The 57,671-nt window shown below is 74.5% G+C and carries 45 protein-coding genes (2 of these 45 cut by a window edge); 31 read left to right on the forward strand and 14 right to left on the reverse strand.

What is annotated here, in order from left to right; all coding sequences use genetic code 11:
* The 6 genes from ACIQIB_RS22595 to ACIQIB_RS22620 all read right to left on the reverse strand — a co-directional run.
* On the reverse strand, nucleotides 1-2,175 hold the start of the coding sequence (locus ACIQIB_RS22595; RefSeq protein WP_400760057.1) for an amino acid adenylation domain-containing protein. Its footprint begins 4,119 nt before the window's first position; the window shows 2,175 of its 6,294 coding nt (coding positions 1-2,175); the start codon lies at nucleotides 2,173-2,175; its stop codon lies beyond the left edge, outside the window.
* A gap of 184 nt (nucleotides 2,176-2,359) precedes the next feature.
* A complete protein-coding gene (locus ACIQIB_RS22600; protein WP_400760059.1) occupies nucleotides 2,360-4,669 on the reverse strand; it encodes a lantibiotic dehydratase in 2,310 nt (769 codons plus the stop codon).
* Nucleotides 4,670-4,679: 10 nt separating this feature from the next.
* On the reverse strand, nucleotides 4,680-4,943 hold the full coding sequence (locus ACIQIB_RS22605; RefSeq protein ID WP_400760062.1) for an acyl carrier protein: 264 nt from the start codon (nucleotides 4,941-4,943) through the stop codon (nucleotides 4,680-4,682).
* On the reverse strand, nucleotides 4,940-5,956 hold the full coding sequence (locus ACIQIB_RS22610) for a threonine/serine dehydratase (protein ID WP_400760064.1): 1,017 nt from the start codon (nucleotides 5,954-5,956) through the stop codon (nucleotides 4,940-4,942). Before ACIQIB_RS22610 ends, ACIQIB_RS22605 begins: the two co-directional genes overlap by 4 nt.
* Nucleotides 5,953-7,455, reverse strand: coding sequence for an amino acid adenylation domain-containing protein (locus ACIQIB_RS22615; RefSeq protein ID WP_400760066.1), 1,503 nt, complete (start codon nucleotides 7,453-7,455; stop codon nucleotides 5,953-5,955). The genes ACIQIB_RS22610 and ACIQIB_RS22615 overlap by 4 nt, the downstream gene beginning before the upstream one ends.
* On the reverse strand, nucleotides 7,455-9,824 hold the full coding sequence (locus tag ACIQIB_RS22620) for a lantibiotic dehydratase (protein ID WP_400760068.1): 2,370 nt from the start codon (nucleotides 9,822-9,824) through the stop codon (nucleotides 7,455-7,457). Before ACIQIB_RS22620 ends, ACIQIB_RS22615 begins: the two co-directional genes overlap by 1 nt.
* Before the next feature lie 239 nt (nucleotides 9,825-10,063).
* Here ACIQIB_RS22620 and ACIQIB_RS22625 point away from each other — a divergent pair, with 239 nt between their 5' ends.
* The 12 genes from ACIQIB_RS22625 to ACIQIB_RS22680 all read left to right on the forward strand — a co-directional run bounded on the left by ACIQIB_RS22625 (nucleotide 10,064) and on the right by ACIQIB_RS22680 (nucleotide 20,609).
* Nucleotides 10,064-10,279 carry an MbtH family NRPS accessory protein gene (locus tag ACIQIB_RS22625; protein ID WP_363604271.1) on the forward strand — a complete coding sequence of 72 codons (216 nt, stop codon included), beginning with the start codon at nucleotides 10,064-10,066 and terminating at the stop codon, nucleotides 10,277-10,279.
* Between the two features lie 164 nt (nucleotides 10,280-10,443).
* The gene (locus ACIQIB_RS22630; protein ID WP_363604272.1) at nucleotides 10,444-10,878 is read left to right on the forward strand and encodes a PPOX class F420-dependent oxidoreductase; all 435 of its coding nucleotides are present in this window, start codon (nucleotides 10,444-10,446) and stop codon (nucleotides 10,876-10,878) included.
* Between the two features lie 156 nt (nucleotides 10,879-11,034).
* Nucleotides 11,035-11,763, forward strand: a complete 729-nt coding sequence (locus tag ACIQIB_RS22635; protein WP_400760070.1) for a DUF5995 family protein — start codon at nucleotides 11,035-11,037, stop codon at nucleotides 11,761-11,763.
* A 331-nt stretch (nucleotides 11,764-12,094) separates the two neighbouring features.
* Nucleotides 12,095-12,682, forward strand: a complete 588-nt coding sequence (locus ACIQIB_RS22640) for a lytic polysaccharide monooxygenase (RefSeq protein WP_363604275.1) — start codon at nucleotides 12,095-12,097, stop codon at nucleotides 12,680-12,682.
* Nucleotides 12,683-12,802: 120 nt separating this feature from the next.
* Entirely contained in the window at nucleotides 12,803-13,486 is a 684-nt protein-coding gene (locus tag ACIQIB_RS22645; protein WP_400760073.1) for a hypothetical protein, read from the forward strand.
* Between the two features lie 121 nt (nucleotides 13,487-13,607).
* On the forward strand, nucleotides 13,608-14,453 hold the full coding sequence (locus ACIQIB_RS22650) for a hypothetical protein (protein WP_400760076.1): 846 nt from the start codon (nucleotides 13,608-13,610) through the stop codon (nucleotides 14,451-14,453).
* Between the two features lie 240 nt (nucleotides 14,454-14,693).
* Nucleotides 14,694-16,115, forward strand: a complete 1,422-nt coding sequence (locus tag ACIQIB_RS22655; protein WP_400760078.1) for an MFS transporter — start codon at nucleotides 14,694-14,696, stop codon at nucleotides 16,113-16,115.
* A gap of 147 nt (nucleotides 16,116-16,262) precedes the next feature.
* Nucleotides 16,263-16,562, forward strand: coding sequence for a hypothetical protein (locus ACIQIB_RS22660; protein ID WP_363604281.1), 300 nt, complete (start codon nucleotides 16,263-16,265; stop codon nucleotides 16,560-16,562).
* Entirely contained in the window at nucleotides 16,559-17,506 is a 948-nt protein-coding gene (locus ACIQIB_RS22665) for an acyl-ACP desaturase (protein WP_400650187.1), read from the forward strand. The genes ACIQIB_RS22660 and ACIQIB_RS22665 overlap by 4 nt, the downstream gene beginning before the upstream one ends.
* A 140-nt stretch (nucleotides 17,507-17,646) precedes the next feature.
* Nucleotides 17,647-18,051 (forward strand): acyl-CoA thioesterase, encoded by a 405-nt coding sequence (locus tag ACIQIB_RS22670; RefSeq protein ID WP_363604284.1) that lies wholly within the window; start codon nucleotides 17,647-17,649, stop codon nucleotides 18,049-18,051.
* Between the two features lie 66 nt (nucleotides 18,052-18,117).
* The gene (locus tag ACIQIB_RS22675; protein ID WP_400760081.1) at nucleotides 18,118-19,722 is read left to right on the forward strand and encodes an AMP-binding protein; all 1,605 of its coding nucleotides are present in this window, start codon (nucleotides 18,118-18,120) and stop codon (nucleotides 19,720-19,722) included.
* Nucleotides 19,723-19,940: 218 nt separating this feature from the next.
* Nucleotides 19,941-20,609 carry an enoyl-CoA hydratase-related protein gene (locus ACIQIB_RS22680; protein ID WP_400760084.1) on the forward strand — a complete coding sequence of 223 codons (669 nt, stop codon included), beginning with the start codon at nucleotides 19,941-19,943 and terminating at the stop codon, nucleotides 20,607-20,609.
* Nucleotides 20,610-20,855: 246 nt separating this feature from the next.
* Here ACIQIB_RS22680 and ACIQIB_RS22685 read toward each other — a convergent pair whose 3' ends face one another.
* A complete protein-coding gene (locus ACIQIB_RS22685) occupies nucleotides 20,856-21,185 on the reverse strand; it encodes a hypothetical protein (RefSeq protein WP_400760086.1) in 330 nt (109 codons plus the stop codon).
* A 406-nt stretch (nucleotides 21,186-21,591) separates the two neighbouring features.
* Between ACIQIB_RS22685 and ACIQIB_RS22690 the strand changes: the two genes are divergently transcribed.
* The 3 genes from ACIQIB_RS22690 to ACIQIB_RS22700 all read left to right on the forward strand — a co-directional run bounded on the left by ACIQIB_RS22690 (nucleotide 21,592) and on the right by ACIQIB_RS22700 (nucleotide 27,528).
* A complete protein-coding gene (locus tag ACIQIB_RS22690; RefSeq protein ID WP_400760089.1) occupies nucleotides 21,592-22,626 on the forward strand; it encodes a hypothetical protein in 1,035 nt (344 codons plus the stop codon).
* A gap of 118 nt (nucleotides 22,627-22,744) precedes the next feature.
* Nucleotides 22,745-24,604 carry an HSP90 family protein gene (locus ACIQIB_RS22695; RefSeq protein ID WP_363604292.1) on the forward strand — a complete coding sequence of 620 codons (1,860 nt, stop codon included), beginning with the start codon at nucleotides 22,745-22,747 and terminating at the stop codon, nucleotides 24,602-24,604.
* Nucleotides 24,604-27,528, forward strand: a complete 2,925-nt coding sequence (locus ACIQIB_RS22700; protein WP_400760091.1) for a hypothetical protein — start codon at nucleotides 24,604-24,606, stop codon at nucleotides 27,526-27,528. Before ACIQIB_RS22695 ends, ACIQIB_RS22700 begins: the two co-directional genes overlap by 1 nt.
* 200 nt (nucleotides 27,529-27,728) lie before the next feature.
* Here ACIQIB_RS22700 and ACIQIB_RS22705 read toward each other — a convergent pair whose 3' ends face one another.
* Nucleotides 27,729-29,045, reverse strand: coding sequence for a carbohydrate-binding protein (locus ACIQIB_RS22705; protein WP_400760093.1), 1,317 nt, complete (start codon nucleotides 29,043-29,045; stop codon nucleotides 27,729-27,731).
* Between the two features lie 286 nt (nucleotides 29,046-29,331).
* On the opposite strand from ACIQIB_RS22705, the gene ACIQIB_RS22710 reads away from it, so the two are divergent.
* Entirely contained in the window at nucleotides 29,332-31,422 is a 2,091-nt protein-coding gene (locus ACIQIB_RS22710) for an NB-ARC domain-containing protein (protein ID WP_400760095.1), read from the forward strand.
* Nucleotides 31,423-31,442: 20 nt separating this feature from the next.
* Here the strand turns inward: ACIQIB_RS22710 and ACIQIB_RS22715 are convergent, their stop codons facing one another.
* The gene (locus ACIQIB_RS22715; protein ID WP_400760096.1) at nucleotides 31,443-33,092 is read right to left on the reverse strand and encodes a translation initiation factor 2; all 1,650 of its coding nucleotides are present in this window, start codon (nucleotides 33,090-33,092) and stop codon (nucleotides 31,443-31,445) included.
* A gap of 381 nt (nucleotides 33,093-33,473) precedes the next feature.
* Nucleotides 33,474-34,376, reverse strand: coding sequence for a LysR substrate-binding domain-containing protein (locus tag ACIQIB_RS22720; protein WP_363604299.1), 903 nt, complete (start codon nucleotides 34,374-34,376; stop codon nucleotides 33,474-33,476).
* Between the two features lie 200 nt (nucleotides 34,377-34,576).
* Between ACIQIB_RS22720 and ACIQIB_RS22725 the strand changes: the two genes are divergently transcribed.
* The 3 genes from ACIQIB_RS22725 to ACIQIB_RS22735 are packed head-to-tail and all read left to right on the forward strand — an operon-like array spanning nucleotide 34,577 to nucleotide 37,425.
* Nucleotides 34,577-35,464, forward strand: coding sequence for a DMT family transporter (locus ACIQIB_RS22725; protein WP_363604301.1), 888 nt, complete (start codon nucleotides 34,577-34,579; stop codon nucleotides 35,462-35,464).
* Between the two features lie 9 nt (nucleotides 35,465-35,473).
* On the forward strand, nucleotides 35,474-36,781 hold the full coding sequence (locus ACIQIB_RS22730) for a sensor histidine kinase (RefSeq protein ID WP_400760099.1): 1,308 nt from the start codon (nucleotides 35,474-35,476) through the stop codon (nucleotides 36,779-36,781).
* On the forward strand, nucleotides 36,769-37,425 hold the full coding sequence (locus ACIQIB_RS22735; RefSeq protein ID WP_363604304.1) for a response regulator transcription factor: 657 nt from the start codon (nucleotides 36,769-36,771) through the stop codon (nucleotides 37,423-37,425). Before ACIQIB_RS22730 ends, ACIQIB_RS22735 begins: the two co-directional genes overlap by 13 nt.
* Here ACIQIB_RS22735 and ACIQIB_RS22740 read toward each other — a convergent pair.
* Nucleotides 37,407-38,603 (reverse strand): glycosyltransferase family 4 protein, encoded by a 1,197-nt coding sequence (locus ACIQIB_RS22740; protein ID WP_400760181.1) that lies wholly within the window; start codon nucleotides 38,601-38,603, stop codon nucleotides 37,407-37,409. The two genes, ACIQIB_RS22735 and ACIQIB_RS22740, sit on opposite strands and share 19 nt — an antisense overlap.
* Nucleotides 38,489-39,976, reverse strand: a complete 1,488-nt coding sequence (locus ACIQIB_RS22745) for a hypothetical protein (RefSeq protein ID WP_400760103.1) — start codon at nucleotides 39,974-39,976, stop codon at nucleotides 38,489-38,491. The genes ACIQIB_RS22740 and ACIQIB_RS22745 overlap by 115 nt, the downstream gene beginning before the upstream one ends.
* A 144-nt stretch (nucleotides 39,977-40,120) precedes the next feature.
* On the opposite strand from ACIQIB_RS22745, the gene ACIQIB_RS22750 reads away from it, so the two are divergent.
* The 9 genes from ACIQIB_RS22750 to ACIQIB_RS22790 all read left to right on the forward strand — a co-directional run bounded on the left by ACIQIB_RS22750 (nucleotide 40,121) and on the right by ACIQIB_RS22790 (nucleotide 51,830).
* On the forward strand, nucleotides 40,121-40,750 hold the full coding sequence (locus ACIQIB_RS22750; protein WP_400760105.1) for a TetR family transcriptional regulator: 630 nt from the start codon (nucleotides 40,121-40,123) through the stop codon (nucleotides 40,748-40,750).
* Between the two features lie 84 nt (nucleotides 40,751-40,834).
* Entirely contained in the window at nucleotides 40,835-42,418 is a 1,584-nt protein-coding gene (locus tag ACIQIB_RS22755; protein ID WP_400760107.1) for an FAD-dependent monooxygenase, read from the forward strand.
* Nucleotides 42,419-42,604: 186 nt separating this feature from the next.
* Nucleotides 42,605-43,633 (forward strand): GNAT family N-acetyltransferase, encoded by a 1,029-nt coding sequence (locus ACIQIB_RS22760; protein ID WP_400760109.1) that lies wholly within the window; start codon nucleotides 42,605-42,607, stop codon nucleotides 43,631-43,633.
* Nucleotides 43,626-44,414 (forward strand): aminotransferase class IV, encoded by a 789-nt coding sequence (locus tag ACIQIB_RS22765; RefSeq protein WP_400760111.1) that lies wholly within the window; start codon nucleotides 43,626-43,628, stop codon nucleotides 44,412-44,414. The genes ACIQIB_RS22760 and ACIQIB_RS22765 overlap by 8 nt, the downstream gene beginning before the upstream one ends.
* A 207-nt stretch (nucleotides 44,415-44,621) precedes the next feature.
* A complete protein-coding gene (locus ACIQIB_RS22770; RefSeq protein ID WP_363604314.1) occupies nucleotides 44,622-45,416 on the forward strand; it encodes an ABC transporter ATP-binding protein in 795 nt (264 codons plus the stop codon).
* Nucleotides 45,413-47,962, forward strand: a complete 2,550-nt coding sequence (locus ACIQIB_RS22775; protein WP_400760113.1) for an FtsX-like permease family protein — start codon at nucleotides 45,413-45,415, stop codon at nucleotides 47,960-47,962. Before ACIQIB_RS22770 ends, ACIQIB_RS22775 begins: the two co-directional genes overlap by 4 nt.
* A gap of 264 nt (nucleotides 47,963-48,226) precedes the next feature.
* Nucleotides 48,227-48,706, forward strand: a complete 480-nt coding sequence (locus tag ACIQIB_RS22780) for a hypothetical protein (protein WP_363604317.1) — start codon at nucleotides 48,227-48,229, stop codon at nucleotides 48,704-48,706.
* Nucleotides 48,703-50,307, forward strand: coding sequence for a multicopper oxidase domain-containing protein (locus tag ACIQIB_RS22785; protein ID WP_363604318.1), 1,605 nt, complete (start codon nucleotides 48,703-48,705; stop codon nucleotides 50,305-50,307). Before ACIQIB_RS22780 ends, ACIQIB_RS22785 begins: the two co-directional genes overlap by 4 nt.
* Before the next feature lie 164 nt (nucleotides 50,308-50,471).
* Nucleotides 50,472-51,830 carry a DUF2252 domain-containing protein gene (locus tag ACIQIB_RS22790; protein WP_400760115.1) on the forward strand — a complete coding sequence of 453 codons (1,359 nt, stop codon included), beginning with the start codon at nucleotides 50,472-50,474 and terminating at the stop codon, nucleotides 51,828-51,830.
* A 5-nt stretch (nucleotides 51,831-51,835) separates the two neighbouring features.
* Here ACIQIB_RS22790 and ACIQIB_RS22795 read toward each other — a convergent pair whose 3' ends face one another.
* Entirely contained in the window at nucleotides 51,836-53,422 is a 1,587-nt protein-coding gene (locus ACIQIB_RS22795; protein WP_400760117.1) for an MFS transporter, read from the reverse strand.
* An 85-nt stretch (nucleotides 53,423-53,507) separates the two neighbouring features.
* On the opposite strand from ACIQIB_RS22795, the gene ACIQIB_RS22800 reads away from it, so the two are divergent.
* Nucleotides 53,508-54,167 carry a TetR/AcrR family transcriptional regulator gene (locus ACIQIB_RS22800; protein ID WP_363604323.1) on the forward strand — a complete coding sequence of 220 codons (660 nt, stop codon included), beginning with the start codon at nucleotides 53,508-53,510 and terminating at the stop codon, nucleotides 54,165-54,167.
* A 349-nt stretch (nucleotides 54,168-54,516) separates the two neighbouring features.
* On the opposite strand, the gene ACIQIB_RS22805 is transcribed toward ACIQIB_RS22800, so the two are convergent.
* On the reverse strand, nucleotides 54,517-55,050 hold the full coding sequence (locus tag ACIQIB_RS22805; protein WP_363604324.1) for a GNAT family protein: 534 nt from the start codon (nucleotides 55,048-55,050) through the stop codon (nucleotides 54,517-54,519).
* A 380-nt stretch (nucleotides 55,051-55,430) separates the two neighbouring features.
* On the opposite strand from ACIQIB_RS22805, the gene ACIQIB_RS22810 reads away from it, so the two are divergent.
* Both ACIQIB_RS22810 and ACIQIB_RS22815 read left to right on the forward strand, forming a co-directional pair.
* Complete coding sequence (locus tag ACIQIB_RS22810; protein WP_400760120.1) at nucleotides 55,431-57,296, forward strand: histidine decarboxylase; 1,866 nt, start codon at nucleotides 55,431-55,433, stop codon at nucleotides 57,294-57,296.
* Nucleotides 57,297-57,406: 110 nt separating this feature from the next.
* A protein-coding gene (locus ACIQIB_RS22815) for a pyridoxamine 5'-phosphate oxidase family protein (RefSeq protein WP_400760123.1) crosses the window boundary here: on the forward strand, nucleotides 57,407-57,671 show its 5' end (the start). It continues 479 nt past the right edge of the window; only the first 265 of its 744 coding nucleotides appear in the window; its start codon is at nucleotides 57,407-57,409; its stop codon lies beyond the right edge, outside the window.

Genomic DNA, 57,671 nt, shown 5'->3' on the forward strand with positions numbered 1-57,671 from the left:
CTCCCCGCCCAGGATCAGCAGCCGCAGCGGGGCGAGCGCGGCGGCGGCGCGGCGGTCCAGCGCGAACGCCAGCTCGGTCCAGTAGGTCGGCGGGACGTTCACCACGGTGAGGCCGTACCGTTCGACCACCTCGGGGACCTGGGTGGGCAGCCACGGCTCGTCCGGGCGGATCACCACCCGGGCGCCGCAGGTCAGCGCGGGGAGCAGCTGGTCGAGCGAGGCGTCGAAGGAGAACGAGGCGAAGGCGAGCACCCGGTCCCCGGCGGTGATGCCGAACCGGGCCCGGGCGGCGGCGACATGGCTCGCCAGCGAGCGGTGCTCGACCCCGACGGCCTTGGGCCGGCCGGTCGAGCCCGAGGTGAAGATGACGTGCGCCAGCTCGCGCGGGTCGGGGGTGTGCCGGGGGCCGTCCGGATCCGGCCGCACGGCGTCCACCCGGACGACGGCGGGCCCGAGCGAGGCGGCCAGCGCGGCCGTCGCCGGGTCGGCCACCAGGCAGGCCAGATTGGCCTCCTCGACCATGAACTCCAGCCGCTGGGCGGGCAGATCGGGGTCGAGCGGGACGTACACGCCGCCGGCCCGCCAGACCGCGGCCAGCGCGGCCACCGACCAGACCCCGCGCCGCAGCAGCACCCCGACCGGGCGCCCGGGGCGGACCCCGGCGGCGGCCAGCGCGGCCGCCAGCCCGCCGGTCAGACCGTCCAGTTCGGCGTAGGTCACCTCCTGGTCCGCGCAGACCAGTGCGACGTCCCCGGGCCGGCCGGCCACCGTGACCGGCGGCGCCCCGCCCAGCGGACGGTCGGCGGCGGCCGACCACTCCTCGGCGGGAAGGGCGTGCGCCGCGCCGGGCATCGGGTCCAGCCGCCCGGCGAGCTCCCGCACCGGGGCCTGCGGTTCGGCCAGCACCGCGCGCAGCAGCTCGACGTAGGCGGCGCTGAACGCCCGCATGGTCTCCGGGTCGAACAGGGCGGTGGCGTACTGGAGCCGGGCCGCGATGCTGCCGTCCGGCAGGAGGTTGAGGTCCAGGAAGACGTCCAGCGCGGTGCCGGTCAGCGGCGGCGGCACCAGCTCCACGTCCAGGCCGGGCAGCCGGACCGGCTGGTGGGCGGCGTTGAGCAGGGTGAACGAGGCCTGGGCGAGCGGGTGTCGGGACAGGTCGCGCTCACCGCCCACCGCGCCGACCACCCGGTCGAACGGCGCGTCGGCGTGCGAGAGGTCCTTCAGCACATCGGTGCGGACCCGGTCCAGCAGCGCGCCGAACGACGGCCCGCCGGAGAGGTCGGTGCGCAGCACCACGGTGTTGACGAACGGGCCGATCAGATCCGCCACCTCGCCGTGGCCGCGGTCGGCGAGCGTGGTGCAGACGGCGATGTCGGTGCGGCCGCTGCACCGGCTCAGCAGCGCCTGGTAGACGGAGAGCAGCAGCATGTAGCGGGTGGCCCGGTGCTCGCGGGCGACCCGGTCCACCCCGGCCACCAGCTCGGCCGGCAGGCTGAACCGGACGACGTCACCGGAGCCGTCCCAGAACCGGGGCCGGGGACGGTCGGAGGGCAGGGTGAGCGGGGCGGCCCCGGTCAGCCGGTCGCGCCAGTAGCCGAGCAGCCGCTCCATCCGGGGGCCGCTCAGCCGCTCGGCCTGGGCCCGGGCGAAGTCCGCGTACTGCAGCGGCGGCGGCGCCACCGTCTCGCCCCGGTAGCCGGCGGCCAGTTCGCGCAGCAGCACGTCCCAGGACCAGCCGTCGACGGCGATGTGGTGGACCACGACCAGCAGCAGGTGCTCGTCCGCGGAGATCCGGGCCAGTGTCATCCGCAGCGGGTGCTGGGTGGCCAGATCCAGCGGGCGGGCCAGCTCCCGGGCGAACAGCTCCTCGACGCTGCCGGCCTCGGTCCGCTCCAGCACGGCGCCGCCCGGCCCGTCCACCACCGGCACCGGCTCGCCGCCGACCGCAGTGAAGCGGGTGCGCAGCACCTCGTGCCGGTCCACGATTCCGGCCAGCGCCCGTTCCAGCGCCGGCTCGTCGAGCGGGCCCCGGATCCGCAGCGCCAGCGGGAGCAGCGAGCCGGAGGAGTCCTGGGCGAGCTGGTCCGTGAACCACAGCCGCCGCTGGGCGAAAGATGCCTTACGCGTGTCGTCACCGTGCTTCGCCCCGCCGGGGGCGGCTGCGCCTGCAGTCACTGTGGGCCTCCATGCCGTGTTTTCCAGCAGACTGCCGTCCGGGGGAGGCCGGTCACCAGGGAAGAAGACGCAGCCCCGAACGCAGCCCGCCCTGCGCGTCCGTCCCGGCCGGGGGACACGCCGGCGCGGCGGGCCGACCGGGGCCTCCGGTCCGCCCGCCGCGCCGGCGGTGCTGTCGTCCCTGTCAGCTCTGCTCTCCAGGCTCCCCCCGTCGGCCCTCGTCGACCGCGACGAAGCGCAGTTCTGAGGTGTAGGAACGGCCCTGGTCGTCGGTCAGCCAGGTCTGCTCGGGGGTGGGCAGCATCTCGGTGAGGACGACCCGGCCGTCCGGGTCCTTGCGGGCCAGCCGGCGCATCGCCTTGGCGAAGACGGTGACGTAGACCGGGCTGTCGAAGTCCACGTAGAACGGGCGGGACTCGGTGGGCGAGACCACGAAGACGAACCGCGGCAGGCCGTGCTCCTCGCGCCAGCGGCGGGCCCGGACGAACCGGCGTCCCTCGTCCTTCTCGGCGGCGAAGTCCAGCCCGGCGGCCGGCAGCCGCCAGGTCTCCCGGGCCACCACCAGCCGGTCCACGGTGACCCGGGGGGAGTGCTCGCTCTCCGGCAGCACCTGGAAGAGGTCCATCGCGAGGGTGGTCAGGACGTGCGAGAACACGTCCACGGCCGGGAATTCGGCGCCGTCGGGCAGCACGACCAGCAGCTCGCCGTCCCGCTCGGTGACCGTCACGTCCGCGCTGGGCACGGTGCGCGGGCGGTTCGGGTCGGCGGTGAAGTCCACCAGGGCCACCTGGTAGTCCTCCGGCCGGACCAGGGCGTGCCGGACCCGCGCGGAGAGCCGGGAGCGGTGCTCCTTGGGCAGCAGCGGCATCAGCCGGGGGCCGGGGTGGTCGCGGTCGGTGAGGGCGGTGAGCTCGCGCCGGTCGGGGTGCTGGTGGACGAAGAGCGAGGCGCCCAGCGTGTTGGAGGCCAGGTGCAGTTCGCCGAGGACGAGTTCGAAGTCGCCGCGGGCCACCGCCGCCGCCCCGTCGGCGGCGATCATCACGTCCGGGCTGAGGTAGCGGGCCGCCGTCCAGCCGCCGCCCGGGCCGCCGAACCGCTCCCGGACCGGGCCGGCGATGTCCGCCAGGGTGAGACGGACCCGCCGGGCGCCCGGCGGGGGTGCCAGGATCTCCGCCCAGTGGTCGCGGAACGCCTGCTGGAGCCCGGCCGTCGCGGTGCGCGCGTCGCCGTGCAGGACGGGCATACAGGCGAACCAGAAGCTGGCGAGGTCCACCGGGCCCCGGGCGGCGTGCTCGGCGTACACCTCCCGGGCCCGGGCCATGACCGCCTCGGCCAGCCGCGCGGTGAGCCAGCCCGCGCTGGTCAGCAGCGGCTCCAGCGGCGCCAGCGCGCCCCGGACGGCCGGGCCGAGCCTGGCCGTGGCGGCACGCCGGCAGTCGGAGTAGACCAGGGACCGGCAGGGGGCCGTCCCGGCCGACTTCTCGCGCACCGCGGCGGTCTCCGTCATGGCGACGAACTCCTGCTCCAGCGCGGCCAGTTCGGCGACCAGCTGGTCCGCTCCGGCGGCCGCGCCGACCCGGGCACGGCCACGCTCCAGGGCGTCCAGCACGGCCAGGCCGCGCTGCCGCGCCGCCCGGTCGCCGACCGTGTCCAGCCAGGCCCGCAGGTCGCGCTCGGGGTGGGTGCCGGCCGGTACGTCCAGGCGCCAGTGCGCCCAGCGGCGGGCCACCAGGTCGGCCAGCACGGCGGGCACGTCCGTCCCGGGCAGTGCGGCGGCGATCTCCCGGGCCGGGTGGACCCCGTCGCAGAGCGCGAGCACGGCGCCGGTCCGCGCCGGTACGGTCTGCGGCGGGCGGCCCGGGACGGTCACCCGGGTGCCGTCGCCGTCCAGCCGGACGAACGGCATCCGCCGGGGCGCCACCCACTCCCGCAGGGCCGGGTCCGCGCCGACCGTCGCGGCCAGCGCGTCGATCGCCCAACTGGCCCAGTACACCGTGGACCCGGCGGTCAGTCCGGTCCCGGCGTCCACCGCGACCCCGGCCGTGCCGGCGTCCCAGCGGCCCCAGCCGACCGGGCCGAAGAAGCCGATGGTGTCGTTCTTGACGCAGAACCGCTGCCAGTAGTGGGCGACGAGCTCCTCGCGCTGGCGGGGCATGCTGGTGCGGCCCGCGGCGGTGGGCGTCCAGTTCAGGAACGGCGCGATGCCCGAGTCGAGCACCGGCCGGTTCTGCCAGGCCACGGCCTCCCGGAAGGCGGGGGTCCGGGCGATCTCCTGGAGGGTGTGCGCCGTCTCCACGGCGGCCTCGGCGAACAGGGCGGCGAACGCGTCCCAGTCACCGCCGGAAAGCCCGTCCAGCGGGCCGAACTTGTCGGCGGCCTCGGCGACGCCGGGCGGGGCCAGCCGCAGCACCCCGTCGGCCGGGAACCCCGGCCCGCGCAGCGCGAACTGCTCCCAGAGCCGCCAGCGGCCGCCCGGCAGAAAGGTGTCGGTCACGGCGGGCTCCTCAGGACTGGGCGAAGTCGGCGTCGACGACGGCGGCGAGGTCGGCGGGCGAGGGGTAGGCGAAGACCAGGGCGACCGGGACCTCCACGCCCAGCGCCTCGCGCAGCCGGCCGGTGATCTGGAAGGCGCTCAGCGAGTCGCCGCCGGCCTCGTAGAAGTCGCTGTCCCGGTCGAGGCGGGCCGCGCCCAGGGTCTCCCGGTAGACGGTGACCAGCAGGTCCTCGGTGCTGACGGCGGTGCCGGCCGGGGTGGTGGCGGTGCTCATGAGATCTCCTTCAGGCGGGAATCGAGGGGGGTGACGTGGTGGGAATCCGGGTGGGAACCGGTAGGCGGATCGCGGTGTGCGCCGGGGTGGGAGCGGGCCGCCGCGGCGCTCAGGGCCGCGGTGGTGTTGCCGCCGGAGACGATGGCGACGGCGCGGCCCCGGTGGCCCGCGACCAGCACCCCGGCCAGCGCGACGGCGCCGCTGGGCTCGGCCTCGATCCCGTACCGGCCCAGCAGGGCGGCCGCGGCGAGGATGTCGGTGTCGTCCACCGCGACCAGGTCGTCGACCCGGTCCCGGATGATCGGGTAGGTCACCGCGCCGGGCTGCTGCCCGCGCAGCCCGTCGGCGACGGTGCTGCTCGGCGGCAGCCGCACCGGGCGGCCCGCGGCCAGCGAACGGGCGTAGCGCGCGGCGGCGGCGGGCTCGACGCCCACCACCCGCACCGGGTGGCCCTGGGCGGCCAGGCAGACGCCGGCCAGCAGCCCGCCGCCGCCGGTGGGGACGTAGACGGTGTCCAGGTCGGGCGCCTGCGTCAGGATCTCGCCGCCCACCGTGCCCTGGCCGGCCACCACCAGCGCGTCGTCGGAGGAGGGCACGAACACCGCGCCGGTCTCCCGGGCCAGCGACCGGGCCCGCTCCTCCCGCTCGGCCACACCGCCGGCCACCGCGAGGGTGTGTGCGCCGAGGGCCTGGATCAGGGCCGCCTTGGCCGGGTTGGCACCGGCCGCCATGACGACGGTCAGCCGGATTCCGAGCCCGGCGGCGAGCCCGGCCAGCGCGATGCCGTGGTTGCCGGAGGAGCCGGTGACGATGCGCCGGGCCCCCAGCGCGAGGACGGCGTTGGCCGCGCCGCGCAGCTTGAACGAGCCGCCGTACTGCAGGTGTTCGGCCTTGAGCAGCAGCCCGGGCAGCACCGGCGGCGCCGGCAGCAGCGGGGTGCGCAGGACGTGCCCGGCGATCCGTTCGGCGGCGGCCCCGACGTCGGCCGGGCCGAGACCGGTGGCGGTGGTCATGCGGTGCCTCCCACGGGGGTGAGGGCGCGGCGGTCGGCCTTGCCGCCGCGGGTGGTGGGCAGTTCGGCCAGCCGGACGAAGCGGCGCGGCATCAGATGCGGCGGCAGGGTGCGGCCCAGGTGGGCGCGGAGCGCGGCGTCGGTGGTCTCCGCCAGTTCGCCGGTGACATGGGCGACCAGGTACACCCGGCCCTGCTCGTCGCTGGGCGCGGTGACCACCGCCCCCGCCACCCCGGGGTGGGTCAGCAGCGCGCCCTCGACCTCGGCCGGGTCCACCCGGTAGCCGCGGATCTTCACCTGGCGGTCGCCGCGGCCCAGGTAGCGCAGGCCGTCCGGCCCCGCCGTGGCGAGGTCCCCGGTGCGGTACAGCCGGCTGCCGGGCGGGCCCAGCGGGTCCGGGACGAAGCGCTCGGCCGTCCTGGCGGGCTGCCCCCGGTAGCCGCGCGCCACCCCCGTCCCGCCGATGCACACCTCGCCGACGGCCCCCTCGGGCACCGGCGCCAGGGCGTCGTCGAGCAGCCGCACCACCACCCCGTCGATGGGCGTGCCCACCAGGTCGGCGGTGGTGTCCGGCTCCGGCGGCACGGCGTAGCGGGTGGACGTCATGGTGCACTCGGTCGGGCCGTACTGGTTGACCAGGGCGCCGCCGACCAGCGACCGGCCGCCGGCGGTCAGGAAGGGCCGCAGCGACTCGCCGCTGGAGACCACCAGGCGGACCCCGGCGAGCAGCCGCCGCGGCTCCGGCTGCCCGGCCAGGAAGGCGAGGAAGGAGGGCGTGACGCTCAGCAGCGTGTTCACGCCGTGGGCGCGGACGGCCTCGCCGAACGGCTCGGGCCGCAGCAGCCGCGCCCTGGGGACGATCACCAGCCGGCCGCCGGCCAGCAGCGGGGCGAAGGTGTCCCGGACGGACGCGTCGTAGCCGAGCGGCGCGACCTGGAGGGCGGTGGTGTCCGGGCCGAGGCCGTAGTCGCGGGCGACGAAGCGCAGATAGGAGTCCAGGCCGCGGTGCTCGATCAGGACGGCACTGGGCTCGCCGGTGCTCCCGGAGGTGTGGCTGACGTAGGCCAGGGTGTCGGGCCCGGGCGCGGGGAACCCGCCGGGGGCGGCTGCCCCGGGGGAGAGCCGGTCCAGCAGCAACGGCCGCCCGGGGACGGGCAGTTCGAGGCGTTCGGCCAGGCCGGAGGTGGTCAGCAGCAGATCGGCCTGCCCGCTGCGGACCAGCGCGGCCAGCCGGGCCGGCGGCTGCTCGACGTCCAGGGCGAGGAACGCCGCCCCCGCCCGCACCACGGCGGCGACGGCCGCCACGGCGTCGGCGCCGCGCTCGACCGCGACCGCGCAGACCACCTCGGGGCCGGCCCCGCGGGCGCGCAGGGCGGCTGCCAGGGTGTCGATCCGGGAGACGAGTCCGGCGTAGCTGAGGTCGCCCTCGGGGGTGCTGAGCGCCACCCGCCCCGGGTGCCGGGCGGCGTGCGCGGCGAGGCCGTCGACGAAGGTGCGCATCACGCCCCCTCGGGGGTGGCGGCGTCGGTGCCGGTGCCGGTGGCCTCGGTGACGCTCCGGTCCACGGCGACGAACCGCAGCTCGGAGGTGTAGCCGTCGCCCTCGTCGTCGGTCAGCCAGGCCTGCTCCGGCGTCGGCAGCATCTCGCTGATCTTCAGCCGGGCCGACGGGTCCTTGCGGGCCAGCCGGCGGGCGGCCTTGGCGAGGATGGTCAGATAGACCGGGCTGTCGAAGTCGACGTAGAACGGCCGGGGTTCGGCCGGCGAGACGACGAACACGAACCGGGGCAGGTCGTGCTCCCGCTGCCAGTGCCGGGCCCGGACGAAGCGCCCGGCCTCGGTCTTCTCCTCGGCGAAGGCGAGGCCGGCCACCGGGAACGTCCAGGTCTCCCGTGCCACGACCATCTTGTCGATGGTGATCCGGGGCGTGTGGTCGCCCTCGGGCCGCAGGGTGAAGCGGTCCATCACCCGCTGGGTGAGCGTGTTGGCGTAGGCGTCCAGCAGCGGGAACTCCGCGCCGTCCGGCAGCACCGCGACCAGCCGCCCGTCCCGCTCCTCGACCAGGACGTCGCCGCTCAGCACGGTGCGCGGCCGGTGCGGGTCGCCGGTCTGGTCGACCAGGGCGACGTAGTAGTCCTGCGGCCGGTCCAGCGAGGGCCGGCTGCGCGCCGACCACTTCAGCGGCAGCTCCTTGGCCAGCATCGGCAGCAGCCGCGGCCCGGGGAAGTCCCGGGTGGTCTCGGCGACCAGCTCGGCCCGGTCGGGGTGCTGGTGGACGAAGAGCGAGGCGCCCATGGTGTTCAGCGCGCAGTGCATCTCGCCCAGCACCAGCTCGAACTCGCCGCGCGCCACCGCCTCCTGGTCCTCGGCCAGCACCAGCACGTCCGGGCTGAAGTAGCGGGCCAGCGACCAGCCGGCGCCGGGCTCGCCGAACTCCGCCGCCACCCGGTCGGCGAGGTCCGCCGCGGCGAACCGGACCGTGCGCGCGCCCTCGGGCACCGCCAGGATCCGGGCCCACTTGGCGCGCAGCTCGGCCTGGACGGCGGCGATGTCCGCCGCCGCCTCCGGGTGCGGGGAGGGCAGGCACTCCAGCCACATCGAGCCGAGGTCCACCGGCCCGCCGGCCGCGCGCAGCCGCTCGTACACCGCGCGGATCCGGGCGCCGACGGCCTCGGCGAACCGGTTGGTCATCCAGCGCGCCGCGGTCAGGCAGAGCTCCAGCGGCGCCAGTTCCCCGAGGACGGCGGTGCCGACGGTGGCCGTCGCCGCGCGTCGGGCGTCGGAGTAGACCAGCCCGCGGCACGGCGCCGTCCGCTCGCCCTTGGCCCGCTGGGCGTCGGTCGCGGTCAGCGCGGCGAAGTCCGCCTCCAGTGCGGCGATCGCCCCGGTGAGGGCGTCCGCGTCCGTCCCGGCGGCCTGCACCGCGTCGCGCCCGCGCTCCAGCACGGCCAGCTTCGCCAGCGCGCGCTCGCGCGGCTCCCGGTCGCCGACGCGCTCCAGGACGGCCCGCAGCGCGCGCTCCGGGAAGGTGTCGGCCGGTACGTCGAGGCGCCAGTGCACCCACCGCTTCCCGGCCAGCCACCGGACGGTCTCGGTGGCCTCCGCCACCCCGGTCCCGACCGCCCCGGCGATCGCGGCCACCGTCCGGGTGCCGTCGCACAGTTCCAGCACGGCCCGGGCCGCCTCGGTGATCTCCTGCGGCGGCCGGCCCGGCAGCCGGACGGCGCCGTCCACCACCCGGACGAACGACACCCGGTAGGGCGGGATCCAGGCCAGCAGCGCCTCGTCCTCGGCGAGCGCCTTGGCCAGCGCGTCGATCGCCCAACTCGCGAAGTACACCCGGGAGTCGGCGAGGAAGCCGGTGCCGGGATCGACGGTGACGCCGCGGCTCGCGAGGTCCCAGCGGCCCCAGCCGACCGGGCCGAAGAAGCCGATGGTGTCGTTCTTGACGCAGAACCGCTGCCAGTAGTGGGCGACGAGTTCCTCGCGCTGGCGGGGCATGCTGGTGCGGCCCGCGGTGGTGGGCGTCCAGTTCAGGAACGGCGCGATGCCGGTACGGAGCACGGCCGGGTTCTGCCAGGCCACCGCCGCCCGGAAGCGCGGCAGGGCGGCGATCTCCTGGAGCAGCTCGGCGGTGTGCACGGCGGCGGTGTCGAAGGCCGCGCCGAAGGCCTGCCACTCCGGGCCCGCCAGGGCGTCCTGCGGGCCGAACTTGTCGGCGGCCAGGCCGAGTCCGGCCGGCGCCAGGCGCAGCACCCCCTCGGCCGGGAAGCCGGGGCCGCGCAGCGCGAAGTGCTCCCACAGCCGCCACCCCCCGGCGGGCAACTGCACGTTCACCGGGACGTGCTCCTTCTCCGGGACGTCCGACATGGCGGAACTCCTTCCAGGGGGTTCGGCGGGTTTGGGCGCCTGCTACGGATCGGCCCGGGCCCGTCCGATCCGTGGGACGCGCCCTCTGGCAGCACACTGCCGGGCCGGGCACCGCACCCACCAGAGAAGAACCGGCAGCGACGCGCGCCGCTCCCGCCGCGTGTTTGCCCCTGGGCCCGCCCGGCCGGCCCAGGGCACGCTGGGCTCGCAGACGAGCGAGTACAGGAGGACACACAACGATGAGCGACACCGACACCGACGGGACCGGCTACCTGGTCGTGCGCAACGACGAGGACCAGTTCTCCATCTGGAAGACGGACCGCGAACTGCCCAGCGGCTGGCACCCCGAGGGCACCACCGGCACCCGGGAGGAGTGCCTCGACCACATCGGCCGGATCTGGACGGACATGCGTCCGCTCAGCCTGCGCCGGCGGATGGCGGAGGCCGGCGCCTGAACGGAGGCCACGTCCGGGCGGAGGCGGTCTCGCGGGGCCGGGTCCTTCGGGGCCCGGCCCCGCGCCTTCGTGCGGCCGTCGCGGTGGCTTTCCACGGCGTGCCCCGGCTCCGACGCGGGCCCCGGCTCCGCATGGTGTGGGCCGGCGTCGGGCAGGCTGGGCGCATGGTCGAAATCTCGAAGGACGTGCGCGCACGGCTCGAAGCGGGCCACATCTGGTACGTCGCCACGGTCAACGCCGACGGCTCACCGCACGTGAGCCCGATGTGGGTGGGGACCGAAGGGGACCTGGTGCTGTTCAACACCTCGGTGGGCCGCGTCAAGGAGCGCAACCTGCGCCGCGATCCGCGGGTCTGTCTCTCCCACGCGGACGCGGCCGACCCCTACGACCGGGTGCAGATCCGGGGCCGGGTGGTCCGCTTCGTCGAAGGGCCGGAGGCGGACCGGAACATGGACCACCTCGCCGGGGTCTACCTCGGGGCCGACCACTACGAGTGGATCGTGCCCGGCGAGCGGCGGGTCGTCGTCCTGGTCGAGCCGTCGCGGATCCGCCGGGTGGTGGGCGTCGAGCCGTTCCCGCCGGGCGCCGTGCCGTCCTGAGCCGGGCGGCGGGGCGGTCCCGGGCGCGGCGTGGTGGGGCGGTTCGGGTGATGCCGGGCGGTGTCCGCGCAGCGCGGCCTTTCGTGGTGGCGGGCGGTGTGTATACGTGGCAGGCGAGCCGAACGCCGCTCGCCCGTCACCACGGAAGGAACAGGTATGACCCACTCGCAGATCCGGGCCGCGCGGAGCGTCGAGGAGGTCATCGAGCGGATGCGGGCGATCGAGGCCCGGCTGGACCTGCGGGACGGCGTGGCCTGCTTCAACCGTATGTACCTGCGGGTGACCGAACTCGTCGGCCGGAACCTGCGGGCGGGCACCTTCCAGGACCGGACGTTCGTCGAGCGCCTGGACGTGATCTTCGCCAACCTCTACTTCGACACCGTGGACGCCGCCGAGGCCGGCCGGCAGCCGAACGAGGCCTGGCAGCCGCTGTACGACGCCCGCGCCGACCGGACCGTCTGGCCGATCCAGTTCGCCTTCGCCGGGATGAACGCCCACATCAGCCACGACCTCCCGCTGGCGCTCGTCACCACCTGCATCGAATGCCGCACCACGCCCGAGACCCCGCCCGTCCACGCCGACTATCTGACGGTCAACGACCTGCTCGCCCAGGCCGAGGCCGAGGTCCGGGCCTCCTTCGAGGCCGAGATCGGGAAGGTCGCCACCCGGGCCGCCGAACCGCTGAAGCACATCGTCGGCAGCTTCGCCATGGTCCGGGCCAATGACGCCGCCTGGGCCACCGCACAGGCCCTGTGGCACGAGCGCAACCTGCGCCCGTTCTACGACGCCACCCTGACGGCCGGCACCGCCGGCGCGGCCCTGGCCGGGCGGATGCTCGTCACCCCTGTCGTGGCGCCGGTCGGGCAGTCCGGCGGGAGCGACTGACCGAGCCCGAGCCCGAGCCGGAGTTCGAGTCCGAGCCCGAGTCCGAGTCCACGACCGATGGCCCCGGCCCCGTGCAGCGGGCGCTGTCGGTGAATACGGAGTCCTGATCACGTCGCCCCGCCGGGCAGCTGTTCGGCGGGGCGACGTCGTGCGAAGCGGGCCGGGAGCAGAGCCGGAAATGGTTCAGACCATTGACGGCCCGGGTGGCGGATTCTACGGTGTGGGCACCGACCTGGCGCAGGCATGCCAACGATCTCCGGAGGCCGCCGCACCCCCACGCGCGCGCGTCTGTGTCCGGCGCACTCTCCATCCACCCCCACGGAGGAGCATCATGCGCAAACGTCATCTCGCCGGCGCGGCCGTCGCCGCGATCGCGATACCGCTCACGCTGGCCCTGCCGGCGCAGTCGCACGGCTTCATCAACCTGCCGCCCAGCCGGTCCGCGCTCTGCGGCGCGGGCGTCGTCACCAACTGCGGCGACATCCAGTGGGAGCCTCAGAGCGTCGAGGGGCCGAAGGGCTTCCCCGGCCGGGGCCCGGCCGACGGCACCATCTGCGCCGGCGGAGACGCGCGATGGGCCCCGCTGGACGCCCCGCGCAACGGCAACTGGCCGACCACCCAGGTGACGGCGGGTCAGCAGCTCACCTTCACCTGGAACATCGAGGCCAGGCACGCCACCACCACGTTCAAGTACTACCTCACCAAGCCCGGCTACGACGCCACCCAGAAGATCACGCGGGCCGGTCTGGACCTGACCCCGTTCCTGACCGTCGCCTACAACGGCCGCCAGCCCGCCGCCACGACCACCCACACCGCGACCGTCCCCAGCGGCCGCACCGGACACCAGGTGGTGGTGGCGGTCTGGGAGATAGCCGACACGGACAACTCCTTCTACTCCTGCACCGACGTCCGGTTCTGACCGGAGCGCGGGGCTGACGCCGTCGGCCCTGCCTCCCTGCCGCCCCCTGTTGGCCGGGGGCGGCAGGGGGCGCGGGCGGTGGGGTGACACGCCCCGGCCCGGTGCGGAAGGATTCGTCGGGTGAGTACCCCGTTCATGGAGCACGGCCAGCACCCCGCCACCTGGGTGGGCGCGGCGATTCCGAGACCGCTGATGGTCGCGCTGGAGAAGCGCGGCGGTATCCCGCACACCGTGCGAGGGGAGATCGGCCGTCAGATCGAGGGCGGTGTCGCGCCGCAGCGGCTGCGTGACCGTGTCGAGCGGCGCTGGTTCCTGCGCTACTCGCACCTGACCGGCGAGGCCCTGCTGTCGCGGGCCGACGACATCGCCCTGGAGCTGGTTCTGCCGCCGCAGTGCCCGCGCGGGGCGTGCGAGGACGGCTGGCTGCTGGACGACTCGGGGAGCTGCCCGGAGTGCCTGCCCAACGCGACGGTGGTCGACGTGGCGGACAACCTCTCCCACGGCCGGCAGGCGGGACCGGATACGTACCGGCGTGCCGCCGCGTCCGTGCGGGCGCAGCTGCGCAGCGGGCACCGGTCGCTGCACGCGGCGGAGGAGCGGGCCCGGGCGGAGCGGGACGAGCACGGGCGCCGTGTCCCGGTGACGATGCGGTGCGCCGGCTGTCAGGAGACCGTCGTGCCGGCGCTGCGCTGGCAGGGGCGACCGTACTGCCGTCCGTGCCTGGGTTCGTGCCGGGGCTGCTCGGCGATCCAGCCGGTGGTGATGTTGAGCGAGGAGCACCTCTGCGCCGACTGCGGCGCCTGAACCCGCCCGGCCCGGATCGGGGCTGAGCTCCGGGGGTGTTCTCGCCGGGGAGGGGTTCCCGTCCGCCGGCCGGGGTGGGCTGGCTATCTTGATGGTCCACTGACACGAGAGGGAGCGGGCGATGGGGACGATCAGTCGGAGGGTGGCCGCGGTGGCGGCGGCGGGGGTTCTGCTGGGTGTCCTGACCGCCTGCGGGTCCGGAGGGTCCGGTTCGTCCCAGGACACGGCGAAGGCGGCGGCGGGCGGTGCGTCCGCCACGAGCGCGTCCGCCGGTACGAACGGCGGGGCCGGGGCGGCGGCTTCGCCCTCGGCCGCTGCGGGCGGGACCACCGCCGGAGCGGCCGACGGCGGGACGCCCGCGCCCGGGGCGAGCGCGCCGGCCGCCGGAACGGGTGGTGCCGGTACGGACGGTGCCGGTATGGGCGGTGGTGCCCAGCCGGCCGCCGGGGCCGACCTGGACACGCCGCTGCTCGACGACAAGCTCGTCCTGCAACTGCTGCCCGATCAGAAGGCGATGACCGGCTGGGAGGAGGAGAAGCGCCGGGTGGACACCGCGGACCACACCCTGACCTGCACCGGCGCCGAACCGTGCGGCGGCAAGCCGCTCAGCGGGACGGCCCGGTTCTCCTCCGGCGACGTGACGGTGCGCTTCGCCGTCGACACCCTGCCGAGCAAGGCCGCCGCCAAGGACAAGCTCAAGGAGGCGTACGCGGGCTTCGGCGGCGAGCAGTACAAGCCGATCGACCTGGCCGCCCTCGGCAGCGAAAGCCGTTCGTTCCGGGGTCAGTTGGCCGGTCGCGAGGGCGTCGGCATCGTGCTGCGGGCCGGTACGGTGGTCGCCACCGTGACGACCGAGGGCGAGCCCGTCGATCCCCAGGTGACGCAGCGCCTCGCCGTGCTGTTCGTCCAGCGCATCGAGCAGGCCCAGGCGGGCCGGACCCCGGACGCCGCCCTCGGCGCGGCCTGAGCCGGCCTTCCCCGGCGTGTGCCGGACGCCGAACGCCCCTGCCGACGGCCTCGCCGTCCCTCGCGCCTGAACCGGTGCGAGCAGTGGCGCGGCAGCCGTATCGGCATGAGGCCGACGGTCCATCAGGCATGGGCATTGGACGGGACGGTGGGGATTGACACTGGCGGGTAACAAAGCGCATGGTGATCGGGCCCACCGGTGTGCGCCCGTCCGCCCGTCCGCCGAGGGAAGGACGCATGCATGGCCGACCTGCCCGTCGGCTCCGACAAGAGCCTTGACATCGTGGCGAGTTCACCCGGAAGGCCGCCCGTCGGACTGGTGCTGCTCTGCTGCCTGGGGGCGTTCGTGGCCTTTCTGGACAGCACCATCGTGAACGTGGCGTTCCCGAACATCGCCAAGACCTTCTCCGGCTCCGACCTGCCCACCCTCTCCTGGGTGCTCAACGGCTACAACGTGGTGATCGCGGCCTTCCTGATGCCCGCCGGCCGGGCGGCCGACCGGCTGGGCTGCCGGCGGGCCTTCGCCGTCGGCCTGACCACCTTCACCCTCGCCTCGGTGGTCTGCGGGGCCGCGGGCTCGGCGGCGGTGCTCATCGCGGCCCGGCTGGTGCAGGCGGTGGGTGCCGCGATCCTGGTGCCGACCTCACTCGCCCTGCTGATGCCGATGTTCCCGATGGCGCGGCGGCTGATCGCGATCACCATCTGGGGCGCGGCGGCGGCGCTGGCCGCCGGGATCGGCCCCGGCCTCGGCGGACTGCTCGCCGAACACTGGTCCTGGCGGGCGGTCTTCCTGGTGAACCTCCCGATCGGGACCGTCGCCGTGTGGGCCTCCCGGCGCCTCACCGAGCAGCGTGAACCCCGTGGCCCGACCCCGGACGTGCTGGGCGCGGCCCTGCTCGGCGCCGCGCTCGGCCTGCTCGCCCTGGGGCTGGTCAAGGGCCCGGACTGGGGGTGGAGGAGTGCGGGCACCCTCGGCTCGCTGGCCGTGGGCGCGCTGTTGGCGGTCGCGGCGGTGGCCCGCAGCGCCCGCCACCCGGCGCCGGTGATCTCGCTCGACCTGCTCCGCTCGCGCAGCGCCGTCGGCGGCAACATCGGCTCGATGCTCTTCTCGGTCACCTTCTACGCCGTCATCCTGAACAACATCCTCTTCCTGACCGGGCATTGGCACTGGTCGCTGATCGCGGCGGGCCTGGCCACCACGCCGCCGCCGATCGCCACGGCGCTGATCGCCCGGCCGGCGACCCGGTTCGCGGACCGGTTCGGGGACCGCCCGGTGGTCGTCGCCGGCTGCCTGATCTACGTCGCCGGCACCCTGCTGCTGCTCTGGGGCGGCGGACGGAGCCCCGACTTCCTCACCCACTGGCTGCCCGGGGCGGCGGTGATGGGCCTCGGGGCCGGCCTGGTCTGGCCGGTGCTCGGCGCGGTGGCCCTGGCCGGGGTCGAGCCCGCCCGGCTGGCCACCGCGAGCGCGGCCAACGCGGCCTTCCGGCAGCTCGGCGCGGTGCTCGGGACGGCCCTCGCGGTGTCCATCGTGACCTCCTCCGCGGCCGACGTGCTGGGCGGGGCCCGCACCACCTGGTATCTGGCGATCGGCTTCGCGCTCGCCGTCGCGGTGCTCACCGCCCTGACCGTCCGCCGCGGTGCCCGGCCGGCACCCGCCTAGCGGCCGGGAGGAGGGCGGTCGCCAACCCCGGTGTAGGAGAAATGGGTTGATCCGGCATGCCTGGATATTTTGACTGATGAGCCGTCAGTTATTATGTAACTTGGATCACTTGGCTGTTGCGGTTACCAGCCAGTATGGTTCTGAGCCATGGTGACGCCCGAAGTTGAGTCCTACATCCGGCAGAAATTCGGCGAGCACGCCGGCCTCGCGGACGACGAGGTTTTCGCCGACGACGTGACGCTGGCCGCGGTGATCGGCCGCAGCCCGAAGATGACCAACAGCATCGACCTCATGGAGGCGTTCGCCCGGACGGCCAACGGCCTCCGCAAGGACTACGGCGTGCGGGTGCGGCTGCCTTCCCTGCCCCTCGACACCCCGACCACCACGGTGCTGCAGGTCTTCCTGGCGGAGTTCGAGAAGCAGAAGGCCAAGGAGGAGGCCGCGTGAGCATCAGCGAGGCGGACACCGCCGTTCCGGTCATCCGAAAGCCGATCGTCTCCAGCGCGCCGCCGGCCATCATCACCGACCTCTGGGACGCGCTGACCGTCCGCAGGATGTCCCTGGTCGACGTGGTCTGGGAGCAGCAGCGGCTGCACGAGTCCCGCCGGTGGAGCGTCGTCGAGCTGCTGTCCGCCGTCGACCTGGACAGCCTCACCCCGCTCGACCGCAACCTGGTCTGGAACGCCGGCCGGGCCGAACTCACCACCAAGCCCGGCGCGGACCGGCTGGAGCGCCAGGCCGAGGCCGAGGTGCGCCGCTGGGAGAGGACCAACCCGGCGCTCGCGGCGGTCATGGAGGCCTGCGGCACCTGGAGCCGGTACTGGAACGAGGAGGAGGCCCACCACGAGACGGTCTTCAACCGGCTGGCCGACGTCAGCGGGATGGAACCGATCGACGACGAGACCTTCCTGGCGTTCCGCAAGGTGTTCCCGGACGACGACATGCTGCGCACCCTGGTGCTGCTCGCGATCTCCGAGATCACCGCCGCGGTCAACTACGGCCAGTGCCAGCACGTGATCCAGGACGAGGGCCTGCGCCGCATCTTCAAGCAGGTCGCCGCCGACGAGATCCAGCACCGCAACTACTTCGTGTCGTTCGCGAAGGCGTTGGTGGACAGCGGCGAGTACCCCGCCAAGGACGCCTTCGCGGTGGCCCACCTCTTCCTCCGCGAGGACGGCGAACTCCAGGGCAGCGCCCGGGACCAGAAGGAGGACCGGGGCACCCACGTCAACTGGTGGGACCACCTCGACACGGCCGACACCGGCTACCGGCCCGAGGCGCTGGAGAAGAAGGAGCAGCTGGTCTGCGGCGCCCTGAAGAAGATCACCGGAATCGAGGTCCACTCCCGCGAGGAGGTCGAGGACACCTGGATGGACCTCCTCGACAACTGACGTGGCTGCGGCCCCGGTTGTCGCGGTCCCGGTTGTCGCGGCCCCGCCCGCGGGGCGCCGGCGGGGTATCCGGCCGGCCAGGATTCTTTCGGCACGAGCAAAACGGACGGTCCGACGTGTTCTTCGGCGAAACACGCCTCATGCTCCCGGTGCGCCCCAACGACCTCGACGCGCTGGGGCACGTCAACAACGCGGTCGCCCTCGAGTACCTGGAGGCCGGGCGGTGGGACTGGCTCGGCGGACAGGGTCTCGTCCACGGCGACCGAGTGATCGCGGTGGTCGCCCGTACCGAGATCGACTACCGGGCGGAGATCCCGCGCGGCCGGGTCGAGGTCCGGACCGCCCTGGAGTCGCCCTCGGTGGAGGAATGGGACGAGGACGGCCTCACCTTCCGCGCCCGGTTCCGCCAGCGGATCCACCTGCCCGAGGCCGGCGGCTCCGGCGACCCGGCGGTGGACGCGCTGGTGACGGTGGCCTTCCTGGACGCCGGGAAGCGGTGCCTGGTGTCCCTGCAGGACTTCATCGCCGCTTCCGCCAAATCCTGATGGATCATCAACAGCAGTGCGGTGCAGGCGCGATGTGCGCACTGACGGAGGAGTGGGAGGGGTCAGGTGCTCGAGTACATCCAGCGCAACCAGGAGTGCCCGCCCGAGCGGGGGCTCTATCTGTACGACAAGTTCGACGACCCGCCGGAGTTCACGGCCTACCGGGACTTCCCCGAACAGGTCGCCGCCTACGCGGACTTCTTCCGTGAGCAGGGGATCGAGCCCGGCACCCGGGTGGTCTTCCCGTACGAGACCTCCCTACCGGTGATCCTCGCGTTCCTGGGGCTGATGGAGCTCGGTGCCGTCCCGCTCTCGGTCAAGCCGTTCGTGCTGAACACGCCAAGGGACGGCTACCAGGAGTTCCTGGCCCGGATCGCGGCGGACTTCGGCGCGGCCCGGATCCTGGCCGTGCCGACCCTGGCCGCCGTCGACCCGCCGGCGGACGTGCTGCCGCTGCCGCTGCCACCGGCCGGGATCCGCAAGGCCGGTGCCCGACTGCGGACGCCGGGGGCGGACGAGCCGGCGTTCGTGCAGTTCTCCTCCGGGTCGACGTCCTTCCCCAAGGGCGTCCCGGTCACCCAGGGGCGGCTGCGCGCCAACCTCGCCATGATCACCCGTACCGACGGGCGCCGGCCCGAGGAGCGGGTCAGCAGCTGGTTGCCGCTCTACCACGACATGGGTCTGGTCGGAGGCATGCTGTCCTGCTTCGCGGCCGGCTGCGACCTGCTGCTCGCCGAGCCGGTGACCTTCCTGTTCGACGCCCGCGGCTGGTGGGAGCACCTGGGGCGGGAGCGGGCCATCGGCACGGTGATCCCGAACTTCGCCGTGGACTACTCGCTGAAGCTGATGGAGGGCCTGGACGAGGAGGAGATCGCCGCGATCGACGTCTCCGGGATCCGGTCGGTCTACCTGGGCAGCGAGCCCATCAACCTGCCGAACCTGGAGGCCTTCCTGGACCTGATGGCACCGGCGGGCCTGCGGCGGGACGTCTTCATGCCCTGCTACGGCATGGCCGAGGCGGTGCTGCTGGTGGCGAGCAGGCCGGTGGGCGGCGAGATCCGGGTGGTGGACTCGCCGTCCGGTGTGCCGGCGATCTCGGTGGGCCCGCCGATGGCGGAGTTCGCCGTCCGGCTGCGGGGCGAGGACGGGCGGCTCTGCGGGGAGCGCGAGCTCGGCGAGATCGAACTGGCCGGTGGCAGCCTGGCCGAGGCCTACTTCGACCGGTCGCACCCGATCCGGGGCGCGGACGGCTACTACGCCACCGGTGACATCGGCTTCCTCGACGGCGGGGAGCTGTTCATCACCGGCCGGATCAGCGACCGGATCAAAGTCGGCGGCCGCAGCCTGTTCGCCGCCGACTTCGAACAGGCCCTGGAGCGGCTGCCGTTCGTCCGCGAGGGCCGGACGGCCGTCGCCCAGATCGGCACCGGCATCGTCGTCCTGGCCGAGGTGGACCGCGAGGCCCGCGAGGACATACCGGGCAGCCGGGCGCGGATCGTCGAGTATCTGGCGGGCGCGATCGGCGTCACCGTGCGGGCCGAGGACGTGCACTACCTCAAGCCCGGACAGCTGCCGCGCACCAGCAGCGGCAAGCTCCAGCGGCGCGCCATCGTGGCCGCGTACGAGCAGGGGCGGCTGGAGGGGCTGACCCTGACCGGGTCGGCGGGCTGACACCGGGGTTCGGGGCTGCGGGGTGCTGGGCGGGCAATGGCCGACGGATGGCAAGTGACAGGTTTCAGATAACAGATTTCGAAATCTGTTATCTGTTATCTGTTATCTGAAACCTGTCGCCTGTTGCCGCCGCCCGTCGTCCACCCCCCGCCGTCCCCGGCGCTTCACCGTCCGTGCCGTGGGGCACGGACGCCACCATCACGCGACAGGAGTGACGCATGCCGAAGCTGGAGCGGGACGGCGAGGTCTTCGTCCTGCATCTCGACGCCGACGACGAGAACCGGTTCCACCCCGACCGGCTCACGGTGCTGGAGGCCGCGTTCGACGAGGTGGAGGCCGCGTCGGGCCCGAGGGCGCTGGTCACGGCGGGCAGCGGCAAGTTCTGGTCGAACGGACTGGACCTCGACTGGCTGCTGAACAACGGCGACCGGTTCGCCGCCTACCTCGACCGGGTGCACGCGCTGCTCGCCCGCACGCTGGCCTCGCCGGTCGTCACCGTCGCCGCTCTGAACGGGCACACCTTCGCCGCCGGGGCGATGTGGGCGCTGGCCCACGACAGCCGGGTGATGCGGGTGGACCGCGGCTACTTCTGTCTGCCCGAGGTGGATCTCGACCTGTCCTTCGAGCGGGGCATGTCGGACCTGATCCGGGCGCGGCTCGCTCCGCAGGTCGCGCACGAGGCGATGACCACCGGCCGCCGCTACGGCGGCGGCGAGGCGCTCGCGGCCGGGATCGTCGAGGAGGTCGCCGACGAGGCCGGGCTGCTGGCCGCCGCCGTCGAGCGGGCCCGGGCGCTGGCCGGCAAGACCCGTCCGGCGCGCGGCCAGATCAAGGAGATGCTGTACTCCGAGACCCTCGCGTCGCTGCGCACCCCGACCGTGGTGTGACGACGCTTCGGGCAGAGCGCGTCGAGCCCCGGGCCACCGTACGAGCGCCAGTGGTCCGGGGCTTCGGCTCGCTCGGCTCGCCGTCGGCGGGTGTCCGTGTCGGCATCCGGAGCCGGCGCCGGAGTGCCGTGACGCCTTGAGGCCACCCCGGCCGCACCCAGGCCGCGCCCGGTACGCCCGTCGGTCGGAGCCCTCGCCGCGCCCGCCGCAACTGCGTTCACCTGCGGGGAGGTTGGGGTTTCGGCCTCAGCGACAGGTGGGCAACTCGGGCAGGCCCAGCGCCAACCAGGAGTCGGCCTCGCAGTGTCGAAGCCGCCATCCCTCCAACGTCCCACCCGCCTCGGCCAGTTCGACGCAGGAGGCGCGCAGTGCGGCCTCGGCCTCCAGCAGGCGGCCGGCCGTCACGAACACCACCGCGTCCACCACGTCCGCCGTCACCCGGATCCGGGCGTGGTCGAGTCGGGCCGGCCCCCGGAGCCCGCGCTCCAGCCCGTCCCGCACGGCCGGCGCCGCCACCGGACCGCCGGGCCGCGGCCGCCCATCCGGAGTGTCCAGATGGATGCGAATCGCGTACATGCTCCACAGAGTGACGGATCGCCGGCCCGGCCGGTCGCGCCCGCCGCCGTCACAAATCTGCCTGGCAGCAACATGTCACCGTAACGCGTGGGCGGGTGGCCTTCACTACCGTGGTCACGCGGCCGACCGGCTTGCCTCCCCGCACGGTTCGCGCACCGGGCCACCTGCGTCCCCCCGGGCCACCCGCTTTCCCCCGTCACGCCCCGGCCTCCTCCCCGCCACACCCCAGCCCCTTCCGCGATACCACCCGGCGGTATGCCCATCGGCGGTGACCTGGGCCGGAGCACCGGTCCGGAGGGCCGGGGCTGCCGGGCGGCGGGTCGGCGGCGCGTGATATGTACTGCGTCTGGGGTGGCCGGCGTGCGGCCATGCGAAAGATGCCAATGATGTTCGAGGGGGCCACACCATGCCGCTTTTCCGACGCCGCTCCGACGAGGACGCTCCGGAGGGTCGGTCCGGCCGGTGGGGGCTCGGATTCGGCAGACGGACCGCCTCCGGTGCCACCGCCCGCGGCACCGTCGAGCCGGTGCTGGACCAGGCCCTCGGCGACGAGGAGCTGCGGCTGATGCTGGCCCAGGCGGCCGCGGGGGACTGGGTCGCGCTGGGCCCGGCGCTGGCCGCCGTCGAGGACGCCACCGAGCTGACCCGGATCCTGATCGCGCTGTCCGAGGTCGGCGGCGTCGAGGCGTGGACGGACAGGGCCGTCGCCGCCGAGCCCGGCGACGCGCTGCCGCTGCTGCTCTCCGGAGCCCGGCACGTCTCCTGGGCGTGGGAGGCCCGCACCCGGGCCCGGGCCGCCCATGTGACGGAGGAGCAGTGGAAGCTGTTCCACCAGCGGCTGGAGACCGCCGAGGAGCAGCTGTTCGAGGTGGCCGAGCGCGAGCCGAGCTGGCTCGCCCCCTGGTACTTCCTGCAGATCAGCGCCCGCGGCGCCTCGCTCGGCCGGGACGTCGCCCGGTACCGGTTCGAGGCCGCGCTGCGCCGCCACCCCGGGCACCTGGCCTCGCACAAGCAGCGGCTCCAGCAGCTGTGCGCCAAGTGGGGCGGCTCGCACGACCAGATGCACGAGTTCGCCCGCGCCTCGATGCTCGCCGCACCCGAGGGCAGCCCGCTCGGCGAGCTGGTCGCCCTCGCGCACCTGGAGCGCTGGCTGGACCTCGCGGACGGCGAGGACCACGCCTACCTCACCAGCCCGGCCGTCCGGGCCGAACTGCACGAGGCGGCCCGGCGGTCCGTCCTGCACCCGGCGTACCCGCGTCCGCGCGGCTGGCAGAGCGCCTACAACACCTTCGCGATGGCCTTCTCGCTCGCCGACGAGCGGGAGACGGCGCACACCCTGTTCGAAGCGCTCGACGGGGCCGTCACCGACTCGCCCTGGGACTACCTGGCCGGCGACCCCGTGGCCAACTTCCGCGCCCACCGCGACCGGTGCGCCCGCTAGGACCGCCACCCGAGCTGCCCGACCTGGTACCGCCCGCCCGAGGCCGCACCCCGGCCCCGCCCCGAACGCCTGCACACCCCCGAACACCTCCACACCCACGCGAGCGAAAGAGCCTCCGGTGTCCCCATCCGAGAACCCGACGAGTGCGCACACCTTCCAGGTGGACCTGCGCGGCCTGGTGGACCTGCTCTCCCACCACCTCTACTCCAGCCCCCGGGTCTACCTGCGTGAACTCCTGCAGAACGCGGTGGACGCGATCTCCGCCCGGCAGGCGCTCGACCCGGCCGCGCCCGCCCGGATCACCGTCGTGGCCGGCGACGACCTGACCGTCACCGACACCGGCATCGGCCTCACCGAGGCCGACGTCCACACCTTCCTCGCCACCATCGGCCGCAGCTCCAAGCGCGACGCCGAGGGCCGCCTCGACGGCGCGGGGCTGGCCCGGGCCCGGGGCGACTTCATCGGCCAGTTCGGTATCGGCCTGCTGGCCTGCTTCGTGGTGGCCGACGAGATCACCGTCGTCACCCGCTCCGCCGCCACCCCGGACGCCCCCGTCATCGAGTGGCGCGGCGGCTCCGACGGCCGCTACACCATCCGCACCCTGCCGCCGGAGGCCAAGCCCGAGCCCGGCACCACCGTCCGGCTGGCACCGCGCGCCGACGCCGCCGAGTGGACCCGCTCCGACCGGGTCCTCGCGCTCGCCCGGGACTTCGGCAGCCTGCTCCGCCACGAGGTGACCGTGGTGGACGCCCGCGGCACCGCCACGCCCGTCAACCGGACGCCGCCGTGGGCCGACCGACACGGCTCCCCGCTGGCCCGCCGCGACGCGCTGGCCGAGTACTGCCGTGCCACCTTCGACTTCACCCCGCTGGACACCATCGAGCTGGACCTCCCGCTGGTCGGCCTGCGCGGCGTCGCCTACGTCCTGCCGGACGCCGCCCCGCCGTCCCGCCGCTCCGGCCACCGGGTCCACCTCAAGGGCATGCTGCTCTCCGACCAGGCCGACGAACTCCTGCCCGAGTGGGCGTTCTTCGTCCGCTGCGTGGTCGACACCGACAGCCTGCGCCCCACCGCCTCCCGCGAGGGCCTCTACGCCGACGAGACGCTCGCCGCCGTCCGGGACGCGCTCGGCGCGCGCATCCGCGACTGGCTCACCGGCCTGTCCGCCAGCGACCCGGCGCTGCTGCACCGCTTCATCGGCGTGCACCACCTCGCCGTCAAGGAACTGGCCCGCTACGACGACGAACTGCTGCGGATGCTGCTGCCGTGGCTGCCGTTCGAGACCACCGACGGCAACGTCACGCTCGACGAGTTCGCCCGCGCCCACCCGGTCGTCCTGGTCACCCGCACCGTCGAGGAGTTCCGCCAGGTCGCCCCGATCGCCGGCGCGGCCGGCCTCGGCGTCGTCAACGGCGGCTACACCTACGACCGCGACCTCGTCCACCGGCTGCCCGAGATCCGGCCCGGCACCTCGGTGGCCGACCTCGACCCGGGGACGGTCACCGCGCACCTGGACACCGTCGACCCGGCCGCCGAACTCGCCGCCTCGGCCTTCCTCACCATCGCCCGCGAGGTGGTCGGCCGCTTCGACTGCGACGTCGCCCTGCGCAGCTTCCACCCCACCAGCGCCCCGGCGCTGCTGCTGGACAACCGCGAGGCCCGGCACGAGCGCACCCGCGCCCAGCTCGCCGAGGAGGCGGACGGGCTCTGGGCCGACATCCTGGGTTCGCTGCGCGCCGAGGTGCCCCGCGCCCAGCTGGTGCTCAACCACCTCAACCCGCTGGTGCGCCGGGCCGCGTCCATCACCAGCCGCGAACTCGCCGTCACCGCCGTCGAGGCCCTGTACGGCCAGGCGGTGCTGCTCACCCGCCGCCCGCTGCGGTCGAGCGAGAGCGCCCTGCTCAACCGGTCGTTCATCAGCCTGCTCGACCACGCCATGCTCGGCCACGAGTCGGCCGGCCCGCAGAAGGAGTCGTAATGCTGGACACCACCGACGCGGTGATGGCCGCCCTGCGGGAGAACGACGCCCGCCCGTACGGCCGCGTGCGGACCGTCACCGCCGAGGAGATCGTCGACGCCGCCGAGCAGTTCGACGACACCGGGGTGCGCTCGATGGCGCTGCTGGAGCTGATGGAGGCGTACGAGTACGACGGCGAGCGCAGCAAGGCCCCGGTGGTCTTCGCCCGGGTGCTGAAGCTCTGGGACACCGATCCGGACGGCTTCGGCGACTGGGCCCGCCACCAGGTGTTCTGGCGCTTCAAGTGGGTGGCCACCGCGCTGATCGGCACGCCCGACGTCCCGCTGGCGGCCGTCCGCCGCTGGCACACCGAGATGCGCGAGCGCTACCGCGCCGCCGGGTACGGCCTCCAGCCGTACTACGCCCAGCGCTTCCACCTCGCCGCGCACACCGGCGTGGACGCCGAGGACGCCTTCGAGCTGTGGGCCGCCCGCCCGCGTACCGAGCTGAGCGACTGCCACGCCTGCGAGATCCGCTCCCAGGCCGCCCACCACCTGCGCGCCGGGGACGACCGGCGGGCGCTGGAGGCCTGGCGGCCGGTCTTCGCCGGCGAGAGCACCTGCGCCGAGGAGCCGTACCTCAGCCACGCCTACGCGCTGCTGCCGCTGCTGCGTCAGGGCCGGCTGGACGAGGCGCGCTCCAGCCACCTGGTCGGCTACCGCTTCGCCCGGGGCAAGTCCGGCATGGCGCGGGCGGTCGGCCTGCACGTGGAGTTCTGCGCGCTGTCCGGCAACGAGCCGCGCGGGCTGGAGATCCTCTCCGAGAACCGCGACCTGTTCGACGTGACCGGCGACCCGATCGGCCGGCTCGACTTCCTCACCGGCGTCGAGGTGCTGATCGCCGGTCTGGCCCGGCGCGGCCACGGCGAGCTCACCGTCAGCGGCCCGCCCGGGGTCTCCTGGACGGTCGACTCGCTGCTGGCCCACCTGCGCACCGAGGCGGACGCGCTGGCGGCCCGCTTCGACGCCCGCAACGGCACCGACGCGGTGGGCGCGCGCCGCCGGGCCCGGCTGGAGCGGGAGCCGCTGCTCGCCGAGCCGCTCGCCCTCGGGGTGCGGGCCGCCGCCTCGCCCGAGCTGGCGGGAGCCCCGGCCGTCACGTCCGCGCCCGCACCGCGCCGCGAGACCGAGCCGGAGCCCGAGGACTTCGCCGCCCTGGTGGTAAGGGCCCGTGAGCTGGACGCCCTCGGCCACCCGGACGCGGACCGGCTCTGGCGGAGCGTCACCGCGCGCTTCACCGCCGAGGACTACGTCCACACGGAGGGCACCGAGGCCGGCCCGGCCGGGCTGCTGCGCGCGGAGATCGCCGAGCAGCGGGCCCACACCGCGCTGGACCGGGACGACTTCGCCGCCGGCAAGGCCGGACTGCTGGAGGCCGCCGAGCTGTTCGAGCAGGAGGGGCTGCTCGGCCAGGCCCTGGTGGTGCGCACCCGCACCCTGGTGGTCGAGCTCGGCGACGTCGAGGGCGTGACGGTGGACTGGCCCGCCCTGGACGCGGCCCTGCACCGCGCCGAGGAGCTGCTGGCCGACGAGAACGGTCTGGCCGCGGACGACTATCTGATCGTCCTCCAGTGCCGGGCCTTCGCCGCCCACCACGACCTGGTGCGGTCGCTGCCGGAGCCACCGGCCGAGGCCGTCGAGCGCTTCGAGACGGCCGTCGCCGCGTACCGGCGGGAGAGCGCCGAGCGCGGCTCGGCCCGGCGCGCCGCCACCGCCCACCAGTACAGCGCGGACGCGGCGGCCCGGCAGGGCCGGCTGGCCGAGGCCGCGGCCGAGCTGCGGCGGACCCTGGAGCAGCTGGACGCCGCCGAACTGCCCTGGCAGACACCGCGGGTGCTCGGTCTGCTGGGCCAGGTGCTGCTCCAGAGCGGCGAGTCCGCCGAGGCCGTGACGGTCCTCCACCGGGCCCTGGCCGAGGCCACCCGGTGGGCGGACGACTCCTACCCGTTCGCGCCGACGTACATGATGCTCGGCCACGCGAGCGCGCACCTCGGGGACACGGGCGCGGCCGTCCGGGCGCTGTCCGAGGCCGCCGCGCGGTACGACCGCAAGGGTGCGGCGGGCGCCGAGGAGGCGGCCCAGGTCCGGCTGCAACTCGCCGACCAGCTGCGGGAGAGCGGCCGGGCGGCCGACGCGGTCGCCGTCCTGGAGTCGGTGCTGCACGACGCCGGCGCGGCGGAGCTGGACGAGCGGATGCTGGCGCAGGTCCGGCTGGACCTCGCCCGGGGGTTGTTCGCGCTGGAGGAGTTCCGGGACTCGGCGGAGGAGTACCTGCGGCTCGCCGACCTCGTCGCGGGCTGGGAGGATCAGCAGACCCACACCGTGGTCGCCTGCGAGGCGACCGTCGCGCTGGCCGAGGCGGGCCGCTGGGAGGCCGCGCACGCCGCCCGCGAGCGCGCCCTCGCCGCCCACGCCAAGGCGCCGCGCGCCGACCAGATGGCCGCCACGCTCCGGGAGTTCGCCCGGCTCACCATGCACGCGGAGGGCCCCGACGGGCTGGACTCGGCGCTGGAGCGCCTCGTCGAGGCCGACGCCGTGCGGGCGCGGGCCGAGGAGGAGGGCCAGCCGTTCACCGCCTGGCACCAGAGCGGCGCCGCCCACTTCGAACGGGCCCGGGTCTACGCCGTCGCCGGCCGTCACGAGGAGGCGCTGGCCTCGGCTGACCTCGCGATCACCGCCTACGAGGCGGGCGGCGCCGAGGCGGAACTGCCGCGGGCCGAGGCGGTCCGGGTCGCCGCGCTGATCGAGGGCACCGACCTCGGCCGCGTCGACGCCGCCCGGGCCAGGCTCGGCACCGCCATCGAGCGCTGCCGCCGGGCCGACCTCGGGGAGGCGGCCGGCATCCTGGCCAACCTGCGCGACCGGCTCGCCGATTCGCCGTCCTGAGCCGGTTTCCCGTGGCCGTCCCTGCGACCGTTTCCGAGCCCGTGCCGCGGTTTCGCCACCCGGGAATGCGGCACGGCCGCGGGGGGGGGGGGGGGGTCGCCGGGTCATGAGAATCGGAGAGAACGATGTGCTGCCCGTCCACGACGGCGTCGAGGTGGAGGTGGCCCGGGAGATCCCCCCTCGCACGCGGTTCCGGCCGCTCAGCAGGGGCCGTCGTCGGACCAGACGCCCCACTGGCCACTGGCGGACGGGTTCTCGTTCAGCGTCCACCACTTGGCGTGGTACTCGTGGCTGTTGTAGGAGACCTTGCTGCCGGTGGTGTAGGTGGTGGCGGCGCTCCACGCCGGGTCGGCGCAGGTGCCCGGGCTGGTCGGCGGCGGGCTGGTGGGCGGGGTGCTCGGGCTGGTGGGCGGGGTCGCGCCGGCGAACTTCACGGTGTACTTGGTGAAGTCCCAGTCGTTCTGCGCCACGCTGGAGCAGGAACCGGAGAGCCCGGGGTCGACCGGGCCGGGGCACTGGCGGTCGCGGTTGACGGACCAGTAGGTGTACCGGGCCAGCTTGTGCGCGGTGGCGAAGTCGAGCACGGTCTGGAAGTCCGCCTGCCGGAAGTACTCGGCGGCGTCGGTGCGGCCGTTCATCAGTGAAACGCCCTCGTGCGCGTAGGCGTTGGCCTCCGTCCAGCCGAAGGTGGTCTGGAGGATCTGGTTGAACTTGACCAGCGCGTCGGTCTGCGCGGACGCGCCGTTGAAGCCGCCGTCGAACGGCATGATCGAGTAGTTGTCGGGCGTGAAGCCCTGCGACTTGGCCTCGTTGAGCATCTGCTGGCCGAACCAGCCGGTGCCCGCGCTGGTGCCGGCGGTGGTGATCGAGATGTACAGGCCCGGGTTGTTCTGCTGGAGGATCCGGGCGGCGCCGATCTCGTTGTGGATGGCGGCGGAGTTCTCGTACTCCGGCTCCTCCAGGTCGATGTCGATCGCCTTGAGCTGGTACTTGGTGATCACCTTCTGGTACCCGGCGGCGGTCGCCTCGGGCGTGCCGCAGCCCTGGCCGAGCTTGTTGCCGCCGTAGCCGCCGACCGACACCGAGACGTCGCCGCCCTTGGCGCGGATGGTCTGGATCACGGCGGGCATGGTGGTGTCGGTGTCGATCGAGGAGGTGCCGCCCCAGGCCGGGCTACAGCCGCCCTTGTCCAGGATGAAGGCCAGCTGGAAGGCCTTCTGCCCGGTGGCGTCCATCACCGCCGCAGCGTCCGGCGGGCTGTTGTCCTCGGGCATGAGGTACGGCGCGGACGCGTACCAGTTGCTGCCCAGCCCGGTACCCGCGTCGGCGGGCCCGGCCGCGGCCAGCGCCGCCCCGGTCCCGGCGAGCGCGGCGAGCCCGCCGGCCACCAGCGCGAGCACCCCGGCGACGGCCACGGCGGTCCGCCGCCCGCTCCGGCGCCGTCCGGGCCCGGTCCGCTCGGGGGTCTGCTGTCCGAACAGCTGGGGATTCCGCTGTGGGGGAAGAGCGCGTTCCATCGGAAACCTCTCCAGGAAACGGCAGGGGAAGGCCCACCCGCGCCAACTGTGGGGGCGGCGCGCCGGGCTCAACAACCCACTGGCGGGCCGTACTTGCCGTGGGTCCTCACTGGTATAGACCTGTCCGGAAACCGCCGTCAACCCCGTCTTGGTCAAGACCCGCCGTCCCCCCCCCCCCGGCCGCCGGGGCCCCGGCGTGCGGCCTGCGGTGCCTGACGGTCGGACTGCGTGCGCCGAACCGTGTCGACCGGCACCGTGCCGGACGGTTCGGCCCTAGAGTTGGCGGGTGGCCAAGGAGACGTGGAACAGGGTGGACGGGCAGGTGCGGGCCGGGTCCATCGTGCAGGCGCAGAGCATTGGGCAGCTGCATGTGTACGGGCCGGAGGGGGCGGTGTCGGCCCCGTGCCAGCTGCCGCCGGAGCTGGCGCACTTCGAGGACCGGGCGGACGAGCAGGCTCGGGTGCTGGAGGCGGTGGCGGAGGGGTCGGGGTCCGGGGGCGGGCCGCTGGTGGTGGCGCTGAGCGGGATGGGCGGGGTCGGGAAGACGGCGCTCGGGTTCCGGCTGGCCCGTGAACTGCGGCAGCGGGGAAGCTGCCCGGACGGTGTGCTCCACGTCGATCTGGACGACCTGCGGCGGGACGGCGCGGTCGAGGTCGCCGACGCGCTCGGCGGCCTCATCGGCTCGCTGGACCCGGAGACCGCGGTGGCGCGGAGCTTCGCCGACCGGGCCCGCCAGTACTGGGATCTCACCCAGGACAAGCGCCTGGTGGTCGTGGTGGACAACGCCCAGAGCGGGGCCGAGGTGCAGCCGCTGCTGCCGTCATCGTCCGCCGGTGTGGTCATCGTGACCAGCCACGGTCCGCTCTACGACCTGGACGGGGCACGGTCGGTGGAGCTGCCGATCGGGCCGCTGTCCGGCGAGGACGCGGTGAGCCTGCTGCGCGCGACCGTCGCCGACCCCCGGCTGGTCGCGGACCCGGAGGCCGCCGCCGAACTGGCCCGCCGCTGCGAGGGCCTGCCGGCCGCGCTGCAGGTGGCCGGCCGCTGGGTGCGCAAGCACCGTCACCGGGAACTCCGCCGCCTGGTGGAGGAGTTGACCGCCGAGCTGCACCGGAACGGATTGCCCGTGGTGGAGGCCGTCTGGGACGCCGCGTACGCCGGCCTGGACCCCGACGCGGCGCGGCTGTACCGGCTGCTGCCCCACCACCCGGGGCCGGTGGTCACCGGGCACGTCGCGGCCGCGCTGCTCGGCGTCGGGCTGGAACGGGCCGAGGACGCGCTGGCGGAGCTGGAGACCGCCGGACTGCTGCAACGGCGGCCGGACGGACTGGGCATGCACGCCCTGTTGCGCGGTCACGCCCTGCGCCGGGCCGGGCGGCGGTCCGAGGACGGTGAGGCGGCGGCCGGGCGGCACCGGCTGGTGCGCTGGTACCGGCGGCAGGCGGGCCGGGCCGACCTGCTGGCCGCCGGGCCGAGGCTGACGGTCTCCGGCCCGGTGCCGGACGGGCCCGCCCAGGGCGAGGCGCCGGACGTGGAGTTCACCGACAAGTACCGGGCGATGCACTGGCTGGAGTCCGAGCGGCTGGCGCTCTACGGCTGCGTGCGGATCGCGTACGAGGACGGGCTGGACGCCGACGCGGTGGCGCTCTGCGAGGCGCTCTGGACGCACTTCCTGGACCACCAGCACTACGCGGACGTGACCGACGCCTTCGGCCACGGTGTCGCGGCCGCCGTGCGCGCCGGGGACATCGCCGCGACCGTCCGGATGCGCTGCCAACTCGCCCGCCCGCTCTGGGAAAAGCACCGCTACCAGGAGGCGGCGGAGGAGCTGCGCCTGGCGGTGAACGGCTCCGGGCTGCTCGGCGACGAGCCGCCGGCGCGCAAGCTGCGGGCCTCGGCGATCGAGTTCCGGGGCAAGCTGGCCTCTGTGCAGGGCGACTGGGCCGCCGCCGCACCGGACTTCGAGGCGGCGCGACAGGAGCACCTGGCGATCGGCAACGACTACGGCGTGATGCTGCAGACCTACCTGCTGGGCCGGGCGGCCGTGGGCATGGGTGAACCGGGGCGTGGCGTCGAGCTGTTGACGCAGGCGCACGCCATGGCGACGGCCCTCGGCCGCGAGCGGATGACCTCGCGGACCGGCTTCGAACTGGGCGGGGCACTGCGCCTGGCGGGCCGCCGGGAGGAGGCCGCCCGGCTGTACGAGGCGGCGCTGGCCGGGGCCCGGGCGCGCGACTCCGTCCAGGACGAACTGCGGGTCCTGGAAACGCTGGTGGAGTTCTGCGAGGAGTCGGGGGACGAGGGCGGCGCCGACGGGTACCGGGCCGCCGTGCGGGAGCTGCGCGAACGGACGGGCGATGCGCGGCCGGCCGAGTAGGGCGTTCGCTTGACGCTTCGTCAGATCGGCTGCTGCAGATCGGAGTCGGCGGCGGGCTCCAGCCGGGCGCGGTAGGGTGTGCCGCCGATGCGGCAGATCAGCTCGGTCGGCGGCCGGTGCTCCGGGCCGCCCCCGGTTTCGCTTCCGGCCCAGGCGTGGACGGCGGAGAGCACGGCGGCCGGGTCGGTGAGCCGCACCCGGCCGCCGTCCCGGTGCGGTTCGATCCGGACGGTGAACGGCTCGCCGCCGCGGCGTCGGAGCAGACAGACGGTGGGGGAGAGGACGATCCCCGCGGTCCGGCAGCCGGGGTACTCGGCGAGCATCGCGGCGGTCCAGTCCGCGGCCGTCCGGTACTCCTGGTGCCAGGCCGGGGAGGGCGCGCCGACGCGGCGGTAGAGCAGGGCGGCGCTCTCCAGCTGGCGGGTCCCGGCACGCCCGTACTCGGCGGCCCGGTGGTGGAACGGCAGGTCCGTCCAGGTCGGCAGCCGGTCGATGCCGACCTCCCGCCCGTCCACCCGGGCCCGGACCGCGAAGGCCGACGGGGCGGGCGGGGCGGCCGGTGGGACGGGCAGCGGCCGGGGCTGGACCGGGTACGGCGGCGGGACCAGTCCGAGCAGCTTGTAGAGCTCGGGGCGGAGGGTGTCCAGGGACTCCCCGGGGAGGGCGAAGGCGGCCTCGGCGAAGCGGCGGGTGCCGACGGGGGCGTCCGTGGGCGGGTCGAGCAGGGCCGGAGCCGTCTCCGGGTCGGCGAGGTCCAGCCGGGGCACCGCCGCCAGCAGCCGTGCCATCGGGCTGTCCGGCACCAGCTCGCCCCGGCCGTCACAGGCGGCGACCAGGTGCCGGTCCAGCGCCGCCGCGTAGAGCGCCACCGAACCGTGGTCGGTCACCACGGTGTCGGCGGCGACCAGCAGCGCCGCCCACTGCTCGTACGGCCCGGCCAGCACCATGCCCGCGTCCAGCGCGGGCCGCAGCCGGCGGGCGAGGTCCATCCGGCCGGTCCTGCTGTACTCGTTGGGGTGCACGATCAGCGCCAGCTGGAAGGCGTCGTGCGGCAGGCAGGAGGCCAGCAGCGCGGGCAGTTCGGGGCGGCGGGCCAGCAGCGACTCCGGGCCCCAGGTGGAGGAGAGCACCACCAGCCGGCGCCCGCCCGTCCCGAGCGCGGCCCGGAAGGTGTCGCGGCGGTCGCGGGAGACCAGGGCGCGGTCGAGGGTCGGGTCGCCGGCCACCATCGCGCGGTCGGTGGCCGCCGGGCACTGGTCGGCCAGCCGTTCGACCTGGGCAGGGTGGGCGAGGGCGTGCAGGGCGGCGGTCGGGCGGCCGTCGGTGAGCAGGAAGGCGGGGTCCAGACCGGACGGGAGGGCGGCCGAACCCTCGTCGGGGAGCGCCTTGTTGAAGCCCGCGCCGTGCGGCAGCAGCACCTGGTGGCCGCGCAGGGATCCCAGGTCGCCCTTGGGGCTGGCGGTCAGGATCAGATCATGCCGGGACGCCAGCGCCCGGTGCCAGGGCAGGCAGCGGGCGCCGGAGGACTCGACGGCCGCCAGCGCGTCGGTGTCGAACTCCGAGCCGGGGACGAGGGTGAAGCGGCAGCGGACGCGCTCGTCGCCCTCGAAGACCGGGAGGAGGTCCAGCAGCCGGTGCAGCGCGGCCGCCGACCGGACCGCGAACAGCACGTCGGCCACCGCCGACGGGCCCGCGCGTCCATCCGTCCGCTGGCTGGCTGGCTGGCTGGCTGGCTGGCTGGCTGGCTGGCTGGCTGGCTGGCTGGCTGGCTGGCTGGCTGGCCAGGCTGTGGTATACCACAACTCAGCACCCCCTGTCGAGGGTGCCCGGGCAGCCGCTCGGGGTCCCCGGCGAGGTGGTACGGCGCTGGCATAGGGGCGATGGTAACCGGCCGGGCGGCGCGACGGGCGGGATCACCCGGACCGGAGCCCGGCGCTGCCGGCTCTCCATCTGTCCCCCTCGATCGGACGCCTCGTCAGTACTCCCCGAATCTATCGCGGCAGGTCAGCGCCCCGGTCGGGCGGGGCAGCGGTCGGCCCCCGGCCGGGCGGTCAGCCCCGCGCCGCAGGCACCCCCGCCGCCGCCCCGCGGTCACGGGCGGTGGCCAGCAGGCCGGCGACGGCCGGGGACCACGGACGGCTGCCCGGGCCGGTGAGGGCGAGGGTGCGGTGGACGGCGGGGCGGAGGGGGACGAGCACGCAGTCCGGCGGCAGCATGGTGAGGGCGAGGGCGGGCATCACCGAGACGCCCACGCCCGCGTGCACCATGCCGATCAGCGTGTTGAGGTCGCGGATCCGGTGCCGGGGCGCGAACCGGGCGCCGGCCCGCCGGTACGCCTCGCGGATACGGGCCTCGCAGCCGCCCTCGGAGAGCAGGAAGTCGTCGTCCTCCAGGTCGGCCACGTCGACGGCGGGCTGCCCGGCCAGCGGATGGTCGCGGCGGAGGAGCGCGTGCATCGAGTCCGCGCCGAGCGGGATCGCCCCGGGCGGTGCCGGGTCTGCGTCGACCAGCACGGCGGCGTCGACGGTGCCGGCCTCCAGCCAGACGGCCAGTTCGTCGTCCTCGCCCTCGAAGACCCGGACGGTGACCCGGGGGTGCGCCGCCCGCCAGTCCCGCAGCAGTCCGGGCAGCAGCCCCTGGCAGACGGTGGCCGGCGCGGCCAGCCGGACCGTCCCGGTGAGGCCGCCCGAGTGCAGGGTGGCGATGGACCGGACGGCGGCGGCGGAGGCGACCGCCGTCCGGGCGTGCGGAAGGATCCGCTCGCCCAGCGCCGTCGGGCGGGCCGGGGTGCCACGGTGCAGGACGGGCGCGCCGAGGGTGCGCTCCAGCGCGGCCACCGCGTGCGAGACGGCGGACTGGCTGATCCCCAGCTCGCCCGCCGCCGCGCCGAACCCGCCCGCGTCCGCGACCGCGATCAGCGCTCTGAGCTGGGCCAGATTGACCTCCGAGGTCATGAGACTTCCTCATCTCTCCCGCACTGGAACTTGTTGGACTCATGATCCGCCCGCGCGCCACGCTCTGTCCACGCGGCCACGGCGACAAGGACAGCAGCCGCGGTGACCAGGACCACAGCCACGGCGGCGGAGACAGCAGCCGGGGCGACCGGACGGAAGAGGGCGGGTGAGGTGCGGTGCGGCGCTGGTGGCCGGGCTTTGTGGCACTGTCGGCGATCTGGGGCGCGAGCTTCGCGCTGATCAAGGTGGCCGTCGACGCGGGGGTGCCACCGCTCTGGGTGGCGTGCTGGCGGTGCGTCCTCGGGGCGGCGGCGCTCTGGGCGATCCTGGCGCTGCGCCGCGAGGCCGTCCCGCGCACTGCCGCCACCTGGGGTCATTCGGCGGTGGTCGCGGTGCTGCTCAACGCCGCGCCGTTCGTCCTCTTCTCCTACGGCGAGACCAGGGTCAGCTCCGTCCTCGCGGGCGTGATGAACGCGACCACCCCGCTGTTCACCCTGCTCTTCGCGGTCGTCACGGTGGCGGAGGAACGCCACCCGGGGCCGCGCCGACTGGCCGGCCTCGGGCTCGGCTTCGCCGGGGTGCTGACCGTCCTCGGGGTGTGGCGCGGACTCGGCGCGGGGGAGGCCGCCGGCGGTCTGCTCTGCCTGGCCGCCGCCTGCTGCTACGGCGCCGGCTTCGCCTACCTGCGCCGCCATCTCGCCGCCCGCCCCTACTCGGCGACCGCCCTCTCCGCCGTCCAGATCACCTGTGGCGGCGCCGAACTGGCCGTCGTCGCCCCCTTCGCGGCCGGCGCCCCGCACTGGCCCGGTCCCGGCCCGGCGGCCGCCCTGCTGGTGCTGGGTGTGCTCGGCACCGGCGTCGCCTACATCCTCAACCTGGGCCTGGTCCGCACCGCGGGCACCGCCGTCGCCGCCGCCGTCACCTATGTGACGCCGCTCTGGTCGACCGCCCTCGGCGCCCTCCTGCTCGCCGAACCGGTCGGCTGGAACGCCCTGGTCGGCGGCCTCGCCGTGATCGCCGCCGTCGCCCTGACCAGGCAGCCGACGGTGCCCGCCGCCCGCCGGAAGGCCCGTCAGCCGGTTGGCTAGAGTGACCGGATGAGCGAGGAGCAGCAGCCGGTGGCCGTCTGGGCGGCGCTGCGCGCGCACCCCGGGCGCTTCCCGTTCACCGTCCGCGCGCTGCGCTGCTGGGCCTATCTGCTCAGCGGCGCGCTGCTCGGGCCAGTGGTGCTGGTGGTGCTGGCCGGGCTGCTGCTGGTGGGCCTCCCGCTGTCCGTCGTCGGCATCGGCCTGCCGGTCCTGGCCGCCCTCGTCCTGTCCGGCCTCCCGGCCGCGGCCCTGGAACGGCGCCGGCTGCGCCTGGTCGAGCCGGTGGTGGTGCCCGACCCGCACCGCCCGCTGCCCGGGGCCGGCCGCCCGGCCTGGCTGCGCACCCGGCTGCGGGAGCGCGCGACCTGGCGCGAACTCGCCCACACCGCGCTCCTCGGCACGGTGCTGAGCGCCGTCTGCCTCGGCTTCACCGCCCTGCTGCTGTTCTCCGCGGCGCTGGTCACCACCCCGGTGGTGGTGTGGGCGCTCGCCCCGGAGACCGTGATGGTCATCCCCGGCCGGGCGATCCCCGGCCTGGTCGAGGCCCTGCCCGCGACGGCCGCCGGGCTGGCCGGCCTGCTGCTCTGCGCCTACACGGGCGCGCTGCTGACGACCGCCCACGTCCTGCTCGCCCGGCTCCTGCTCGGGCCCCGGGACGAGGACCTCGGCCGCCGGGTGCTGGAACTCACCCGCTCCCGGGCCCGGCTGGTCGACGCCTTCGAGGCCGAGCGCCGCCGGATCGAACGCGATCTGCACGACGGCGCCCAGCAGCAGCTCGTCGCGCTCAGCATGACGCTGGGCCTGGCCGCCTACGAGCTGGGCGAACGGGGCGGGCGGGGCGGCGACGACCCGGCCGCCACGCTGGTCGCCCGGGCCCGCGACGAGGCCCGGCGGGCTCTGGAGCAGCTGCGCGGCCTGGTCCTCGGCATCCACCCGCAGGTGCTCACCGACCACGGACTGGCCGCTGCCGTCGCCGAGGTCGCGCTGCGCCACCCGATCCCCGTCGAGGTCGACATCGACCTCCCGGAGCGGCTGCCCGGCCCGGTCGAGACGACGGCCTACTTCACCGTCACCGAGGCGCTCACCAACGCGGCCAAGCACAGCGGCGCCACCACGATCACCGTGTACGGCCGGGTCGAGGCCGCCCGGCTGGTCCTCCAGGTGACGGACGACGGCCGGGGCGGGGCCGACCCGGCCACCGGGGCCGGACTGCAGGGGCTGGCCGACCGGGTGGCGATCCTGAGAGGAAGACTGATGGTGACGAGTCCGATCGGCGGGCCGACCAGGCTCCGGGTGGAGGTGCCGTGCTCCGGCTAGTCATCGCCGAGGACGCGGTGCTGCTCCGCGCCGGGCTGGTCGAACTGCTCACCCGGGGCGGCCACCAGGTCGTCGCGGCCGTCGGCGACGCGGACGCGCTGGCCGCCGCCGTGGACGCGGACCGCCCGGACATCGTCATCACCGACGTCCGGATGCCCCCGGGCTTCCACGACGAGGGCCTGCGCGCCGCCCTCGACCTGCGGGAGCGGCACCCTGGCCTGCCGGTGCTGGTGCTCTCCCAGTACGTGGCCACCCCGTACGCCACCCGGCTGCTGGGGGCGGCCGGTGCGCAGCCGGCCGGGCTCGGTTACCTGCTCAAGGACCGGGTGGGCGAGGTGGCCGACTTCCTGGACGCGCTGCGCCGGGTGGCCGCCGGGCAGACCGTGATCGACCCGGAGGTGGTCCGGGTGCTGCTCCGCCAGCAGTCGGGGGAGCGGCCGCTGGCCCGGCTGACCCCGCGGGAGCGGGAGGTGCTGACGCTGCTGGCGGAGGGGCTGAACAACCAGGCCATCGGCGGGCGGTTGAGCATCACCGAGGCCTCGGTGGTGAAGCACTGCGGCAACATCTTCATGAAGCTGGACCTCGATCCGGCCGAGGGCAACCGGCGGGTCCTCGCGGTCCTGGCTCATCTGCGCGGGGAGTGAGTGGGCGAGGCCGCCTCGCCGGTGTCCTGGGCGCCCACGAAGCCCACGGAGCCTGCGGGGCCCACGGCGTCCTCGGTCTGCTCGGTCTCCTCGGGGTCGAGCAGCCGGGCCAGACGGTGTGCGGACGGCTCCCACGACCACTCCTCCTCGACCCATCGCCGCCCGGCCGCCCCCGTCCGGGCGCGCTCGGCCGCCGGTGAGCGCAGTATCCGGCCGACCGCCGCCGCGACGCCCGCAGGGCTCCGCCCGTCGACGACCGTTCCGCTCACCCCGTCGAGCACGGCGTCGGGCGCGCCGCCGGAGTCGCCCGCGACCACCGGCAGCCCGGCGGCCGCGGCCTCCAGGAAGACGATGCCCAGGCCCTCCGCCTCCAGCCCGGCCCGGCGGGTGCGGCAGGGCATCGCGAACACGTCCGCCGCCGCGTAGTACGCGGGTGTCGCCGCGTGTTCCAGGCCGCCCGCGAACACCACGGAGCCCGGCTCGGTGTGACGGCGGGCCAGCGAGCGCAGCCGCCGCTCGTCCGGGCCCCGGCCGACCAGGACCAGGACGGCACCCGGGACGGTCCGCCGGATCAGCGGCAGCGCGCGGATCAGGGTGTCCTGGCCCTTGCGGGGGACGAGCCTGGCGACGCAGAGGATCACCGGCGCGGCCGGCCGTGCGAGGGCGAGGGCGGGGGCGGTGCCCTCGGCGGTGCCCCCGGCCGGGCGGAACCGGGCGGCGTCCACGCCGGGGACCAGCCGTTCCAGCCGGGCCTGCGGACCGAGCGCGGGGGCGATCCGCTCGCGGGTGTACGCCCCGAGGTAGGTGACCACGTCCACGCTCCCGCCGATCCGCCGCAGCAGTCGGCGGGCCCCGGGGGTGCGCGCCCACCAGATCTCGTGGCCGTGCGTGGTGGCGACCGTCCGGCGGATCCCACCGGCCTGGCGGCGCAGTGCGGGCGTCATCGCGGCGAGCGGGGCGGCGGCGCCGAACCAGACCCGGTCGCAGTCGTGGGCGCGGGCGATCTCGGCGGCCCGCCGGGTGACCCGGCCGGTGGGCAGCAGGGTCCGGGACGGGTCGCGGATCACCGGGAAGGGGAGAGCGGCGTCGTAGCGGTCCGCGCCGGGTTCGTCCGAGGTGTAGACGACGACCTCGCCGGCGGGCAGGCGGGTGGCCAGGGCGTGGACGAAGGTTTCGATGCCGCCCTGGCGGGGCGGGAAGTCGTTGGTGACGACGAGAGTGGTGCCCATGGGATCGGTACAACCTCGGTTCGCGGGTCGACGGGGGAGTTCGGTCCGAAGGAGTTCGGCTCGAAGGGATGCGGGGCGAAGGAGTTCGGCTCGAAGGAGCGGGGAGCGGGCCGGCCGGCGGACCGGGACCGGGCCCAGACGGCGAGGACGAGCGGCAGCGCGAGGTACCCGAACCGCCCGGCGGGGGCCAGCAGGAAGGCCAGGCAGAGCCCGAGGGCCAGCCGGTCGGCGGCGCCGACGACGTCCCGGGGCGGGCGCAGCACCAGGGACACGGCGACGGCGAGCCCGGCGAGCAGCAGCAGTGCGACGGCGGCGGACCAGCCGACGGGGCCCAGGTCCGCGAGCAGCCGCCCGGGCAGCGGGCTGCCGGCCGGGGTCGGCAGATCGCCGCGCCCGGTCGGAAAGGCGAACACCTGCCGGAGCATCGGACCGGGCGAGCGCAGCGCGCCCGGCAGGACGAGGACGGCCGTGCCGGCCACCGCGACCGCGGTTCCGCGCAGGGCCGCCCGCCGTCCCGTGGTCGCGGCCAGCAGCCCGGCGACGACCGGGAGCGCCGGCCAGGCCGTCCACTTGAGCGAACAGGCGGCGGCGAGCGCCAGGCCGGCGCCGACCGGGCGGCCCCGGGCGGCGCCGGCCAGCGCCAGGCAGCAGAGGCCGGTCATCGGCAGGTCCACCCCGCTGACGCAGAGCGGCAGCGCGACCACCGGGGAGGCGGTCAGCAGCGCGACCCCGGCCCGCCGGGGGCCCGAGGCACGCAGCAGACAGCCGAGGAACACGGCCGCGCACCAGAGGCGGGCGTCGCCCAGCAGCCGCGCCGGCCACCCCTCCACCCAGGGCAGCGCCTGCGCCCAGGGCAGGGCCTCGGACAGCGCCCGGGGCAGCCCGAAGGCGGCCATGCCCGGCAGGTACGGCGTGTACTCGGCGAGGGTGCGCGGCTCGGCCGCGTACGGGGTGCCGTCGTCGAGCAGCCGTGCCGCCGAGCGCTCGATCACGCCGACCTCGCTCTGCCCCTGCCCGGTCAGCACCAGGAGCAGCAGCGGGACGAGGACGGCCCCGCAGAGCGCGACCGCCACCGACTCCGCCCGGGCCCGCCGACGGGGCAGCACGACCACGGCGACCGCCGCGGCCAGGTAGCCGATGGCGGCGCAGACGCCCCAACTCCGGTGCGGTCCCAGCCCGGAGACGAGCGGGAGGGCCCCGGCCCAGCCGGCCGCGACCAGCCAGCCACCGCACCACAGCGCCCTGCGGCCCGAGCCGCCCCGCGCCCATGGATCCCACCGGTCCCACCGCGCCCACCGACCCTGCCGGGCTTGCTGATTCATCACCCCTTCATTGCATCGGCCCAGGTCAGCGTGGTCATGACGGTCAGGTCGAGACTTGTGGTCGGGTTTCCCCTACCACCACCCCGAAAATCTTGCCGCATCGGCAACTTTTCCATTCCGGCAAGATGGTCTACGGTGGCTGGCATGACGCAGGGGGAAGACGCCCGGATCGGGCTGCGTGAGCGCAAGAAGCGGGAGACGCGCGTCTCGCTGAGCCAGGCCACGATTCGGCTGTGCGTCGAACGCGGCTGGGACGACGTGACGGTGGAGGACATCGCCGACGCGGCCAACGTGTCCGTGCGCACGTTCCGCAACTACTTCTCCGGCAAGGCCGAGGCGATCGCGGCCGGCCACCTGGAGCGCATGCTGCGGATCGCGGACACGCTGCGCGCGCGTCCGGCCGCCGAGCCGCTGTGGGACTCGGTCCTCCACGCCGTGCTGGTCCAGTTCGCGCAGGGGGACGAAGCGGGCGCGAGGTCCGCCCAGGACCAGCGCTGGCGGGACGGACTCCGGCTGATGCTGGCCGAACCGGCACTGCAGGGCGAGGTCGTCAAGGCGAACGCGGCCGCGCAGGAGGTGCTGGCCGAGGCGGTCGCCGAGCGCACCGGCACCGACGCGGCCCGCGAGGTGTACCCGAAGCTGGTCGCCGCGGTGATCGGGGCGGGCAGTGCCGTGGCCGTGGAGCACTGCCTGCGTGCCGATCCGCCCACCCCGCTCGTCCCCGTGCTGCGCGACGTGTTCGACCGGCTCGCCGCCGGTCTTCCCACCCCGTAGGAACCCGTGCGAACCGATCAGGCCCGGCCGTCGCCGGGCCGATCCGTCCTGCCCTTTTCCGGGCCCAACAGAGAGGACGCGCCAATGACCGCCGATGTGGTCATCGTCGGAGGAGGCCCGAACGGGCTGATGCTGGCCTGTGAGCTGAGCCTGGCCGGTGTCCGGCCCGTCGTACTGGAAAGCCTGTCCGAACCCGGCGAGGAACCGAAGGCCAACGGGCTGCTCGGCCAGGTCGTCCCCATGGTCGACCGGCGGGGCCTGTACCAGCGCCTCGGCGGCGACCCGGGGCCGCCGCGGCCGAACTCCGCCTACTTCATGTTCGCCTCGCTGCCCCTGAACCTGGGCATGCTGAAGGACAGTCCGCTCCACGGCCTGCCGGTGCCGCAACGCCGCATCGTGCAGGTCCTGGAGGAACGCGCCACCGAACTCGACGTGGACATCCGACGGGGGCACCGGGTCGTCGCCATCGCGCAGGACGACGAGGGCGTCACCGTCGACGTCGACGGCCCCGACGGCGCCTACCGGCTGCGGACCCGCTACCTGGCCGGCGCGGACGGCGCGCACAGCATCACGCGCAAGCAGGCCGCCATCGGCTTCCCCGGCGTCAGCTACGACCGGACGACCAGCCGGGCGGCCCATGCCACCGTCCCGGCGGAGTGGGTGGATCCCGCGACCGGGGCGCTGAACGTACCCGGTTACGGTGCTGTCCTGCCGTTCCTGCCGCACCGCACCGAGCAGGGAGGGTTCTCGTACGCGCCGTTCCCCGGCCACCCGCCGCTGGTCAGCACCATGGAGTGGGACCAGCCCGAGCCGGACGGGCCGATGAGCCTCGACGAACTGCGGGCGAGCGTCCGCCGGGTGCTCGGCGCCGACGTGCCGCTCGACCCGCCCGCCGGTGCGGGGCCGCATGTGCTGCGCCGGTTGTCCGGCGGCAACACACGTGTCGCCGAACGGTTCCGGGACCGCCGGATCGTTCTGGTCGGCGACGCCGCCCACGTGTACGCCGCGGGAGGCGGGCCAGGGCTCAACCTCGGCCTGCAGGACGCCGTCAACCTCGGCTGGAAGCTCGCCGCCGAGATCCGGGGCAGCGCCCCGCCCGGACTCCTGGACAGCTACGAGCCCGAGCGCCGGGAAGCCGCCCGCCGCATGGTCATGAACGCCCAGGCGCAGTCCGCGCTGATCGCACCCGGCAGCGACGTCACCGCGCTGCGGGAGCTGCTCGCCGAACTGCTCGGACACCGGGACACGGTGCAGCACCTCGCCGACCTCGTCGCCGGTACCGACGTCCGGTACGACATGGGCGGGAACGACGGGCACCCGCTGGTCGGCCGGTTCGCGCCGGACCTGGACCTGCGCACCCCGGCCGGGACGGTCCGGCTGGCGGAACTCGCCAGATCCGCACGGCCCCTGCTGCTCGACCTCACCGAAGACTCCTCGGCGGCCCGGGCGATGGCGCCGTGGCGCGACCGCGTGGACATCGTCACCGCGCAACCCCAGGCCCCCACGCCCGTGGCCACCGCCCTGCTGCTCCGCCCCGACTGCTACGTGGCGTGGGCATCCGGCTCACCCCGCCCGGACCAGGCGGGCCTGGAGGCGCTCCGGGCCGCCGCGCGGCGCTGGTTCGGCATCGCGGACGCCGAGCACGACTCCCGCCCGATGGAACGCTGACTCGCCAACTGACGTGCATGCAGTGCTTCCTTCCTCTCGCGAACCGCATCCGTGAACCGCGCCCGTGAACCGCATCCGCAAACCGCATCGGACCGGGGCATCCGGCCCGTTGGCATTCGTATCCGACCCTGACGTTCGGTGTCCAGTGAATTACTTTCGGCGACCGGAGCTCGCTATCGTGGGCGTGTGGTGAGGTCCTGGGATGCGGCGGTGGAGCGGGCGCAGGAGCGGCTGGGGGCGGTGGCCCGGCTGCGACCGGTGGCGTCCGGCGATGACGGGCGGCGGTTCGCCCGGTGGGACTTGGCGTCCCTGGCCGAGGGGGAGTCGGGCGAACCGGTGGACCCGGACGCGCTGACCCCGCCGGCCGAGCGGCGGCTGCGCGAACGGCTGGGCGAGAGCGGCCGGGAGTGGCCGTGCGGCGAGCTGTACCGCCGCCGCTACTGGGTGCTGGGCCGGGACGGCGAGCCCGTCGGCACGGTGGCGGTGGACAACTGGACCAGGGGGCCGGGCCAGTTGGCCGTCTCCTCGCTCTACCTCCGCCCGGGGGCGCGCGGCCTGGGCCTCGCCGGGGAGACCCTCGCCGAGGTGTACCGGGCGGCGACCGCCGAAGGCCTGCCCGGCTACCGCCTGGAGGCGCACTGGACCTGGCAGCACGCCGTCCGCTACTACCTCCGGCGCGGCCTCTGGGTGGTCTCCTGGAAGCACGCGATCGGCTTCGCCCGGATGCCCCAACTCCCGCCCTACCGGGTACGGGAGGAGGGCGGGCGGCTGCTGTTCCTGGTCGCCGACCGCCCGCACGACCCGCCCGACCCGCCCGACCCGCAGGACCCGGACGACCCACCCGGCCCGGACGTCCGGAGCGAAGCCCCGCACGGCACCCTCCACTCCTGGACTCCACTGCTCGCCGCCGGCCGGGAGGGCCGCTGGCTGCGGCTCGACGAGACGGCCGCCTACCGCCAGGCGGACGGCTGGGTGCGCGGCTACGCCCGCACCACGCTCGCCCTCCATCTCGCCCTCGCCGGCCACCCGCTGGTGCGCGGACCGCAGTGGTGGGCGGAGGCGTGGCGCTGGTCCGACACCGGCGAACCGGAGGGCCTCGCGTACAAGATCGAGCACTTCGAGCAGCTCGCCCGGGACGGCGGCCGACGGGTCGTCACCCCCTACCGCCCGGTGGTCACCGCGTCCCGGCGGCTGGGAGACTCGGGGGATGGCTGAGATCGAGATCGACGGGGAGCCGGCCGACGCCGGGCAGGTCGCCGCGCTGGGGCTGCTGAACTACGGGCACTTCACCACGGTGCGCGCCGAGGCCGGCCGGGTCCGCGGCCTGGGCCTGCACCTTGACCGGCTGGTCCGGGACGCCCGGGTATTGTTCGCCGCCGACCTGGACCGCTGCCTGCTCCGCGACCGGATCCGCCGGGTGCTCCCGGCGGACGGCGCCCCGGCGATCGTCCGGGTCACCGTCTTCGACCCGGCCCTGGGTCTGGAGCGTCCGGGCGCGCCCGCCGCGCCCCGCCTGCTGGTCACCACCCGCCCGGCCCCGACGGCGGCGCCCGGCCCGCTGCGCGTCCGCACGACGGCGTACACCCGCGAACTGCCGGAGGTGAAGCACGTCGGCCTGTTCGGCCTGATCCGCCACCGCCGGCTAGCCCAACTCGATGGCTACGACGACGCGTTGCTGGTCGACGCCGACGGCCGGGTGACCGAGGGGGCCACCTGGAACATCGGCTTCCACGACGGCCGGCGACTGGTCTGGCCGGACGGTCCGAGCCTGCCCGGCGTCACCGCCGCCCTGCTGGCCCGCGCCCACCGCGGCCCACAGCTGCACGAGCGGGTCGAGGCGGCCGGGCTGGACCGCTTCGAGGCGGCCTTCGCCGTCAACGCGGGCGTCGGCGTCCGCCCGATCGCCGCGATCGACGGTACGCGCTTCGATCCCGCCCACCCCGCCCTCGCCGAGCTGCGCGCCGGGTACGAGCGGATCGACGGCGAGGAGGTCTGAGCCCGGGACCACGTCCGGCCCCGGAGCCGGCCCCGGAGCCGGTCCGGTGCCGGCTCCCGCGCCGGTCCCGGCGTCAGGTCCGGTCGCAGGGTGGGTGGGGATAACCCCACCCTTCTCTCGCCAGCGGCCTGCATGGTGTGGACCATGCGCCATTCCTAGGGTGGAACACGTCGACGACCTGCGACGATCACCGAAGGAAGGCCCACCATGGCACCCCGCCACGACCGTTCACAGACCGATCAGTACGGGCGTCCCGCCCAGGCCGCGATCGAACTCCGGACGGTGCGGCGCAGCTACGGCCGCGGCAACGAGACCGTGCACGCCCTGCGCGGCATCGACCTCGCGCTCGGCCACGGCACCTTCACGGCGGTCATGGGCCCCTCGGGCTCCGGCAAGAGCACCTTCCTGCAGTGCGCGGCCGGCCTGGACCGCCCCACCTCCGGTGACGTGTACCTCGGCGGCGAGGAGATCTCCCGGCTGAGCGAGAACCGGCTCACCAAGCTGCGCCGCAGCCGGATCGGCTTCGTCTTCCAGTCCTTCAACCTGCTGCCCTCGCTGACCGTGCTGCAGAACGTGCTGCTCCCGCAGCGCCTGGCCGGTGAGCGCCAGGACCGCCGCCGCGCCCAGGAGCTGCTGGCCCAGGTCGGTCTCGGCGAGCACGCCGGCCGCCGCCCCGGCCAGCTCTCCGGTGGACAGCAGCAGCGCGTCGCGATCGCCCGCGCGCTGATCACCCGCCCGGACGTGGTCTTCGCCGACGAGCCGACCGGCGCGCTGGACACCCGCACCGCCCACGAGGTGCTCGGCCTGCTCCGTCACGCCGTGGACACCATGGGCGCGACCGTGGTCATGGTGACCCACGACCCGGTGGCCGCCTCGGTCGCCGACCGGGTCGTCTTCCTGGCCGACGGCGCCCTGGTGGACGAGCTGTACCGCCCCGACCCGAAGACGGTCGCGGACCGGATGGTCACCCTGACCGCCCGCCCGGTGGGAATCGCGGCATGAGCAACGGACTCGCGCGCGCCTCGGTGCGCTTCAGGCCCGCCTCCTTCGTGGGCACCTTCCTCGCCCTGCTGCTCGGCGCGGCCGTCATCATGGCCTGCGGCACCCTGCTGCAGACCGGCATCACCGCGAGCGTCCCGCCGGTGCGGTACGCGGGCACGCCGGTGGTCGTCGCCGCCGAGTCGACCGTCTCCTTCACCCACAAGGTGGGCGAGGACACCGAGACCGAGGAGCAGGCCGTCCCCGAGCGGGCCCGGGTGGACGCCGCGCTCGCCGGGCGGATCGCCGCCCAGCCCGGTGTCGCGGCCGCCCGCCCCGACACCGCCTTCCCGATCACGGCCGGTCAGGGCGGGGCCGGCAGCGCCGCCGCGGCCACCCCCGCCCTGACCGGCCGTGCCTTCGCGGCGCTGGGTATCGCCGGCAACGGCGACAAGCTGGTCGAGGGCCGCGCGCCCGGCGCGGGCGAGGTCGTCCTGGACGCCGACACCGCGCACGCCGCCCACCTCGCGCCCGGTGCCACCCTCACGCTCACCGCGCCCGGCGGCGCCGGCGGCTACCGGATCTCCGGCCTCGCCGCCCCGCAGAGCGCCGGCCCCACCGCCTGGTTCGCCGACGCCGCCGCCGGGCAGCTCTCCGGCCACCCCGGCCGGGTGGACGCGATCGCCGTCCAGCCGCGCGAGGGCGTGGACGCCAAGACCCTCGCCGCCCAGGTCCGCCAGGCCGTCGGCGGTGATGCCAAGGTGCTGACCGGCGACGACCGCGGCACCGTCGAGCAGCCCGAGCTCACCGAGAGCCGCACCATGCTGACCGCCCTCGGCGGCTCCTTCGGCGGCACCGCCACCATGACCGCGGTCTTCGTGGTGATGAGCACCGTCGCCCTGGCCACCGGCCAGCGCGCCCGTGAGTTCGCGCTGCTGCGCGCCATCGGCGCCACCCCGCGCCAGATCCGCCGCACCATCGCCACCGAGGCGATGCTGGTGGCGCCCGTCGCCGGCGCCCTCGGCATCCTCCCCGGACTGGCCCTGGCCCACTGGTGGTTCGGCGAGATGGTGACGCGCGGCGCCGTTCCCGAGGACGTCTCGCTGAGCGTGGGCCCGATCCCGATGCTCGCCGCCGTGGGCACCTGCAGCCTGGCCGCCCTGCTCGCCGGCTTCCTGGCCTCCCGCCGCCCGTCCCGGATGCGGCCCAGCCAGGCCCTCGGCGACGCCGCGATCGAGCCCGGCGGCCTGGGCAGGGTGCGGACCGTCATCGGGCTGGTCTTCACGGCCGGCGCCGTGGTGCTCTCCGTCGTCGCCTCGACCCTGGACGGCAGCGACGCCGCCAACACCGCGCTCGGCGTCGTGATGTGCTTCCTGATGGCCGTCGCCCTGCTCGGCCCCTTGGTGGCCCGGATCGCCGCGGGCGTGCTCGGCGCCCCGCTGCGGGCCGGTGGCGCCCCCGGCTCGCTGGCCGCCGACAACACCCGGGCCAACGCCCGCCGGCTGGCCTCCGCGATCACGCCGATCGTCATGGTCACGGCCTTCTGCGGCACCCTGCTGTTCATCCAGACCACCATCAGCCACGCCACCGGTGAGCAGGTGCGCACCGGCATCACCGCCGACCACGTGGTCGGCCCGACCGGCCCCGGCCTGCCGGCCACCACCGCCGGCCAGGTGGCCGGGGTGCCCGGCGTGGACGCCGCCGTCGGCGTGCTGCACACCGGCGCCGTCTACCACGCCGGCCAGGTCCTGGCCACCGCCACCGCGCTGGGCGTCAACGGCGACCCGGCGAAGCTGCCCCGGGTGCTGGACCTCGGGGTGAAGAGCGGTTCGCTGGCCGACCTCGGCCGCTCCGCGGACACGGTCGCCCTGGACGCGGGCCTCGCCGACACGCTCGGCGTCAAGGTCGGCGGGCGCGCTCCGCTCTGGCTCGGGGACGGCACCAAGGTCCAGCCGACGGTGGTCGCCACCTACGAGCGCGGCCTCGCCTTCGGCCAGGTACTGCTGCCCCGCGCGGCCGTCGCCGAACACGTCACCGCCGGGTACGACAGCCAGGTGCTGGTCGCCGACGCCCCCGGCGCGGACCGGGCCGCGGTCGCGGCGAAGCTGGCGGGCCTCGCCGGCACCACCGTCACCGACCGGGCCGGCTACGCCGCGCAGGCCGACCGCGCGCAGGAGCTCAGTGCCTGGGCCAACACCGTGATGGCGGGCGTGCTGGGCGGCTTCGCGGCCGTCACCGCCGCCAACACCCTGGTGATGACGGTGCTGGACCGGCGCCGCGAGGTGGCGCTGCTGCGCCTGGCCGGCACCACCCGGCGGCAGGTGCGCGGCATGATGCGCTGGGAGGCGCTGCTGGTCGCCGCGACGGGCCTGGTGCTCGGCGGCGCGATCGCCTGGATCACGCTGCTGCCGATCGCCCGCGGTATCGCCGGCGTCGCCCCGCACATCCCGGCCGGCATCGCCCTGCCCCTGGCCGTCGGGGCCGTGCTGCTCTGCCTCGGTTCGACCGGCCTGCCGGTCCGGGCCCTGCTGCGGACCCGACCGGTGGAGGCCGGCGGCGGTCGCCAGTAGCGGAGGGCGGGAGTGCGACGACCGGCCCTAGGCCGAACGGGCGGTGCGCGGCGGCGCACCGCCCGTCCGGGTGACAAACCTGCCGCAACCAGGCGCAATGGGGTGTCCGAAGACGTCACAATCGTTGATTGACAACGGCCGTGACGTGATGTCAGTTACGCCCTCCGTCGCGCCGTCCGGCGGTTTCCGGCCCGGCCCGCTCCTCGGGCCGCCGGCCGCCCCGACCGGCGCGTTCCCGCCCCGCCGAGCAGAGAGAAGCCCGACATGAGCAGTCCTCCCGCGGCCCCCGCGCCCCGCTGGCCGCTGATCCTGCTGCGCACCACCGCGACCTCGCTGGCGGCCCTCGGCCTCCTGCAGACCATGCTGGCCGGCAGCTTCCTCAACGGCACGTACGAGTCGCTCAAGGACCACGAGGTCGCCGCGATGACCCTCGCCACCGTGGTGATCGGCCAGTTCGCCGTCGCGGCGCTGGTCCGCTGGGTCGGCCGCGGGCCGCTCTGGCCACTGTGGACGACGGCGCTCCTGGCGGTGGCGGTCACCGGCCAGACCTTCGCCGGGTACGAGCGCGAGGTGGGCGCCCATGTGACGCTCGGCGTGCTGCTGGTCAGCGCTCTCTTCTTCGGCGCGGTCGGCGCCTGGCGGGCGCCGCTGCCGGCCCGCGCGGACGTGGCGGCCGAGCCGGATGGCGGGGACGGCACCGGGCGGCTGCCCCGGCCCGGCGGACCGGTCGAGGTGGCCAAGTGAATCGCCGCCGGTTCCTGGGCCTCGGCTCGGCGGCGGTCGGCGCGGGCGCGCTGACGGCGGTCGCCGTCCCCGCGGCGGCCCGGATGTTCCGCAAGGGCAGCCCCGGCCGGCTGCTGAGCAGTGAGGTGGACCTGCCGGAGCCGTTCCGGCTGCCGCTGCCGGTGCCGCCGGTGCTGGCACCGGTCCGCACGGAGGGCACCACCGACTTCTACGAGATCACCCAGCAGGTCGCCAAGCTGGAGATCCTGCCCGGTCTGCGGACGGACGTCTGGACGTACGGCGGTATCTTTCCCGGGCCGACCCTGTCGGTCCGGGCCGGCCGGCGGACGGCGGTGCTCCACCGCAACCAACTGCCGGTGCCGACCACGGTCCACCTGCACGGCGGCCACACCCCGGCGGACAGCGACGGCTACGCGATCGACCTGACCCTGCCGGCCGGGGCCACCGGCTCCCGTGGCGCGGGCGGTATGGCGGGTATGGCGGGGATGCCGGGCATGGAGCGGTACGCCGACGACCCCGCCGACACCCCGCTCGGCAACACCTCGAACGGCGAGCGGACCTACACCTATCCCGGCAAGCAGCGGGCGGCCACGCTCTGGTACCACGACCACCGGATGGGCTTCACCGGCCTCGCCATCTGGAGCGGCCTGATCGGATTCCACCTGATCCACGACGAGGAGGAGGACGCGCTGCCACTGCCGCGCGGTGAACGCGACCTCCCGCTGATGCTCGTCGACCGCTCGTTCGGGGAGGACGGCGCCTTCCGCTACCCGACCGTCGACGCCGAGCGCCTTGTCCCCGGCGTCAGAGCCGGTTACATGAACGGGGTGCTCGGCGACGTCATCCTGGTCAACGGCGCGCCCTGGCCACGGCACCCGGTGGACCGGGCGCGCTACCGGCTGCGCCTGCTGAATGCCTCCAACGCCCGCGTGTACCGCCTCGAACTGGACCCGCAGCCGCCCGGCGGCGACGCGCTGGTGCAGATCGGCGGCGACGGCGGTCTGCTGGAGGCCCCACGGGCGCACGATGTCGTGGACATCGCTCCGGCCGAGCGCTTCGACCTCGTCGTCGACTTCTCGCGCTTCGAGCCGGGGACGTCGGTGCGCCTGATGAACCGTTTCGGCACCGGCTCGGCGAGGGAGGTGATGCGGTTCGACGTGTCCTCCCGTACCGTCTCGGACGACTCGAGGGTGCCCGAGCGGCTCTCCACCATCGAGTGGCTCGACCCCGCGGACGCCGTCATTACCCGGAACTTCCGCTTCCGCCTCAGCAAGGGCGACGGCTGGACCATCAACAAACGGCTCTACCTGCCCGGCCGGGCGCTGGCCCGGCCGACCCTCGGCGCCGTGGAGCGCTGGCGGTTCTTCAGCGACCTGCACCACCCCGTCCACGTGCACCTGAACCAGTTCCAGGTGCTCTCGCGCAACGGCTCCGACCCGGGCCCGTACGACGCCGGGTGGAAGGACACGGTGGACCTGCGGTCGGCCGAGGCGGTGGAGGTACTGGTGCGCTTCACCGACTACCCGGGGACGTACATGATGCACTGCCACAACCTGGAGCACGAGGACATGGCGATGATGGCGGACTTCGTCGTGGAGTAGGGACCACGGTCCCACCCCCGTCGATCCCTCTTCTGAATTCACCCGTTCAGCTGAGCGCGGGTGGGCGTGTCGCACGCCCGCCCGCGCTTCGACATGCCGGGCCTGTGCCGTTGTTCTAGCGTCGCGAGGAGGTAAAACCCCTTCCACCGGCCGAGGAGCAGCGCATGACCAGTCCCGCCGAACGCCGCCGGCGCGGCCGCGCGGCCCGCGAACGGGTGTCGCGCTCCTCCCACGGCCGCTGGATCCCGGCCGCCGACCGCCCCGACCCCGTCGGGGTGCTGGAACGCCAGGGCGCCGACCGGGTCGCCGAACTGCTGCCGATCCGCTACGGCCGGATGGCCGACTCCTCCTTCGCCTTCCTCCGGGGCTCCGCCGCCGTGATGGCCGCCGACCTCGCGGCCGGCCCGGACACCGGGCTGATCGTCCAACTCTGCGGTGACGCACACCTGCTGAACTTCGGCGTGTACGCCTCGCCGGAACGCGCGCTGCTCTTCGACGTCAACGACTTCGACGAGACCTACCCCGGCCCGTTCGAATGGGACGTCAAGCGGCTGGCGGCGAGCGTCGCGGTCGCGGCCCGTGACAACGGCAACGACGAGGACAGCGCCCGCCGCGCCGCCCTCGCCGCGGCCCACGGCTACGCCACCGCGATGCGGCGGCTCGCCGGGCACGGCGAACTCGACGTCTGGTACGCCCGCATCGACACCGGCGACCTGCTGCCGCTGCTCCGGAAGCCCAGGCAGCGCAAGCGGGCCGAGGCGAGCCTCGCCCGCGCCCGGCGGCGCACCAGCCTCCAGGCCTTCGGCAAGCTCACCGAGACGAAGGACGGCCGGCGCCGCATCATCAGCGACCCGCCGCTCATCCAGTCGCTCCCGAGGACCGAATTCCGCGCTGTCGGCCAGGTCTTCAGCGACTACCGCGCCACCCTCGCCGACGACCGCCGCGTCCTGCTCGACCGGTACCGGTTCGTCGACGCCGCCCGGAAGGTCGTCGGCGTCGGCAGCGTCGGCACCCGCTGTTACATCCTCCTGCTGGAGGGGCGCGACGAGCGCGATCCGCTCTTCCTCCAGATCAAGGAGGCCGGCCGTTCCGTCCTGGAGGACCACCTCCCCGCCGTCCGCCCCGACGCCGAAGTGCCCGTCGCCCACGGCGGACACCGGGTCGTCACCGGCCAGCACCTGATGCAGGCCGCCAGCGACATCTTCCTCGGCTGGACGGCAGGCCCGGCCGGCCGCCACTTCTACGGCCGCCAGCTCCGCGACATGAAGGGCTCCGTCGAGGTCGCCGACCTGACGCCGGGCGGCTTCCGTGCCTACGCCGACCTCTGCGGCCGCACCCTGGCCCGCGCCCACGCCCGCTCCGGCGACCGCCTCGCCATCGCCGGCTACCTGGGCGGCGCCGACACCTTCGCCGAGGCCGTCGCCGACTTCGCCGTCCGCTACGCGGACCAGACCGTCCTCGACCACGCGGCCCTGCTGGCGGCGATCGAGAACGGTTCGGTCAAGGCGCGGCGCGGTATCTGACGCCGCTACCGGGCGGCCGCCCTTTCGGCCGCGTTCTCGGTCGGGGTCGGGGTCGGGGTCGGAGCGGCGCCGGTGCTGGGCGCGGTGGCGGCGGGCCGGCCCAGCCAGGCGAGCGCCGCCACGGCGCCGGCCAGGGCGAGCAGGGCGCAGCTCAGGGTGGCGACGGTCATGGCGGTGGTGAAGGCCTCGTCGGCGGCGGCGACCAGCCGGCCGGCCTGGGCGGGCGGCAGCCCGGTGGCGAGCAGGTGGGCGGCGGTCAGGTCGTGGCCGGCGGCCTCGGGCGCCCCCGGCAGTGCGGTCGTCAGGTGGGCCCGGTAGGAGGCGGAGACGATGGTGCCGACGACCGCGATGCCCAGGACGCCGCCGAGTTCGCGGACCACGCTGTTGACCGAGGCGGCCATCGGGGCCTTCTCGCGGGGCAGCGCGGCCACGATGGACGCGCTGGCCGGTGCCGTGATCAGGCCCATCCCGGCGCCGACGACCCCCATCGTGAGGGAGAGCAGGGCGAACGGCGTGCCGGTGGTGACGAGTGACAGCCCGGCGAGGCCGAGGGCCATGGTGGCCAGCCCGGCGGCGATGGTGTGCCGGTGGCCGAAACGGGCGGCGCTGCGGTCGCTGGTGCCGGCGGCGACGGCCATCGACAGGGCGAACGGCAGGGCGCCGAGACCGGCCTCCAACGGGCTGTAGCCGTGCACCAGTTGCAGGTACTGGGTGTAGACGAACAGCACGCCGAACAGGGCGAAGAAGGTGATGGCGAGAACGGCGCAGGCGGTGCTGAAGGTGCGGTTGGCGAACATCCGCATGTCCACCATGGGGTGGGGGGCCCGCAGTTCCCAGAGGGTGAACGCGGTCAGCAGGGCGACGGCGGCGCCGGTCTCGACCAGGGAGGTCGCGGACAGCCGGCCGCGTTCGGGGCCCCGGACGATGACGTCGACGAGCGCGACCAGACCGCCGGCCGAGAGCAGCAGCCCGAGGCCGTCGAGGCGGCCGGCCCGGCGGCCCGGGAGTGCCGGGATGAGGGCCAGGGCGGCCACGAGCGCGGCGGCGACCAGGGGCACGTTGATCCAGAAGACGCTGCCCCAGGCGAAGTGGTCGAGCAGGAGGCCGCCGGTGACCGGGCCGAGCACGATGCCCAGACCGGCGGTCGCGGCCCAGATGGCGATGGCCTTGCCGCGCTGCCGGGCGCCGAAGAGCATCACGATGATCGACAGGGTGGCCGGCATGACGAACGCCGCGCCCAGGCCCATGAGTGCGCGGTACCCGATGAGCGGTCCGACGGTGGTCGTCGTCGCGGCGGCGATCGAGCCCGCGGCGAAGACCCCCAGACCGCCGACCAGGGCGCGGCGGTGGCCGATCCGTGCGCCGAGACCGCCGGCGGCGATCAGCATCGAGGCGAACACCAGGGTGTAGGCGTTGTTGATCCACTGGAGATCGGCGGTGGAGGCCCGGAGCGCCTCGGCGAGCGTGGGGAGGGCGGTGTTGAGCACCGTGTTGTCGATGGTGGTGACCACCAGGGCGGCGCAGAGCGCCGCCAGTGCCGACCAGCGGCGCGGGTGGCCGTCGTCGGGATCGGGGTTCTCCTGGAGGCTCATGGTTTCCTCATCTGCGTAACCTTACGTATGTAAGTTTTCGGAGGGAAAGCTAGTCCACTCGGCTAACGCATGTAAAGTCAGGCTCATGAAGAAGGTCTCCGCAGTCGCCGAACCCGCTCCCGGCCAGGAGGAGGAGCCGCCGGCCCGGCCCCGGAACCGGCGTGGCGAAGGGGTGCGGCTGCGCGAGGAGATCGTGCGGGCGGCGACCGCGCTGATCGTGCGCACCGGGTCCGATCAGGCGGTCACCCTGCGCTCCGTGGCACGTGAGGTCGGCATCGCCGCCCCCTCGATCTACGCCCACTTCGCCGATCGGGACGCCATCGTCGAGGCCGTGGTGGCGGAGGCGATCGCGCAGCTGCACGAGATGGTGACCACCGCCGTCGCCGCGCACGACGACCCGGTCGAGGCGCTGCTCGCAGGCTGTGGCGCGTACGTCGAGTTCGGCGTCCGGGAACCGGCGCGCTATCGCGTCCTGTTCGGGTGGGCCCGGCCCAAGCCGAAGTCGCCCGACGGTGAGGACGCGGGAGACCGAGGGCTCGACGCGTTCCAGACGCTGGTCGACAACCTCGAAGCCTGTGCCCGCGCCGGACGGTCGGCCAGTACCGACCCCTTCGGCGACGCCGTGACCCTGTGGACGGCGCTGCACGGCCAGGTCATGCTCCGCGCCGACCTGCCGGACTTCCCCTGGCCCCCCACCGACACGGTGGAGCCGATGGTGCGGCGCCTCGGCCGCATCGCGCCCTGACGAGGGCTGCCGGAGCCGGGACGCCCGGGTTCGTGGTTCGGCTCGGAAGGCCGGACCGCCGGACGTAGCCCTCGGTGAGGGAAACCCGTGCTCGGTTCTGCTCAGTTCGGCAGTTTCGCCGCGTAGATCCAGTCGAAGCCGTCGTAGCCCGTGCAGTCGAGGTGTTTCGCCCGGGTCAGGTCGGCCCGTTCCGCCACGCGTTGGGCCTCTTCAGTCACTCATGCGAGGTTCGTAGAACTGTGTCGGGCGGCCCTGGCGGGTATTCGGTCTACTGGCGACGGGCGAGAGCCGTCAGCGCTTGTCTGACCATTCCCGCCGCGCGCTGATGCGACGCGAATGGTCCGAACATCTAGCGACCGCCCCACTCCTCGGCGAGCAGGCCGAGGATCACCTCGTCGGCGAAGGTGCCGTAGACCCAGGCGTTGCGGCGCAGCGTGCCCTCCAGGGTGAAGCCGGCCTTCGTCGCGGCGCTGATCATCGGGGCGTTGTCCGCCAGCGTCTCCAACTGCAGCCGCTGCAGCCCGCGGACGGCGAAGCCGTACTCGCAGAGCGCCCGGACCACGTCGCCGCCGAGCCCGCGCCCACGGAACGACGGGCGCAGCGAAATGCCCAGGTGGGCCGTCCGGTTGTGCGCGTCGATGCCCCAGAGCAGCGCCTCGCCCGCGAGGTCCCCGGTGGCCAGCTCCTGCACGGAGAAGAAGGCGACGTCGTCGGACGGCTCGCTGACGGCGTACGGGGAGTGTTCGGGGAGCGGTGGGATGGGCCGCCAAGGGCGGGAGTCGGCGCGCGAGCGGGTCGCCACGTCGTTGTACAGCTCGGCGTGGAGTACTGCCACGTCGTCCTCGTGCCGGGCCCGCAGCCCGATCTTTTCACTTGTGATCACCCGGTATTGCTATCGGAAGCCACCTGGCCGCACAACCGGTTTTCGGCGCTCGTCCCCGCCCCGGCGCCGGAAGCCGGCGTGGGTGGTCGGTCGGGGCGCCGCGTGGCGGTCGGCCATTCGCGTGATCGCTCGGCCGTTCGCGTGACTGACCGCCGGGGCCGGTGTGCGCCGCCATCACCGGCCCGGGCGGCGGTGGTTGGGAGGAAACGCCTCCGTCGATCCGGTGGCGGGGCGGCTTGTGGGGCGGCGGGAACGGGGGTTCTGGCGAAGACTCGGTGTGCCGGTGGTCGGCCGTGCTCCCCGTGGGACTCCGCGGGCCGACAGCGCGCTTCGCCCGACGCCACCGCCAACCCCATCTCCCCATCTCTTCAGGATTTGCCATGACGAACGTCCGTACTCGCTCCAAGCTCGCCCCGTTCCCGTTCGGTCCCGACGGCCAGACCTGGGAAAAGGCCCTGTCGGACCAGGGCGTGCACAACGGCAAGGCCGATCTCGTGTCGGCGCCCTTCGAGGACCCGCGCGACGTGTACAAGACGGGGGACCCGGGCCTGAAGTACCAGGATTTCGAACTCCAGATCTCGGGCTTCACGGACAAGCAGCGGAACGAGGCCCTCGCCGCGCTCGAGAAGTACCTGGCCGAGAAGCACAAGCACATGCTGGGTTACCAGTTCACCCAGGACATGAACGGCTACCAGCAGGATCTCGGCCGCTTCCTGGCGAACCACACCAACAACATCGGCGACCCGTTCGTCATCAAGGGCGGCTACCAGGTCAACACCCGGATCGCCGAGCGCGCCGTCCTCGACTACTACGCCGCCCTGTGGCGCGCCACCTGGCCGCACGACCCCGACAATCTTGATTCCTACTGGGGTTACATGCTCTCGATGGGCTCCACCGAGGGGAACATGTACGGGGTGTGGAACGGGCGCGACTACCTCAGTGGCAAGGCGTTGTTCTCCGAGCACGACCCCAAGTCGTCGACCGCCCCGCTGCGGTGGGTCCAGGCGGCCGTTCCCCGGGGGAAGCCCGACACCTACTACCAGCCCGTGGTCTTCTACTCCGAGGACGCCCACTACTCCTTCGCCAAGGCGGTGCGCATCCTCGATGTGGACACCTTCTCCACGCTGGGCGAGCGGCTGTACCAGGGGAAGTGCCCGCTCAAGGGCTCGCAGGGCAAGTGGCCCACCGAGGTGCCCTCCCGCAACGGAGAGTCGGGGACCTCCGCCGACGGTCCGGGCGAGATCGACGTCGACGCGCTCGCGACCCTGGTCGAGTTCTTCGCCGCCGAGGGCCACCCGATCCTGGTCAGCCTCAACTACGGCTCCACCTTCAAGGGCGCGCACGACGACGTCCGGGCCGTGTGCGACCGCCTGCTCCCGATCTTCGAGAAGTACGACCTGATCGAGCGCGACGTACTCTACATGAACGACGCGAAGGGCAACGCCAAGCCCGAGAAGCGGCGGGGCTTCTGGATCCACGTCGACGGGGCGCTCGGCGCCGGGTACGCGCCCTTCCAGCGCATGGCGTTCAAGGACAAGGACCTCGGCTGGACCCCGGACGTGGACCTGCCGGAGTTCGACTTCGGCCTCAAGGCGAAGAGCGCGAAGCACGGCGAGATCGACATGGTCTGTTCCATGTCGCTGAGCGGCCACAAGTGGCCGGGCGCGCCCTGGCCGTGCGGCATTTACATGACCAAGGTCAAGTACCAGATGAAGCCCCCGAGCCAGACCCAGTACATCGGCTCCCCGGACACCACCTTCGCCGGGTCGCGCAACGGCTTCTCGCCGCTGGTGCTCTGGGACCACCTGGCCCGCCACTCGTACAAGGACCAGGTCAAGCGGATCAAGGAGGCCCAGGAGCTCACGGACTACCTGGAGCAGCAGCTCAAGACGCTGGAGAAGGAGGGGGGCCTGGTGCTGTGGACCGCGCGCACCAAGGGCACCCTCGCCGTCCGCTTCCGCCGGCCCAGTGACGAGACGGTGGCCAAGTGGTCGCTCTCCACGCTGACCGTGAAGTACCCGGACCAGAAGAGCGGCGGCCAGATCGACCGCCCCTACGCACACGCCTTCGCGCTGCCGGGCGCCAGCGAGAAGCAGATCGACGAGCTCGTCGCGGACCTCCGCAAGGACCCGGTGCTGACCAAGCCGCCGGCGCTGAAGCCCACCACCCCGCGGCCCATCGCCCAACTCGCCGAAGGGGCCGTCCCGATCGGGCTGGTCCACATCACCGGACGCGGCATGCAGTAGCGGTACGGCCCCGAGCCGCGGACCGGCGGCACGGGGACGTCGGGCGTCGGCCGGACCGGAATCCGGCCGACGCCCGCGGAGCAACGAGTAACCACCAAACAGGAGATGTCATGGAGCTGTCCGCCGCCGGTCTTGCCAAGCACACGCCCCCTTCGAAGGACACGAAGGACATCAGGCAAGTCCTCAAAGAGGGTTTCGTCTGTCACGTCGCGTACATCGACCCCACGTCAACGCCCAACCGCCCACTGGCGGTGCCGATGGTGTACGGGTACAAGGAGGGCAAAGACCCCGAACTCGGAACGCTGTACGTGCACGGCGCGAAGGACCATCCCAAGTACCCCAATCCTTCTCGACTGCATGTCCTGGCGAGCAGAA

This window comes from Kitasatospora sp. NPDC092286 (assembly GCF_044755565.1).
GTDB lineage: Bacteria > Actinomycetota > Actinomycetes > Streptomycetales > Streptomycetaceae > Kitasatospora.

Bases quoted from the DNA above. Each gene is read 5' to 3' on its own strand.
- ACIQIB_RS22615 (WP_400760066.1), bottom strand. From the start codon at position 7,455: ATGCGCACCTTCGTCGACGGCCTCGCCGCGCACGCCGCCCGGCACCCG.
- ACIQIB_RS22810 (WP_400760120.1), top strand. From the start codon at position 55,431: ATGACGAACGTCCGTACTCGCTCCAAGCTCGCCCCGTTCCCGTTCGGT.
- ACIQIB_RS22775 (WP_400760113.1), top strand. From the start codon at position 45,413: ATGAGCAACGGACTCGCGCGCGCCTCGGTGCGCTTCAGGCCCGCCTCC.
- ACIQIB_RS22655 (WP_400760078.1), top strand. From the start codon at position 14,694: ATGGCCGACCTGCCCGTCGGCTCCGACAAGAGCCTTGACATCGTGGCG.
- ACIQIB_RS22650 (WP_400760076.1), top strand. From the start codon at position 13,608: ATGGGGACGATCAGTCGGAGGGTGGCCGCGGTGGCGGCGGCGGGGGTT.
- ACIQIB_RS22730 (WP_400760099.1), top strand. From the start codon at position 35,474: ATGAGCGAGGAGCAGCAGCCGGTGGCCGTCTGGGCGGCGCTGCGCGCG.
- ACIQIB_RS22780 (WP_363604317.1), top strand. From the start codon at position 48,227: ATGAGCAGTCCTCCCGCGGCCCCCGCGCCCCGCTGGCCGCTGATCCTG.
- ACIQIB_RS22705 (WP_400760093.1), bottom strand. From the start codon at position 29,045: ATGGAACGCGCTCTTCCCCCACAGCGGAATCCCCAGCTGTTCGGACAG.
- ACIQIB_RS22610 (WP_400760064.1), bottom strand. From the start codon at position 5,956: ATGACCACCGCCACCGGTCTCGGCCCGGCCGACGTCGGGGCCGCCGCC.
- ACIQIB_RS22745 (WP_400760103.1), bottom strand. From the start codon at position 39,976: ATGAATCAGCAAGCCCGGCAGGGTCGGTGGGCGCGGTGGGACCGGTGG.
- ACIQIB_RS22620 (WP_400760068.1), bottom strand. From the start codon at position 9,824: ATGTCGGACGTCCCGGAGAAGGAGCACGTCCCGGTGAACGTGCAGTTG.
- ACIQIB_RS22685 (WP_400760086.1), bottom strand. From the start codon at position 21,185: ATGTACGCGATTCGCATCCATCTGGACACTCCGGATGGGCGGCCGCGG.
- ACIQIB_RS22660 (WP_363604281.1), top strand. From the start codon at position 16,263: ATGGTGACGCCCGAAGTTGAGTCCTACATCCGGCAGAAATTCGGCGAG.
- ACIQIB_RS22670 (WP_363604284.1), top strand. From the start codon at position 17,647: ATGCTCCCGGTGCGCCCCAACGACCTCGACGCGCTGGGGCACGTCAAC.
- ACIQIB_RS22765 (WP_400760111.1), top strand. From the start codon at position 43,626: ATGGCTGAGATCGAGATCGACGGGGAGCCGGCCGACGCCGGGCAGGTC.
- ACIQIB_RS22795 (WP_400760117.1), bottom strand. From the start codon at position 53,422: ATGAGCCTCCAGGAGAACCCCGATCCCGACGACGGCCACCCGCGCCGC.
- ACIQIB_RS22605 (WP_400760062.1), bottom strand. From the start codon at position 4,943: ATGAGCACCGCCACCACCCCGGCCGGCACCGCCGTCAGCACCGAGGAC.
- ACIQIB_RS22750 (WP_400760105.1), top strand. From the start codon at position 40,121: ATGACGCAGGGGGAAGACGCCCGGATCGGGCTGCGTGAGCGCAAGAAG.
- ACIQIB_RS22770 (WP_363604314.1), top strand. From the start codon at position 44,622: ATGGCACCCCGCCACGACCGTTCACAGACCGATCAGTACGGGCGTCCC.
- ACIQIB_RS22790 (WP_400760115.1), top strand. From the start codon at position 50,472: ATGACCAGTCCCGCCGAACGCCGCCGGCGCGGCCGCGCGGCCCGCGAA.
- ACIQIB_RS22680 (WP_400760084.1), top strand. From the start codon at position 19,941: ATGCCGAAGCTGGAGCGGGACGGCGAGGTCTTCGTCCTGCATCTCGAC.
- ACIQIB_RS22755 (WP_400760107.1), top strand. From the start codon at position 40,835: ATGACCGCCGATGTGGTCATCGTCGGAGGAGGCCCGAACGGGCTGATG.
- ACIQIB_RS22720 (WP_363604299.1), bottom strand. From the start codon at position 34,376: ATGACCTCGGAGGTCAATCTGGCCCAGCTCAGAGCGCTGATCGCGGTC.
- ACIQIB_RS22630 (WP_363604272.1), top strand. From the start codon at position 10,444: ATGGTCGAAATCTCGAAGGACGTGCGCGCACGGCTCGAAGCGGGCCAC.
- ACIQIB_RS22635 (WP_400760070.1), top strand. From the start codon at position 11,035: ATGACCCACTCGCAGATCCGGGCCGCGCGGAGCGTCGAGGAGGTCATC.
- ACIQIB_RS22800 (WP_363604323.1), top strand. From the start codon at position 53,508: ATGAAGAAGGTCTCCGCAGTCGCCGAACCCGCTCCCGGCCAGGAGGAG.
- ACIQIB_RS22625 (WP_363604271.1), top strand. From the start codon at position 10,064: ATGAGCGACACCGACACCGACGGGACCGGCTACCTGGTCGTGCGCAAC.
- ACIQIB_RS22690 (WP_400760089.1), top strand. From the start codon at position 21,592: ATGCCGCTTTTCCGACGCCGCTCCGACGAGGACGCTCCGGAGGGTCGG.
- ACIQIB_RS22640 (WP_363604275.1), top strand. From the start codon at position 12,095: ATGCGCAAACGTCATCTCGCCGGCGCGGCCGTCGCCGCGATCGCGATA.
- ACIQIB_RS22700 (WP_400760091.1), top strand. From the start codon at position 24,604: ATGCTGGACACCACCGACGCGGTGATGGCCGCCCTGCGGGAGAACGAC.